52 protein-coding genes (1 of these 52 running past the window's edge) are annotated in these 55955 nt (G+C 69.7%); 21 read left to right on the forward strand and 31 right to left on the reverse strand.

Features of this window, described 5'->3' with window-relative positions; genetic code table 11:
* Nucleotides 1–371 precede the first annotated feature (371 nt).
* The 3 genes from D0D37_RS03070 to D0D37_RS03085 form a co-directional block, all read right to left on the reverse strand.
* Complete coding sequence (locus tag D0D37_RS03070; RefSeq protein ID WP_116199055.1) at nt 372–1544, reverse strand: acetoin utilization protein AcuC; 1173 nt, start codon at nt 1542–1544, stop codon at nt 372–374.
* Between the two features lie 58 nt (nt 1545–1602).
* Nucleotides 1603–2445 (reverse strand): DJ-1/PfpI family protein, encoded by an 843-nt coding sequence (locus tag D0D37_RS03075; RefSeq protein WP_244223357.1) that lies wholly within the window; start codon nt 2443–2445, stop codon nt 1603–1605.
* 72 nt (nt 2446–2517) lie between these two features.
* A complete protein-coding gene (locus D0D37_RS03085; protein ID WP_116198967.1) occupies nt 2518–3357 on the reverse strand; it encodes a sulfurtransferase in 840 nt (279 codons plus the stop codon).
* Between the two features lie 109 nt (nt 3358–3466).
* Here D0D37_RS03085 and D0D37_RS03090 point away from each other — a divergent pair, with 109 nt between their 5' ends.
* The 3 genes from D0D37_RS03090 (at nt 3467) to galE (ending at nt 6441) form a co-directional block, all read left to right on the forward strand.
* Complete coding sequence (locus D0D37_RS03090; RefSeq protein ID WP_116198968.1) at nt 3467–4189, forward strand: iron-dependent transcriptional repressor DtxR; 723 nt, start codon at nt 3467–3469, stop codon at nt 4187–4189.
* Entirely contained in the window at nt 4186–5370 is a 1185-nt protein-coding gene (galK, locus tag D0D37_RS03095; RefSeq protein WP_116198969.1) for a galactokinase, read from the forward strand. The genes D0D37_RS03090 and galK overlap by 4 nt, the downstream gene beginning before the upstream one ends.
* 90 nt (nt 5371–5460) lie before the next feature.
* The gene (galE, locus tag D0D37_RS03100; protein ID WP_116198970.1) at nt 5461–6441 is read left to right on the forward strand and encodes a UDP-glucose 4-epimerase GalE; all 981 of its coding nucleotides are present in this window, start codon (nt 5461–5463) and stop codon (nt 6439–6441) included.
* Nucleotides 6442–7262: 821 nt separating this feature from the next.
* On the opposite strand, the gene D0D37_RS03105 is transcribed toward galE, so the two are convergent.
* Nucleotides 7263–8375 (reverse strand): DUF4192 domain-containing protein, encoded by a 1113-nt coding sequence (locus tag D0D37_RS03105; RefSeq protein ID WP_116198971.1) that lies wholly within the window; start codon nt 8373–8375, stop codon nt 7263–7265.
* Nucleotides 8376–8576: 201 nt separating this feature from the next.
* Nucleotides 8577–9428, reverse strand: coding sequence for a M23 family metallopeptidase (locus D0D37_RS03110; RefSeq protein WP_116198972.1), 852 nt, complete (start codon nt 9426–9428; stop codon nt 8577–8579).
* Between the two features lie 90 nt (nt 9429–9518).
* Between D0D37_RS03110 and D0D37_RS03115 the strand changes: the two genes are divergently transcribed.
* Together D0D37_RS03115 and D0D37_RS03120 are read left to right on the forward strand one after the other, a co-directional pair.
* Nucleotides 9519–10655, forward strand: coding sequence for a sensor histidine kinase (locus D0D37_RS03115; RefSeq protein WP_116198973.1), 1137 nt, complete (start codon nt 9519–9521; stop codon nt 10653–10655).
* Nucleotides 10652–11293, forward strand: a complete 642-nt coding sequence (locus D0D37_RS03120) for a response regulator (protein ID WP_116198974.1) — start codon at nt 10652–10654, stop codon at nt 11291–11293. The genes D0D37_RS03115 and D0D37_RS03120 overlap by 4 nt, the downstream gene beginning before the upstream one ends.
* Here the strand turns inward: D0D37_RS03120 and D0D37_RS03125 are convergent.
* Nucleotides 11269–12999: a Xaa-Pro dipeptidyl-peptidase gene (locus D0D37_RS03125; protein WP_425266893.1), complete on the reverse strand. Its 1731-nt coding sequence runs from the start codon at nt 12997–12999 to the stop codon at nt 11269–11271. The genes D0D37_RS03120 and D0D37_RS03125 overlap by 25 nt on opposite strands.
* Nucleotides 13000–13123: 124 nt before the next feature.
* Between D0D37_RS03125 and D0D37_RS03130 the strand changes: the two genes are divergently transcribed.
* Nucleotides 13124–14641 carry a DUF4139 domain-containing protein gene (locus D0D37_RS03130; protein WP_116198975.1) on the forward strand — a complete coding sequence of 506 codons (1518 nt, stop codon included), beginning with the start codon at nt 13124–13126 and terminating at the stop codon, nt 14639–14641.
* 4 nt (nt 14642–14645) lie between these two features.
* On the opposite strand, the gene D0D37_RS03135 is transcribed toward D0D37_RS03130, so the two are convergent.
* Nucleotides 14646–15077, reverse strand: a complete 432-nt coding sequence (locus tag D0D37_RS03135) for a CBS domain-containing protein (protein WP_116198976.1) — start codon at nt 15075–15077, stop codon at nt 14646–14648.
* A gap of 98 nt (nt 15078–15175) precedes the next feature.
* The gene (gene pdxR / locus D0D37_RS03140; protein ID WP_116198977.1) at nt 15176–16585 is read right to left on the reverse strand and encodes a MocR-like pyridoxine biosynthesis transcription factor PdxR; all 1410 of its coding nucleotides are present in this window, start codon (nt 16583–16585) and stop codon (nt 15176–15178) included.
* A gap of 81 nt (nt 16586–16666) precedes the next feature.
* Here pdxR and D0D37_RS03145 point away from each other — a divergent pair, with 81 nt between their 5' ends.
* Nucleotides 16667–17245, forward strand: a complete 579-nt coding sequence (locus tag D0D37_RS03145) for a TIGR03086 family metal-binding protein (RefSeq protein WP_116198978.1) — start codon at nt 16667–16669, stop codon at nt 17243–17245.
* Here the strand turns inward: D0D37_RS03145 and D0D37_RS03150 are convergent.
* The gene (locus D0D37_RS03150) at nt 17238–18017 is read right to left on the reverse strand and encodes a neutral zinc metallopeptidase (RefSeq protein ID WP_425266890.1); all 780 of its coding nucleotides are present in this window, start codon (nt 18015–18017) and stop codon (nt 17238–17240) included. The two genes, D0D37_RS03145 and D0D37_RS03150, sit on opposite strands and share 8 nt — an antisense overlap.
* Before the next feature lie 230 nt (nt 18018–18247).
* Here D0D37_RS03150 and D0D37_RS03155 point away from each other — a divergent pair, with 230 nt between their 5' ends.
* Entirely contained in the window at nt 18248–20257 is a 2010-nt protein-coding gene (locus D0D37_RS03155) for a prolyl oligopeptidase family serine peptidase (RefSeq protein WP_116198980.1), read from the forward strand.
* On the opposite strand, the gene D0D37_RS03160 is transcribed toward D0D37_RS03155, so the two are convergent.
* Genes D0D37_RS03160 through D0D37_RS03170 form a run of 3 tightly spaced genes read right to left on the reverse strand, consistent with a single transcriptional unit; the run spans nt 20254 to nt 22225 of the window.
* Nucleotides 20254–20856, reverse strand: coding sequence for a hypothetical protein (locus tag D0D37_RS03160; protein ID WP_208719772.1), 603 nt, complete (start codon nt 20854–20856; stop codon nt 20254–20256). The two genes, D0D37_RS03155 and D0D37_RS03160, sit on opposite strands and share 4 nt — an antisense overlap.
* 20 nt (nt 20857–20876) lie before the next feature.
* On the reverse strand, nt 20877–21398 hold the full coding sequence (locus D0D37_RS03165) for a hypothetical protein (RefSeq protein WP_116198982.1): 522 nt from the start codon (nt 21396–21398) through the stop codon (nt 20877–20879).
* Between the two features lie 5 nt (nt 21399–21403).
* Nucleotides 21404–22225 (reverse strand): S1 family peptidase, encoded by an 822-nt coding sequence (locus D0D37_RS03170; protein ID WP_116198983.1) that lies wholly within the window; start codon nt 22223–22225, stop codon nt 21404–21406.
* Between the two features lie 135 nt (nt 22226–22360).
* Between D0D37_RS03170 and D0D37_RS03175 the strand changes: the two genes are divergently transcribed.
* From D0D37_RS03175 to D0D37_RS03185, 3 genes are read left to right on the forward strand one after another with little or no spacing between them, the layout of a single operon-like run.
* Nucleotides 22361–22918, forward strand: coding sequence for a TetR/AcrR family transcriptional regulator (locus tag D0D37_RS03175; RefSeq protein WP_162834057.1), 558 nt, complete (start codon nt 22361–22363; stop codon nt 22916–22918).
* Between the two features lie 5 nt (nt 22919–22923).
* On the forward strand, nt 22924–23451 hold the full coding sequence (locus tag D0D37_RS03180) for a DUF4865 family protein (protein ID WP_116199058.1): 528 nt from the start codon (nt 22924–22926) through the stop codon (nt 23449–23451).
* 10 nt (nt 23452–23461) lie between these two features.
* On the forward strand, nt 23462–23854 hold the full coding sequence (locus tag D0D37_RS03185; protein ID WP_116198985.1) for a tautomerase family protein: 393 nt from the start codon (nt 23462–23464) through the stop codon (nt 23852–23854).
* A gap of 17 nt (nt 23855–23871) precedes the next feature.
* Here D0D37_RS03185 and D0D37_RS03190 read toward each other — a convergent pair whose 3' ends face one another.
* The 5 genes from D0D37_RS03190 to D0D37_RS03210 all read right to left on the reverse strand — a co-directional run bounded on the left by D0D37_RS03190 (nt 23872) and on the right by D0D37_RS03210 (nt 30198).
* A complete protein-coding gene (locus tag D0D37_RS03190; RefSeq protein WP_116198986.1) occupies nt 23872–24300 on the reverse strand; it encodes a cytotoxic translational repressor of toxin-antitoxin stability system in 429 nt (142 codons plus the stop codon).
* Nucleotides 24297–24767 (reverse strand): prevent-host-death protein, encoded by a 471-nt coding sequence (locus tag D0D37_RS03195; RefSeq protein WP_244223358.1) that lies wholly within the window; start codon nt 24765–24767, stop codon nt 24297–24299. The genes D0D37_RS03190 and D0D37_RS03195 overlap by 4 nt, the downstream gene beginning before the upstream one ends.
* A gap of 118 nt (nt 24768–24885) precedes the next feature.
* A complete protein-coding gene (locus tag D0D37_RS03200; protein ID WP_116198987.1) occupies nt 24886–27702 on the reverse strand; it encodes a vitamin B12-dependent ribonucleotide reductase in 2817 nt (938 codons plus the stop codon).
* A 38-nt stretch (nt 27703–27740) separates the two neighbouring features.
* Nucleotides 27741–28232, reverse strand: coding sequence for a transcriptional regulator NrdR (nrdR, locus tag D0D37_RS03205; RefSeq protein ID WP_037809784.1), 492 nt, complete (start codon nt 28230–28232; stop codon nt 27741–27743).
* 307 nt (nt 28233–28539) lie between these two features.
* Entirely contained in the window at nt 28540–30198 is a 1659-nt protein-coding gene (locus D0D37_RS03210) for a LysM peptidoglycan-binding domain-containing protein (RefSeq protein WP_244223359.1), read from the reverse strand.
* A gap of 455 nt (nt 30199–30653) precedes the next feature.
* Between D0D37_RS03210 and lexA the strand changes: the two genes are divergently transcribed.
* Nucleotides 30654–31313 (forward strand): transcriptional repressor LexA, encoded by a 660-nt coding sequence (gene lexA / locus D0D37_RS03215; RefSeq protein WP_162834058.1) that lies wholly within the window; start codon nt 30654–30656, stop codon nt 31311–31313.
* A 145-nt stretch (nt 31314–31458) separates the two neighbouring features.
* Here the strand turns inward: lexA and D0D37_RS03220 are convergent, their stop codons facing one another.
* Genes D0D37_RS03220 through D0D37_RS03230 form a run of 3 tightly spaced genes read right to left on the reverse strand, consistent with a single transcriptional unit; the run spans nt 31459 to nt 34515 of the window.
* Nucleotides 31459–32466: an esterase-like activity of phytase family protein gene (locus D0D37_RS03220; RefSeq protein ID WP_244223360.1), complete on the reverse strand. Its 1008-nt coding sequence runs from the start codon at nt 32464–32466 to the stop codon at nt 31459–31461.
* Nucleotides 32467–32519: 53 nt separating this feature from the next.
* Nucleotides 32520–33965 (reverse strand): GTPase HflX, encoded by a 1446-nt coding sequence (hflX, locus tag D0D37_RS03225; RefSeq protein ID WP_116198989.1) that lies wholly within the window; start codon nt 33963–33965, stop codon nt 32520–32522.
* Nucleotides 33966–34008: 43 nt separating this feature from the next.
* On the reverse strand, nt 34009–34515 hold the full coding sequence (locus tag D0D37_RS03230; RefSeq protein WP_116198990.1) for an ArsR/SmtB family transcription factor: 507 nt from the start codon (nt 34513–34515) through the stop codon (nt 34009–34011).
* A 58-nt stretch (nt 34516–34573) separates the two neighbouring features.
* Between D0D37_RS03230 and D0D37_RS03235 the strand changes: the two genes are divergently transcribed.
* Together D0D37_RS03235 and valS are read left to right on the forward strand one after the other, a co-directional pair.
* Nucleotides 34574–35827, forward strand: coding sequence for an MFS transporter (locus tag D0D37_RS03235; RefSeq protein ID WP_116198991.1), 1254 nt, complete (start codon nt 34574–34576; stop codon nt 35825–35827).
* Between the two features lie 9 nt (nt 35828–35836).
* Entirely contained in the window at nt 35837–38338 is a 2502-nt protein-coding gene (gene valS / locus D0D37_RS03240; protein ID WP_116198992.1) for a valine--tRNA ligase, read from the forward strand.
* On the opposite strand, the gene dapF is transcribed toward valS, so the two are convergent.
* A complete protein-coding gene (gene dapF, locus D0D37_RS03245; protein WP_116198993.1) occupies nt 38339–39166 on the reverse strand; it encodes a diaminopimelate epimerase in 828 nt (275 codons plus the stop codon).
* A gap of 9 nt (nt 39167–39175) precedes the next feature.
* Nucleotides 39176–40096, reverse strand: a complete 921-nt coding sequence (gene miaA / locus D0D37_RS03250; protein ID WP_116198994.1) for a tRNA (adenosine(37)-N6)-dimethylallyltransferase MiaA — start codon at nt 40094–40096, stop codon at nt 39176–39178.
* A gap of 225 nt (nt 40097–40321) precedes the next feature.
* On the opposite strand from miaA, the gene D0D37_RS03255 reads away from it, so the two are divergent.
* Entirely contained in the window at nt 40322–41635 is a 1314-nt protein-coding gene (locus tag D0D37_RS03255) for a DUF349 domain-containing protein (protein ID WP_116198995.1), read from the forward strand.
* A gap of 125 nt (nt 41636–41760) precedes the next feature.
* Here D0D37_RS03255 and D0D37_RS03260 read toward each other — a convergent pair whose 3' ends face one another.
* A complete protein-coding gene (locus D0D37_RS03260; protein WP_116198996.1) occupies nt 41761–42237 on the reverse strand; it encodes an Rv2732c family membrane protein in 477 nt (158 codons plus the stop codon).
* A complete protein-coding gene (miaB, locus tag D0D37_RS03265) occupies nt 42234–43715 on the reverse strand; it encodes a tRNA (N6-isopentenyl adenosine(37)-C2)-methylthiotransferase MiaB (RefSeq protein ID WP_116198997.1) in 1482 nt (493 codons plus the stop codon). The genes D0D37_RS03260 and miaB overlap by 4 nt, the downstream gene beginning before the upstream one ends.
* A 257-nt stretch (nt 43716–43972) precedes the next feature.
* Here miaB and D0D37_RS03270 point away from each other — a divergent pair, with 257 nt between their 5' ends.
* Nucleotides 43973–44683, forward strand: a complete 711-nt coding sequence (locus D0D37_RS03270; protein WP_208719773.1) for a heparin lyase I family protein — start codon at nt 43973–43975, stop codon at nt 44681–44683.
* A gap of 19 nt (nt 44684–44702) precedes the next feature.
* Entirely contained in the window at nt 44703–45620 is a 918-nt protein-coding gene (locus D0D37_RS03275; RefSeq protein ID WP_116198999.1) for a TAXI family TRAP transporter solute-binding subunit, read from the forward strand.
* Here D0D37_RS03275 and D0D37_RS03280 read toward each other — a convergent pair.
* Nucleotides 45617–47014, reverse strand: coding sequence for a sensor histidine kinase (locus D0D37_RS03280; RefSeq protein ID WP_116199000.1), 1398 nt, complete (start codon nt 47012–47014; stop codon nt 45617–45619). The genes D0D37_RS03275 and D0D37_RS03280 overlap by 4 nt on opposite strands.
* Nucleotides 47015–47017: 3 nt before the next feature.
* Nucleotides 47018–47686, reverse strand: coding sequence for a response regulator transcription factor (locus D0D37_RS03285; protein WP_116199001.1), 669 nt, complete (start codon nt 47684–47686; stop codon nt 47018–47020).
* Nucleotides 47687–47966: 280 nt separating this feature from the next.
* Between D0D37_RS03285 and D0D37_RS03290 the strand changes: the two genes are divergently transcribed.
* From D0D37_RS03290 to D0D37_RS03305, 4 genes are all read left to right on the forward strand, one after another.
* Entirely contained in the window at nt 47967–48695 is a 729-nt protein-coding gene (locus D0D37_RS03290) for an amino acid ABC transporter ATP-binding protein (protein WP_208719780.1), read from the forward strand.
* 130 nt (nt 48696–48825) lie between these two features.
* Nucleotides 48826–49731 (forward strand): glutamate ABC transporter substrate-binding protein, encoded by a 906-nt coding sequence (locus tag D0D37_RS03295; protein ID WP_116199003.1) that lies wholly within the window; start codon nt 48826–48828, stop codon nt 49729–49731.
* An 84-nt stretch (nt 49732–49815) separates the two neighbouring features.
* Nucleotides 49816–50463, forward strand: coding sequence for an amino acid ABC transporter permease (locus tag D0D37_RS03300; protein ID WP_116199004.1), 648 nt, complete (start codon nt 49816–49818; stop codon nt 50461–50463).
* Nucleotides 50460–51344 carry an amino acid ABC transporter permease gene (locus D0D37_RS03305; protein ID WP_116199005.1) on the forward strand — a complete coding sequence of 295 codons (885 nt, stop codon included), beginning with the start codon at nt 50460–50462 and terminating at the stop codon, nt 51342–51344. Before D0D37_RS03300 ends, D0D37_RS03305 begins: the two co-directional genes overlap by 4 nt.
* 69 nt (nt 51345–51413) lie before the next feature.
* On the opposite strand, the gene D0D37_RS03310 is transcribed toward D0D37_RS03305, so the two are convergent.
* From D0D37_RS03310 to D0D37_RS03330, 5 genes are all read right to left on the reverse strand, one after another.
* Nucleotides 51414–51761 (reverse strand): VOC family protein, encoded by a 348-nt coding sequence (locus tag D0D37_RS03310; RefSeq protein WP_116199006.1) that lies wholly within the window; start codon nt 51759–51761, stop codon nt 51414–51416.
* Nucleotides 51697–52380 carry a hypothetical protein gene (locus tag D0D37_RS03315; RefSeq protein ID WP_208719774.1) on the reverse strand — a complete coding sequence of 228 codons (684 nt, stop codon included), beginning with the start codon at nt 52378–52380 and terminating at the stop codon, nt 51697–51699. Before D0D37_RS03315 ends, D0D37_RS03310 begins: the two co-directional genes overlap by 65 nt.
* A gap of 213 nt (nt 52381–52593) precedes the next feature.
* Nucleotides 52594–53346: a succinate dehydrogenase/fumarate reductase iron-sulfur subunit gene (locus tag D0D37_RS03320; protein ID WP_116199007.1), complete on the reverse strand. Its 753-nt coding sequence runs from the start codon at nt 53344–53346 to the stop codon at nt 52594–52596.
* Nucleotides 53343–55259, reverse strand: a complete 1917-nt coding sequence (locus tag D0D37_RS03325; RefSeq protein ID WP_116199008.1) for a fumarate reductase/succinate dehydrogenase flavoprotein subunit — start codon at nt 55257–55259, stop codon at nt 53343–53345. The genes D0D37_RS03320 and D0D37_RS03325 overlap by 4 nt, the downstream gene beginning before the upstream one ends.
* A 58-nt stretch (nt 55260–55317) precedes the next feature.
* Nucleotides 55318–55955 carry the 3' portion of a hypothetical protein gene (locus D0D37_RS03330; RefSeq protein WP_116199009.1) on the reverse strand. Its footprint extends 193 nt past the window's final position, so 638 of the gene's 831 nt are visible here — the last part of the coding sequence; its start codon lies off the right edge, out of view — the gene reads right to left on this strand; it ends in the stop codon at nt 55318–55320.

The following is a 55955-nucleotide window of genomic DNA, read 5'->3' on the forward strand; positions in this document are numbered from 1 at the left end:
CCCCAGCATCGCCCGTCGTCCGGTCGCCGCCCGTCGCCCCGCTGCCATTCATCGCCCACCCCCGCTCATCGCTCGGCCGCCACCCGTCGCCCAGCCGCCGCTCATCACCCCGAGTTCTCCAGCTGGCGCAGCCCATTCGGAAGCCGCGCGTCCGCCAGTCGCCGGGTTCGCGGCCGAAGCCCTGCCGGATGCGCCCGGCTCGCCGCTCCGCGCGGGTCCGCCCGGTGCGCCGCCCTCGCGGTGCTTGGCGTGGGCAGCCGATCCGAGCGTTCCGGTGCCTTCGGGATTCTGCGCTCCTGGCCCGCGCGTCGTGCGGCGGGCACCGGGGCCGGGGTCGCCCGGGCCGGGATGGCGAGGCTGGTCGGGCATGGTCAGTCCCTCGGATCGTCCGGGTCGAGGCCGTGCAGCGGGAAGATCGCGCGGCGGGTGTCGCGAATCGAGATGTCCACCGGGTCGTCCGCGTCGTCGCCCCACGGTTTGAAGGCGGTGTCCTTGCCGTCGGTCATCGCGGCGGGGAGGTCGGCCGCCGGGGCGGCGCGTTTGACCGTCGAGACCCAGCCGGACGGGAGCGGCGTTTCCGGCGGGACGTCGCGGTCCAGCACGGTCGCCATCAGGTGCGTCCACGAACGCGGCACCACGCGGATCAGCTGGTATCCCCCGCCGCCGACGGCCAGCCAGCGGCCGTCCGCGTAGCGCTCGGCCAGGTCGCGCAGCGTGGAGTAGATCGTGCGGTGGCCGTCGACCGACAGGGACATGTCCGCCATCGGGTCTTCCTCGTGCGAGTCGACCCCGCACTGCGTGACCAGCAGCTGCGGCTGGAACTCCTGCAGCACAGCGGGAACCACCGCGTCGAAGGCCCGCAGCCATCCGGGGTCGCACGTGTGCGGCGGCAACGGGATGTTGACCGCGGTACCAGCCGCCTTGCCCTTGCCGACCTCGGCGGAGTAGCCGGTGCCGGGCCAGAGCGTGAACGGGTGCTGGTGCATCGAAACGGTGAGGACGCGCGGGTCGTCGTAAAACGCGGCCTGGACGCCGTCGCCGTGGTGCACGTCGGTGTCGACGTACGCGATGCGGTCGAAGCCGTGGTCGAGCAGCCACGAGATGGCGACCGCGCAGTCGTTGTAGACGCAGAATCCGGACGCGTGATCGCGCATTGCGTGGTGCAGCCCGCCCGCGATGTTGACTGCCCGCCGCACCTCGCCGTCGGCGATCTTGCGGGCGGCGAGCAGCGTCGAGCCCACGACTAGCGCGGTCGCGTCGTGCATTCCTGGGAACACGGGGTTGTCGTCGGTCCCGAGCCCGTGCCCGACGTCCCACCCGACGTTCGGAGCCTCCCGCACGGCGGCCAAGTACTCGGGCGCGTGCACGCGCAGCAGTTCCTCGTCGCCCGCCGCAGTGGGCACCAGCAGTTCGACGCCGTCGAGCACGCCCAGCTCAGTAGCGAGCCGCACCGTGAGGTCGAGCCGGACGGGGTTGAACGGATGTTGCCCGCCCAGGTCGTACTTCAGCAGCGACGGATCCCAGACAACTGCAGGCGACGACATGCTCCGCACTGTACTTCCCTGCCGCGCCCCGAGCCGGGTTTCCGCGGCGGCGCCGAACTCAGCCGCGCGTCCAGACGACGCCACGCGCTTCGTACTCCAGCATCTCCTCCAGCCCGGCCGCCGCGTCGGCGCCGAGTTCCCGTTTCACCAGCCACAAGGCCAGGTCCAGCCCGCTCGTGATGCCGCCCGAGGTGACCACGTCGCCGTCGTCGACCACCCGGGCTTTCTTCACTACCCCGCCCTGCTGGACAAGCGTCTCGACCGCGCCGTGGTGTGTCGTGCACGGACGTCCGCGCACCAGTCCGGCCGCACCGAGCAGAAGCGTGCCCGTGCAGAGCGACGCCAGCGTCAACCCTTTGCGCGGCGCAGCGGCGAGCGCGTCCGGCAGCACCCGGCGGTCGATCTCCGCCCAGATGCCCGGCCCTTTCCGTTTCCCGTAGCCGCCGCCCGGCACGACGATGATGTCGGCGTCCTGCGGGGACCAGCCTCGCTCGACCTCCACCTTCGTCCCGTACGCCGCCCGCACGACGCCCGGTCCGTCCACACGCACGTACGAAACATCCGTGCCGCGCTTGGCATGCATGCCCGCCGCGGAGAACACCTCGTACGGACCGGCGAAGTCCTGCTCCTCGACGCCGTCGAACAACACGACCTGCACGCGCAACGGCCGCCGCCCCACCGCTGCCTCGGTCACCGCCGCCGCCTCGCTCGTCGCCGTTGCCGTTGCCCCGCTCGTCGCCGTTGCCCTGGTCGTCGCAGCAGCCCCGGTTGTCCCCGCTGCCCCGGTTGTCGCAGTAGCTCCGGTCGTCGCCGCGGCCTCAGCCGGTACCGCCGCCGCGGACGACGCCGCCACCGCCGCTCCGGCCGCCGCCGACCTGCGCAGGAATGTCCTTCGCTCCATGAACGCCGCCTCTCGCCGGGAAAGCCCTTCCGGACGAGAAGTCGGCCCGCAGCACCGAAAGTTCCGGTGAACTCAGCCGCGTTCGGGCCCGGTGGCCGCGGGACGCTCCGGATCGCGCGACCAGTGCGACCACGACCCCGCGTACAGCGCGGCCGGCTCCGTTCGCCCGGCCACCTCCAGCGCGAGCACCACCGACGACGCGGTGACGCCCGAACCGCAGTAGGCACCCACCGGAACCCCGTCGGCCAAGCCCAGCGACGCGAACCGCTCGGCAAGCTCGGACGGCGACCGCCAGCGTCCGTCCGCGCCCGCGTGCTCGGACGACGGCGCGCTGACCGCGCCCGGGATGTGCCCGGCCCGCGGATCGACCGGTTCGGTCTCGCCGGTGTAGCGGACGTGCGCCCGCGCGTCGAACAGCACGCCTTCGCGCGCGAGCGCCGCCGCGTCGTCCGCCGACAGGACCGGCATGCCGCCCGGCCGGACCTCGATGTCGCCCGGCTCCGGCGAGGGCGCCTCAGTCGTCACTTCCTGCCCTTCGGCAAGCCACGCTGTGTAACCGCCGTCGAGCACCGCTACCTCCGAATGGCCCGCCCAGCGCAGCAGCCACCAGGCGCGCGCGGCGACCGAACCGTCGGCGTCGTCGTACACGACCACCGGGCGCCCTGCCCGAACGCCCGATTTGCGCAGCTCACGCTGCAGCACCGCCGGGTCCGGCAGCGGGTGGCGGCCACCTTCTCCGGGCGGAGCGGCCAGCGCGGTGTCGAGGTCGACGAACACCGCTCCGGGAACGTGTCCGTCCTGGTAGGACTCCGCTCCCGGCGGTCCGCCGAGCCGCCAGCGGACGTCCAGCACGACGGGACGTTCGCGGTCGGGGAACGCGGCGAGCTCAGCGGGCGGGATCAACGGTCGCATGGCCCCATCCTGCAGGTCCGGACGCGGTTCGCGCATCAGGGCAGGACTTTTCGCCGGGGCCGGGCCGTTACGCCGAGGCGGGCCGTCGCTGTCGGGGCCAACGACTACGATGAGCTACGCGGACGAAGGGGACAGCGTGAACGATCTCATCGACACCACCGAGATGTACCTGCGTACCATCTACGAGCTCGAAGAGGAAGGTGTCGTCCCGCTGCGGGCCCGGATCGCGGAACGCCTGCAGCAGAGCGGGCCCACCGTGAGCCAGACCGTGGCCAGGATGGAGCGCGACGGACTGGTCGTCGTCGCCGACGACCGGCATCTGCAGCTCACCGACCACGGCCACGACCTCGCCGTCGCGGTCATGCGCAAGCACCGGCTCGCCGAGCGCCTCCTCGTCGACGTCATCGGCCTCGAGTGGGAGCACGTGCACAACGAGGCGTGCCGCTGGGAGCACGTGATGAGCGAGGCCGTCGAGCGCAAGCTGGTGAAGCTGCTCGACCACCCGACCACGTCGCCGTACGGCAACCCGATCCCCGGCCTCGACAAGCTCGGCGACGGCGATCCCGCGCCGCGCGCCGAGGACGCCCTGGTGCGTCTCGACGAGTTCGCCCGCACCGGCGGCGGCGAGGTGGAGATCCGCCGCATCGCCGAGCACGTGCAGCTCGACGAGTCGCTGCTCACCGAGCTGCGGACGGTCGGCATCGTGCCCGGCGGGCTCGTCACGGTCGGCAAGGCTTCCGGCGGCAGCGTGACTGTCGAGGTCAAGGGCACCGAGACCACGGCCCAGGTGTCCACCGCGGCGCTGCACGCCGTGCTGGCGCTCGCCAAGTGACCCCGGCGACCGACGCGGCGCGCGCGTTCCGGGAGGTCCACGGGCGGGCCCCGGCAGGCGTGTGGTCCGCGCCGGGCCGGGTGAACCTGATCGGCGAGCACACCGACTACAACGACGGTTTCGTGCTGCCCTTCGCGCTCCCGCACCGGCTCGCCGCGGCCGCGTCCCCGCGCCAGGACGGCAAGCTCCAGGTCGCCACCCTCGGCGACGACGGGCAGCTGCAGCATTCCGGGCCGCACGACATCGCCGCGCTCGAACCGGGTTCGGTGCCCGGATGGGCCGCGTATCCCGCCGGGGTGGCGTGGGTGCTGCGCGACCAGGGTTTCACCGGCGGTGCCGACCTGGTCGTCGCCGGCGACGTGCCGTCCGGGGCCGGGCTTTCCTCCTCTCACGCGCTGGAATGCGCGGTTTCGCTGGCTTTGCTGGGCGTGGCCGGGGTCGAACTCGAAGACGGCGGAGCGGGCACCCCCGCGCGTCCGGAGATCGCGCGCTGGGTGCAGCGGTCGGAAAACGACTTCGTCGGCGCGCCCACCGGGCTGCTCGACCAGACGGCGTCGCTGTGCTGCGAAGACTCGCGGGTGCTGTTCCTCGACGTCCGCTCGGGCGAGATGGAACAGGTGCCGTTCCCGCTCGGCGAGGCCGGGCTCCGGGTGCTGATCATGGACACCCGCACCAAGCATTCCCACACCGACGGCGGCTACGGCGCGCGGCGGCGCGGCACCGAGCGCGCGGCGGAACTGCTCGGCGTGAAGGCGCTGCGCGACGTCGCGCTCGACGGCCTCGACGAGGCTCTCGCGCAACTGCCCGCGGATCTGGTTCCGCTGGTGCGCCACGTGGTCACCGAGAATCAGCGGGTGCTCGACGTGGTCGCGTTGCTGCGCGAGAAGAAGCTCGCCGAGATCGGGCCGTACCTCGACGCTTCGCACGTGAGCATGCGCGACGACTACCGCATCTCGACGCCCGAACTGGACCTCGCGGTCGACTCGGCCCGGTCGGCCGGCGCACTGGGCGCGCGGATGACCGGCGGCGGGTTCGGCGGCTCGGCGATCGCGCTGGTCCGCGACGAGGATCTGGACGGAGTTCGCACCGCGGTCGAAACCGCCTGCGAGCAGGCCGGGTTCCGCCGTCCGCGGATGTTCACGGCAGTGCCGTCGCGCGGCGCGGGCCGCGACGAGGCCTGATTTCCGGAGCAACCCCCGGAGCGTCCGGCACGTCGCTCTGAGGGGAGACTGTGCCGCAGAGCCGGCGCCCCTCAGCAGAAAGGCCTTGACGTGACGGACCAGCAAAGCCCCCTGAAGCTCATCGTGACGGGCGGCGCGGGGTACGTGGGCAGCGTGTGCGCCGCCCGCCTCATCGAAGCCGGTCACCAGGTCACCGTGGTGGACGACCTGTCGACCGGGCACGCGGACGCGGTGCACCCGCAGGCGCGCTTCGTCGAGGGCGACGCCGCCGAGGTCGCCGCGGACCTTCTCGGCGAAGGTTTCGACGGCGTGCTGCACTTCGCCGCGAAGTCGCTGGTGGGCGAGTCGATGACCGACCCGGCGAAGTACTGGGAAGGCAACGTGGTGACCTCGCTGCGGCTGCTGGAGGCGATGAAGAAGCACGGCACGCCGCGCCTGGTGTTCTCCTCGACCGCGGCGGCCTACGGCGAGCCCGACGTGTCGCCAATCCCGGAAACGGCCCCGACGCAGCCGACCAACACCTACGGCGCGTCGAAGCTCGCCATCGACCACGCGATCACCAGCTTCGCCCGCGCCCACGGCATCGCCGCGGTCAGCCTGCGGTACTTCAACGTCGCCGGCGCGTACGGCGCGTTCGGCGAACGGCACACCACCGAAACTCATCTCATCCCTCTCGTCCTCCAGGTCGCGACCGGCGACCGCGACCACATCTCCATCTACGGCGACGACTACCCGACGCCCGACCACACGGCCGTCCGCGACTACATCCACGTGGTCGACCTCGCCGACGCCCACCTCCTCGCCCTGCGCCACGCCGCCGCCGGCGAGCACCGCATCTACAACCTCGGCAGCGGCACCGGGTTCTCGGTGCTGGAGGTCGTGGAAGCCTGCCGCCGGGTCACCGGGCACGCGATCCCCGCCGTGGTGGCCCCGCGCCGCGCCGGCGACCCGTCGGTGCTGGTGGCGTCGAGCGACAAGGCCAACGGCGAACTCGGGTGGACGCCCAAGCTCACCGACCTGGACGGGATCGTCTCGGACGCTTGGCAGTTCACCCAGTCGCGCCTTTCCTGACGGCGGTTCCGGGCCGGGTTCTCGACCGTGGCGGCAGGCCGCGGGCGGGGTTCTCGATCGTCGCGGCGGACGGCGGACGGGGTTCTCGATCGTCGCACCGCGCTCCGGGCCGGGTTCTGGACCGTCGCGGCGAGCGGCCCGGACCCTCGATCGTGGCACCGCGCTGCGGGCGGGGTTCTCGATCGTCGCGGCGGACGGCGGACGGGGTTCTCGATCGTCGCACCGCGCTCCGGGCCGGGTTCTCGACCGTCGCGGCGGACGGCGGGCGGGGTCTGGTCCGGCATGGTTTTCCGGTGTGGGGCGGGGATCCGGACGGGTCCCCGCCCCACACCGTTTCGGCGAACACCTCTCGGATGCGCCGGGCAAAGTGCCGAAAGTCCGATTAGGACTCGCCGGTCTCACGCCGATGCAAGGCAACTGGCGGTATCCGGCTCGGACACGTCCCGACGGGACGGCGAGGACCCGCCGGACGACCAACTGCCCGCGCTGCGGCACCGAGGCGAAGACTGGCCAGAGCACGCCCGGCACGAGGCCGAAACTCGGCTCGCGGGTGCACCGCCGCCGAGTCTCAGATCGAGTCACGCCCTCGCACGCCGTTCCGGCGAGTCGCAAGATCCCGCTCACGACCGGCCACGGCCCCAGCACGCCGTTGCCGCGATTCGCAAGATTCCGCTCACGACCGGCCTCGGTCCCGCAGCGTGTGTGACGGGCGGAGTTCGGCTCAAGCCAAGCCATACCGGCGAAATGCCGACGGCTTCGCTTCGCAACCTCGCCCCCACAACGGCACTGAGACGCGCTGAGCATAACCCCGGCGGCGGCGGTCATCTCATTCCCCGCGGCGGCTCCGATCTTCGCCCAGGGCCCGGCTCGGCAGCACTCCCGAGTTCCGGCGGCGGAGCGAGCCCGAGATCCACCGCCGTGCTGAAGTCGGCGAGACCGGTCAGTTTCGCCGGATCCGTGCCGATGTTCCAGGCGGTCTGCAGCAACTGCGCCACCAAATGGTCAGGATCGGCCTCGACAGCGTTCGCCAGCGCCATCCCGGCGAGCGCGCCTTCCCCGCGCATCAACGCGGTGTAGCCGAGATGGAGCGCAGCCTCGGCACGATGCGGCGGAGGCAGTTCCCGGACCAGCGTCAGCCATACCTCCTCCGCCTCGCGGGTCAGCGACGTGTGCGGCGGGACGGCAAGGGCCATGCAGGCATCGCGAACGGGGTTGAACATCAGTGCGTGGGCCAGCCGAACGGCTTGGTCGTCGTCGGGCGGACCGGCACCTCGGCGCTGGCGGAGGAACGCGTCGCGGAGTTCGGTTACCGCAGCGTCCAGGACATCGCTCTGCGACATGCCGGGGCTGTACAACGGTTCTGGGGAAGATGCCAGCAAGTCGGCGCGGCGGGAGATCGCTTCCGGGGAGCGGGGTTTCAGCACTGCGGCCAGTTCTTCGCGGCTGCGGAAGACCACGAAACCCGCTTCCGTGGTCGCGGCGGCGATGACGGTTTCCTGGGGATCAGGCAGAACGCCGCTGCAGTCGGGGTCCGAATAGCACGACCACGGTGCACCGGGTTCGACCTCGGGTGTCCACAATGCATGGAACAGGCGAAGGTCGTTTTGGGCCAACACCCGTTTCAGCTCGGCGACAAGTTCCGCATGCGGTGGACCGTTTTCGTCGGGTGAACCGCCGATGACGATGACGGTGACGCCGTTGTGCTCGGGGTCGGCGAAGCGCGGGATCAGCGCATCCGCTTGCTCTGCTTGGAGTTCTCGCGGCGGAAGGTCGGCGCGCAGCATGAGGCCGATCGTGGTGCCGGGGACGCGGTGGCCCAGCAGCACAAGCGAATCAGCCGGACGGAAACCGAGCAGGTACGGGAGGGAAGCGATGAGGTCGGCCGGGTTGCGGAGGGTGGCCCGGGAGATGCCGGGCGGCGTCGAGGTGGTCACGCCTCCACTGTGCGCCGGAAAAGCGCGAATCGGGACGAACACGGCAAATCTGTGGAGGCGGCAGGCAGTTGTGGACAACCGCGTCACCGGCGGAGACGACCGGCGGGAATTGTCGGTGGGGTGTGCATTGACCAGCACTGTCCACAATAGACAGATGCTGCCGGAGCCAGTCAAAAGGCTCCGGCAGCACCCGTAAAAACCTCAGCCGCAGTGTTCGAACGGGCTCGTGTATGACGACGAGCCGACCGAACCGCCCCATTTGACGCACGTCGAACCGGCGCTCTTCTTCACCGGCCCGGCATAGTAGGTGAAGTTCCCCGAGTCCGTCGCCCTGGTCGAGCCCTGCACCTCCAGGAACGCCGAGACCGCGCTGGCTGTCCCCAGCGAAACCGCCTTCAGGGTCGTCACGCAGTTCTCTTTGGAGGACGAGTTGTACAGCAGGTACGCGGTACCCGCCGTCCCCAGTGCCTGCTGGTCGATCACCGAGAAGCCCGACCCGCACACCTGCGTCGCCGAGTACGGGTTGCCGCCGCAGCCGTTCTTGCTCGTGAAGTCCTTCTTGCCGTAGTAAGGCACCGCGACGCCGTTCAGCACGGCCTTCTGCGTGACGCCGTTCAGATTCTCCTCGAAATGCAGATGCGGTCCGGTCACCCCGCCGGTCGCGCCCGCCTTGCCGATCTCCTTGCCCTGCCCGACGCTCTGGCCCACCGAGACTTCCTGCTCGGACAGGTGCGCGTACCGGGTCCGCCAGCCGCCGCCGTGGTCCAGTTCGATCCAGCGGCCGTAGCTGGTGCTGCCCTCGTTCGCGACGCGCGTGACCGTCCCGGGCGCGGCCGCGAGCACCGGCATGCCGGTGATGCCGGACTTCTGGAAGTCGACCGAGTTGGCCGGGTTGTGGCCGCTGAAGGTCGCCGCGGTCACCGTGACGCCGCATTTGAACGGCACCTGGAAGTTGGGGGCCGCGGACGCCGTCGACTGGGCGGCGAGCGTCAGGCCGCACGCGGGCAAGGCCACCGCGGCCGCGACCGCCGCGAACCGTCTCAATCTGGACATGGGGCGTACCTCCTGGTGGGGGAAATGTCCGAGCACCTCCAGCCAAGCCCGAGCCAGTACATTTTCCGTACAAGACGACGGGGAGGACCCATGGCCACACCGGCGGCCTCGCTCGCCCGGGCCCGGCGGCGGTTCGAGGGCGCCGACTGGGTGCGCTGGGGCGTGCTCGCCGTGCCGCCCCTGTTCGCGATCCCGAACGCGCGGCCGTGGGCGTGGCCGCTGATCGGGCTGGTCCTCGTGCTCTCCGTCCCGGCGCTCTGGCTCACCCGCGAGTCGAAGCCGCGCTGGCTGATGCCCGTGACCATGATCGCCGTGGTCGCGGCGGCGGGAGCGCTCTGGATCCTTCAGCCGAGCAGCTGGACCTCGACGACGATGTTCGGCGCGGCCTTCTACACCCTGCGCGTGAGCAGCCGGATCGCGGCGGCTGTCGCGCTCGCCGTGGCGTCGGCGGCGATCCTCATCTGGTCGATCGCCTACGACCTCGACTGGCTGAACGCGGTCGCCCTCTTCGCAATCCTCGTCGTGATGGTGCTGCTCGCGGCCAACCGCCGGGGCCGCGAGGAACGGCTGGAACAGACCGAACTCGCGCTCGCTCGCGCCCAGACCGCCAGCGAGGAGCACGCCCGCGCGGCCGCTCTCGCCGAACGCGCGCGCATCGCCCGCGAGCTGCACGACGTCCTCGCTCATTCCCTCGCTGGTCTCGCGCTCAACCTTCAGGGCGCGCGTCTGATGCTGGTCCGCGACGGTGCGAGCGAAGAGTCTCTCGCGCAGATAGAACGCGCGCAGAAGCTGGCGACAGACGGTCTCGCCGAAGCACGTAAGGCCGTCGCCGCGCTGCGCGAAGACGCCGTACCCGTCGAGCGTTCGGTTTCAGACCTTCTCGCCGCGTACAGGCTCGACACCGGCTCTCGCGCCGACTTGGTGATCGAAGGCGAACCGCGCGAGCTAGACGCAGCTGTCGGCACCACGCTCGTACGCGCCGTACAGGAAGCCCTCGCGAATTCGCGCAAACACGCGGGCGGTCCCGCCGTAGACGTGACGGTGGTCTTCAACAACGACGAAGTCGACTTAACGATCATCGACCACCAAGGCCGTCGTCCGCCGGAGCCGCCGTCGCCGGGATACGGTTTGCGGGGCATGGGCGAACGGGCCGCGCTGTTGAACGGGAAGCTCGAATGCGGCCCTGGGGAGGACGGATGGCGGATTCAGCTGACGGTGCCAGCGTGACGCTGCGCGTCGTGCTGGCCGACGACCAGGCAGTGGTGCGCGAAGGGCTCGTAACGCTGCTCGGGCTCCTGCCGGGCGTCGAGGTCGTAGGCGCAGCGGCAGACGGCGTACAGGCTCTCGAACTTGTCGCGGAGCACCAGCCGGACGTACTGCTCGTCGACCTGCGCATGCCGAACCGCGACGGCGTCGAGACGACCGAACTGGTCCGCGCACAGCATCCGAAGACCGAGGTCGTCGTCCTCACCACGTACGCCGACGACGATTCCCTGCTCGCCGCGCTCAAAGCAGGCGCACGCGGGTTCCTCACCAAGGATGCCGACGCAGACGCGATCGTCCGCGCGCTCCGCTCAGCGGCCGCGGGTCAGTCCACTGTGGACGGCGCGCTCCAGCAACGCCTGGTAGCAGCCGCGACGAGCCGCGCACCGGTACGCACGAAGGAGCTGGAAGGCCTTACCGCGCGCGAAGTCGAGGTGCTGCGGCTGATCGCGGCCGGCCTGTCGAACACGGAGATCGCGCGCGCCCTCGTAGTCAGCGAGGCGACGGTGAAGACGCACGTCAATCACCTGTTCTCCAAAGCTGGCTTGCGCGACCGCGCCCAGGCCGTCGCGTTCGCCTACCGCGCCGGGATCGCCGAGTAGAGCGCCTTCTTCCCGCCGACGATCGGCAAGGTCACCGTCGTCCCGGTCAGATCCAGCGACAGCCCGGTGCCCGGCTTCGGTCGCAGCGTGAAGTCGTGGTCGCTGGAAGCCAGCACGAACTCCAGGCTGTGTCCGGCCGCCACGATGTAGTCCTTCGGCATCAGCGAAACCTCGATGCGGTACCGCTGTCCGGGCGTGATCGGCGACGTGACCGCCGGGCTGACCCGGTTCTGCGGGTCCGTCCAGCCCCGGCTGATCACGTGGGAAGTGCCGTCCGGCGCGCGGTCGAGCAGCACCGCGGTCACGTTCGCGGCAGGACGGTCGAACGACAGCCGCAATTCGGCTTTCGCGGTGCCGGACAGCCGCACCGGCTCCTTCGTCACGGGAGTGCGGTAGCGCAAGCGGTTCCCGGACGACGCCGCGTCGGCGAGCTGTTCGATCTTCTGGCTCGCGTCGTCGGCCAGCGTCTCGACGGTCGGCCGGCCCGGCACCGGCTGCCGGTCGAGTGCCCCGGTCGAACGCCCGCCCGGCCACGGGTGCAGCTCGACGTCCGAGGTGCCTGGAGCGGGCCAATCGGCCTCGTCGACCCACGACTTGTCCTCGCGCTGAATGGTCGCCTTCGGCTCGCGCTCGATGCCGTTGTCGACGCCGTAGAGGTAGTGCGACATCCACTTGTTCAACGTCGTGAGCCAGACGTCGCGGCGCAGCGAAATCGGGTCCGCGTGGCCGGATTGGTGCAGCCAGATCTTGTGCTCGACGCCGTGCTTTTTCAGCGCTTCGTACCAGGTGGCGACCTGTTCGGTCTTCACGTTCCAGTCGTTCAGCCCGTGCACCGCGAGCACCGACGCGTGCACCTTCCCGACGTCGTCGCGGTAGTTCCGCACGTCCCAGAACTGGCTGTAGTCCCCGGTCAGCCGGTCCTGCGACGCGGTGAGGCCGTCGATCACCGGACGGCAGACCTGCTGGTCAGCGCGCGAGTAGACGTAGCCGGCGAGCACGTCCGTGTCCTCGCCCTGGTATCCGCCGGGAGCCACGACGGCGCCCGCGTTGCGGTAGTAGCCGTACCAGCTCGAAATGGCGGCGATCGGCACGATCGTCTCGAGCCCTTCGACGCCCGTGCTCGCCACGGCGTTAGGCAGCGTGCCGTTGTACGACACGCCCATCATGCCGGTCTTCCCCGTGCTCCAACTCGCCGCGACGGGCGCTCCGGCCTGGTCGTGCGCCTCCGCGCGACCGTTCAGCCAGTCGACCACCGAGCGCGCGCCGATCGTCTCGTTCACGTCGCCGGTCGTCGGACAGCCGGTGGACAGCCCGGTGCCGAGGGATTCCCCGTACACGACAGCGAATCCCCGCGCGGTGAAGTAGTTCTGGTAGCTCCAGCCGATCGGCGCCGCGACGTGCGGCCCTGGCACGTACAGCTCGGTGTCGACGTCGTGGTTCGGTACGTCGTTGCCGCCCGCGAAGTACGGGCTCGCTTCGTACACGACAGGCACCTTCATGCCCTGCTCCGTGGCGCGCGGACGCACCACCTGCGCGTGTACGAGGTCAGGCTTGCCGTCATGGTCGCTGTCGACCGGCGCGGTGACCCAGACGTCCTCGCGGATGACATCAGCCGGATCGAAGACCGCCTGTACTTGACCATCGGTGAAGACCGGCGCTGGTGGCGAAGCAGCTTCAGCGACCGCGGGCACGGACAACGTGGCCACTGCGACGAAAACGGCAGCGGCCCGAGCGGCAACTCCCACCAGAACCCCCAAGCTGGACGAAGCAGGCGAGCAAGTTGAGACTTCCGCCAACCGCAAGTCGCGTCAACCGACTAACGTCGGAGCCATGGACGCACCGATAGTCACGGTCACGGTCTATCCGCAGAACGCGCGCGTCACCCGTCGCTGTCAAGTCACTCCCGCCGACGGTTCCCGCGTAGAGATCATGGGTCTCCCCCTGTCGCTCGACGCCGCTTCGGTGCGCGTCAGCGGCGCGGGCGACGCGTTGGTCACGGGCGTCGACGTCGCGTACGCGCAACACGCCGCGCCTGCCGACCCAACCCTGCGCGCGCTCGTGGAGCAGCGTCGCACGGACCAAGCGACTGTCGACGAGGTCGCGGACGACGAGAGCGCTGCCGCGGCGCGCGTCGACCTGTTGACCGGCGTCTCGCGACGCAGCGGAGCAAGCTTCGCGAAGGCGTTGGCCGGTGGCGACGCGGAACCGGGACGCGTCCAGGAAGTGAGCGAAGCGCTCAGCACGCAGTTAGCCGTGGCACTCAAGGAACGTCGCGCGCTCGCCACGAGGCTGGAGCGGCTGCGCGAAGACCTCGCTGCGCTAGACCGCCAGATCGAAACTCGCAGCGCACAGTCCGAACAGGACAGTTCCACCATCGTGGTGGAGCTGGAATCCCCTGCCACCGCCGAAATCGAACTGTCCTATGTGGTCCCCGGCGCGCGCTGGGAACCTGGGTACGACGTCCGCGTACGCGGCACTGACGTCACGGTCACCTCGTACGGACTCGTCAGCCAGCACACCGGCGAGGACTGGCCGGAGTGCGAGCTGACGCTGTCCACCGCCCGCCCGGCGAACACTGTCGTGATCCCGGAACTCCAGCCCTGGTACCTGGACCGGCAGCAACCAGAACGACGCTCGATGGTGCCGCCCGCGCCCGCTGCGATGGCATACGGCGGCGCGCCCGCCGGTCGAGACGGCTTCGCCGCGCACCTCTCCCAGGTGGAGCAAGGCACCACCGCGGTCACCTTCCGCCCGGCCCGTCCGGTCGCGATCCCGTCCGGCGCGCAAGGCCACCGCACGACGCTCGCGCAGCTGGATTTCACCGCGGAGCTGGATTACGTGACCGCGCCGACGCAGGCCGCGGAGGCCTACTTGCGCGCGAAGGTGGTCAACACCGGCGAGCACACGCTTCGCGCCGGTCGCGCCGCGGTGTTCCACGAGGCCGAATTTGTCGGCAGCACACAGCTGGAGCTGTGGGCTCCCGGCGAGGAACGCGAACTAGCGCTGGGCGTGGACGACCGGATCCGTGTCGAACGCGAACTGGTCAAGCGCAGTGCCAGCAAGGCGACGTTCTCCACGCAACGCCGCCGCGAAGCGGACTACCTAACGACGGTGACCAACCACAGCCCGCGCGAAGCCGTCGTGGCCGTGCTCGACCAAGCCCCGGTTTCCCGGGACGATTCGATCACCGTGCGGGACCTGCGGCTCAGCCCGGAGCCGGTCGAGCGCACCGAACTGGGCCAGTTCACCTGGCGGCTCACGATCGCGCCCGGGGCGTCCGCGACGGTCTCGCTCGGCTACCGGGTGGACGTCGCGAAGGGCGTCGAACTCAGCGGCTGGCGCGAGTGACGCGTCAGCCCTGGGCGATGTAGGCCTCCAGCTGTTCCTGGCTCTGTTCCAGCTGCTCCATCCGGATCTTCACCACGTCGCCGATGCTCACGATGCCGGCGAGGCGCCCGCCGTCGAGCACCGGCACGTGCCGGATCCGCCGTTCGGTCATCACGACGCTGAGCTGGTCCACCGGATCGTCCGGGGAGCAGCTGGCGACCAGGGTGGTCATGATGTCCGCGACCGGTCCCTGCAGGACGGAGGGCCCGTGGTCGTTGAGCTTGCGCACGACGTCGCGTTCGGACACGATCCCGGCGATCCCGCCCTCGGCGTCGACCACGACCATCGCGCCGACGTTGTGCCGGGCGAGCCCCGCCAGCAGCTCGGCGACCGTCGTCCCTGGCGACACAGTGGCGACCGTCGCGCCCTTGCGCTCAAGCAAATCCGCAATCCGCATGGCGATGCCCTCTCCTCGGTGAGTCGGGTCACCACAGGTTAGGGCCCCGCCGCCGAGTGCGAAAGTCCAGCGGGACGCGTCCGTTCGTGGTAACGCGCTCAGCCGTCGAACACTCGGCGCAACCGGGCGAGCCCGGGTCCGATCCGCTCGGTCGCGATCGCGCCGTAGCCGAACAGCAGCCCGTGCCGCCGCGCCGCCACGGAGAAATCGCCGAGCGAAAACAGCCGGACGCCCGCCCCGGCCGCCTTCCGCGCGAAGCCGCGCAAGTCCCGGTCCGCCGACGCGCTCAGGTGCAGACCGGCCGACGCTGGCACCGGTTCCAGCACGTCGCCGAATTCGGCACGGAGGCCGTCCACGAGCAGGTCGTGGCGGGCGCGGTAGATGCCGCGCATCCGGCGGACGTGCCGGGCGAATCCGCCTTCGGCGATGAACGCCGCGACCACTGCTTGCTCGATGCCCGGGGAATGCCAGTCGGCGAGGTATTTCGCCTTCACGATCGCCTCCGCCAACGCGGGCGGCGCGGCGAGGAAACCCAGTCGCAGCGCGGGCGACAGGACTTTCGAAAACGAGCCGACGTAGACCACCCGGCCGTGAGAATCCAAGCTGTGCAACGGTTCCAGCGGACGCCCGGTGTAGCGGAACTCGGTGTCGTAGTCGTCCTCGACCACTACCGCCCCGTTGTCCTCAGCCCAATCCAGCAACGCCCGCCGACGCGACGGCGACATCGCGACACCGAGCGGGTACTGGTGCGACGGCGTCACATGCACCAGGCGCGTCCCCGGCGGGATCGCGTCGACCACGATGCCCTCGTCGTCCACCGGAACCGGCGCGACGCGCACGCCGAGCGTGCCCAGCAGCAGGCGCGGCGGCGGGTAACCGGGATCCTCGACCGCGGCCAGGTCGCCGGGCCGCAACAGAACCCGCACGACGAGGTCGATCGTCTGCTGCGCGCCCGAAGTGATCACGAGGTGTTCGGGGCGCACGCGAACGTTCCGGGACACCGCAAGGTGCCGTGCGAGTTCGGCGCGCAGGCGGGGATCGCCTTGCGGTTCGCCGTAAGTCATCAGTTCCGCGCGGGAACTGCGCAACGCCTGTGTCGTCAGCCGACGCCAGGTGTCGAACGGAAACAGCCGCACATCCGGGACTCCAGCACGGAAATCGAACTCCGGCGGGTTGGTGAACGCTCGCGGCGGCGCGGGCACGTCTGTCCACTCTGGACGCGGTTGGACGCCCTCCGCGAGCCCAGTTGGTTCAGCGGGCCTCGGCGCGGCGCCGGCCCGCACATAAGTACCGGCTCCGACTCGGCCGGTGAGGAAGCCTTCCGCGGTGAGGCGTTCGTACGCCGCGGTGACTGTGGTGCGCGAAACGGCCAGCTGGTGGGCCAGTTCCCGGGTCGGCGGCAGTACGTCGCCGTCGCGCAGCCGCCCGTCGAGCACCGCTTCGCGGATCTGGCGGTAGATCTCGTCGCGATGGCCGCGGGTGCCGGACAGGTCGAGGTGCAGGTCCACGCGTCCAGCCTAGATTGGTCCACCGCAGTTGGCTCCGGTTTGGCTCTCTTCCTGGACCGATCCGCGGGTTAGCGTGAGCCCATGACCACGTTCGACCTCGACCGGCAGTCCCTGCTCGTCCTCGACCCGATCGTCGCGAAGACCACCGCGGCGGACCTCGACCGGCCCACGCCGTGCGCCGGCTGGACGCTCGCCGACCTGCTCCGCCACCAAGTCAGCGAAAACCGCGCCTTCGCCGAAGCAGCGCGCAACGGCTCCGCGAAGGACTGGGACAGCGGCCAGCTCGGCGAAGACCCGTACGCCGCGTACGCAGCTTCGGTGACCGACTACCTCGCCGCGTACGGCGAAGCCGACGTCGCGGAACGCCAGATCGCCATCAACACCTTCGGCACCTTCCCGGGCACAGTCGCGATCGCGATGCACCTCGTCGACACCGTCGCGCACGGATGGGACCTGGCCAAGACCCTCGACGTCGCCTACGACCCGGTGCCGGAAGCGGTGCACGCCGCCCTGCAGTTCGCGCTGATGATCCCGACCGACCCGAAGGAACGCGTCGAGCGCGGGACCTTCGCGCCGGTGGTGCCCGTCAGCACCGACGAAAGCGAACTGGACCAGTTCCTCGGCCTGCTGGGCCGCGACCCGGAATGGCGCGTCAGCTGACCTTGTCCGCCGGAGCCGACCAGGTGTCGCAGGCGGCCGGGCCGGTGCCGGTGTACCCGGCTTTCGCCCAGGCCAGCTGGTTCGCGCGGGTGCCGTGGTCGCCGCTGTCGTCGGCGCGGCCGAAGTCGGCGACGGCGGCGTTCGCGGTGGCCCGGCTGATCGACCCGCGGTCCGCCGCGGCGTTGAGGAACAGCGCGCCGAAACAGTTCGCCTGCAGCTCGATCCGGCGCACGACGGCCTTGTCCGCGTCGCTGGTCGGCTCCGGCGAACCCATCTCCGCGCTCGCCGCGTCGAGGATGCCGCTCTCGCGCTGGACGTGGTGGCCGTATTCGTGCGCGAGCGTCGCCAGATGCCGGGCGCGGCTCAGCCCGGCGTCCGCCAGCATCCAGTCGGTGGGCGCGTAGATCGTGGCGTCGCCGCCGCAGTAGTACGCGACCGCTTCGTCCCGGGACGGCGCGCTGCCGCAGGCGCTGGTCTTCGGCAGCGTGACCGACACCTTGACCGGCAGGTTCGGCTCGTCCGCCTTGTCCAGCGCGGGCTGCCACGCCTGCTTCAGACAGCTGACCAGCGCGGTGTAGAAGGTCTTGAGCTGCTCCGCGTCCCGGCTGAGCTCCGGCAGGTCGCACGACGCGGGACCGAGCGCGACCCCCTCGGCCAGCAACGGATTGCCGCTGAGCTTGCGCACCGGTTTGGCGTCCTGGCGCTCCGGCGTCGCGTCGGCGTCCGGAGCCGCGATCGCGTGCCCGGACACCTCGTGCGGAACCACGGCCATAAGCGCGAGCGTGCCCGCGACGATCGCTATCGCGACGACGGCGCCCAGCGCTCTGCCCGGCTTTCGTCGCGGCGGAGCCTGGGGCGGTGGCGGAGGCCACGAGCCTCCGGCGTAATACGTCATTCCTCCCCCTCCCGACCAGCATACGGAGACCGCGAGCCGCCCTGGATCACGAAACGGGAACGCCGGGCTCCTGGCCTGATCCGCGACCGGCAGCGAGACTGGACGCTATGACTGTCGAAGATCCGTACCTGTGGCTGGAAGACGTGACGGGCGACGAGGCGCTCGAATGGGTCCGTTCGCGCAACGCGGAGACGCTGGACGTGCTCACCGCGAGCGAGAGGTTCGGGCAGCTGCGGGACTCGATCCGCGAGGTGCTCGACGCGGGCGGCCGGATCCCGTACGTCGCGCGCCGGGGGACGCACTACTACAACTTCTGGCAAGACGCCGAGCACCCGCGCGGGCTGTGGCGGCGCACCACGCTGGAGCAGTACCGCACCGCCGAACCGGAATGGGAGATCCTGCTCGACGTCGACGCGCTCGCCGCGGCCGAGGACGAGAACTGGGTCTGGAAGGGCGCCGCGGTGCTCCGTCCCGGGCACCGGCTCGGCCTGGTCCAGCTCTCGCGGGGCGGCGCGGACGCGACCGTCGTCCGCGAGTTCGACCTCGACGCGCACGAGTTCGTCGCGGACGGCTACACCCTGCCCGAGGCGAAGCACCGGATCGGGTGGATCGACGCCGACCGGGTGTACATCGGTACCGACTTCGGCCCGGGTTCGCTGACCACGTCCGGCTATCCGCGGCTGGTGAAGGAATGGCGGCGCGGCACCCCGCTCGAAGACGCGGTGCTCGTCGCCGAGGGCAAGCCCGACGACGTCGCGGTGATGGCTTACCACGACCCGACCGAGGGCTTCGAACGCGATTTCGTGCGCCGCGCGATCGATTTCTACCGCACCGAGCACTTCGAGCGGACCCCGTCCGGACTGGCCAAACTGGACCTGCCCGAGGACGTCGAGGTGTCCACGCACCGCGAATGGCTGCTCGTGCACCCGCGCAGCGCCTGGACTGTCGGCGGCGCCGAGCACCCGGCGGGCACGCTGCTCGCGATCGACTACGACGCGTTCAAGTCGGGCGACCGCGAGTTCACCGCGCTGTTCACCCCGGACGCGCACACGTCGCTGGACTACTACACGTGGACCCGCAACCACCTCCTGCTCGCGACGCTGCATGACGTCAAGTCGGAACTGCGGGTGCTGACGCCAGGCCCGGACGGCTGGGCGGAGGCGGAATTGGGCGGTGCGCCGGAATTCGGCAGCGCGCAGATCGTCGACACCGAACCGGACGTCGACGACGAGTACCTAGTGGATTCTTCCAGCTACGTCCAGCCGTCCACGCTCACCCGCGGCGTCGTCGGCGGTGATGTCGAGGTGCTGAAGCAGGCGCCGGCATTCTTCGACGCTGCCGGGATTGAAGTCAGCCAGTACTTCGCGACGTCGGACGACGGCACGAAGATCCCCTACTTCGTAGTCCGCCCGCCCGGCGCGGAAAACGGCCCCACGCTGCTGTACGGCTACGGCGGTTTCGAGGTTTCGCTGACCCCGTCGTACGGCGGAGTCGTCGGCCGGTCCTGGCTGTCGCGCGGCGGCACGTACGTGGTCGCGAACATCCGCGGCGGCGGCGAATACGGGCCGGAATGGCACATGCAGGCGGTGAAGGAGAACCGGTACAAGGCGTTCCAGGACTTCGCCGCGGTCGCGCGCGATCTCGTCTCGCGAGGCGTCACGACGAAGGAACGGCTCGGCATCCAGGGCGGCAGCAACGGCGGGTTGCTGATGGGCGTCATGCTCACCCGCTACCCGGAACTGTTCAGCGCGATCGTGTGCCAGGTGCCGCTGCTCGACCTGAAGCGCTACCACCTGCTGCTGGCCGGTGCTTCGTGGATGGCCGAATGGGGCGACCCGGACGTCCCGGAGGAGTGGGAGTACATCTCGAAGTACTCGCCGTACCACAACGTTTCCACCGGCGGCGAGTATCCGCCGATCCTCTTCGTCACCTCCACCCGCGACGACCGCGTGCACCCCGGACACGCGCGCAAAATGGCCGCGCGGATGCGCGAGCAAGGCCATGATGTGGAGTACTTCGAGAACATCGAAGGCGGGCACGGAGCGGCCGCGGACAACGAACAACTCGCGTTCCGTTCGGCGGTCGCGTACGAATTCCTCTGGTCGAAGCTTTCCTAGACCAGTCCCCGGGGCCGCGCCCGCACGCGCGGCCCCGGGCGCACTGACGGTCCTTTGTGGACGTCCGCGAGAGCCCGCTCGAACCGCGCCCAGGCGTCGGTGACGAACGCGAGCCACGGCACGCCGAGCCGTCGCAACGCGCGTCCGTGCCCGACCAGTACGCCGCCGGTTTCGAGTACCGCCCTAGCTCGCCATCTTGCGCTCGCGGTGATTCTTTGCCACCGCAACCGGTCCACGTGATAGCCGAGCCGCCGTTCCAACCCGGCGAACACTCGTGCGGCGACCTCCGTGGTGACCCGGTCGCGGGTGCCGTCCCGCAACGCACGGTAGTAGCCGAGCGCGAGGACGTCGGAGATCAGCTGGCTCATCACGTCGCTTCTCGCCGCTTCGGGAGCCGCGGTTTCGAGCAGCCGGGTGACCAGTTTCGCCTGGTACCGCTGGTCTTCTGCGATCGCCTGATCCGGCGCGCGCTGGAACCGGCGGACGCTGCGCGCCACCACCGGATCCAGCCGCGCCCCGCTCCCCCACCCCGGCTGCGGCCGGACCTTCCGCCGCCGCGCCTCCGCCTCGAACACCGCACTCCAGTCCACGGCGGTCATGCTGCCGTCCGGATGTGCCGTTACGACGGGGAGGTTGTGGAGATTCGGTGAAGCTGCGGGACGACCAGCGCGGCGGCGGCCCAGTGGAACACTTTCGGGTCGCCCAGACCGGATTCGGTGAGCCATCGGGCCGCCTGGTGAGCCGCGGCCGCGTCCTCGATCAGTCCGTAGCGTCCGGGCAAGATGCCAGTCGCTGCATGGACGTCTTCGACCAGACCGCCGAGGCAGTGCCAGGTGTGCCAAAGTCCGCCGTCGTAACCGACCAGCTCGAACCCGAGCAACTCGCCGGACGTGCTCGAACCTTCCTCGATCCGCCCGACGACAACGCTGGTCTCGGCATTCCAGCCGTCCGCGATGATCTCGCGGACGATCGGCTCGGCTTCATCCGGGGTGAAGCCCACTTCGAGCACGTGAAGCCCGGTCTGCCGAGCAAGGGCGAGATCGCGGAACCAGTCGTCGTGCACCTCAGCCACGCACTCGCTGATCGACACGAGCTCGCTGGTCCGCTGCACGGCACGATAGCCCGCTGAAACGAGAGTCACGACCGCTAGTTTCCTCCGCGGTTCGCCCAGATCGTCCGCCGGATCCAGTCTGCGTACGCGGGCACGCTGCTGTACAGCCCCGGACCGCCCGCGCAAGTCGAACGCGCGTTGCCCGGCCCCGAAGTCACCCCGATCAGCTCCCATCGCCCGCCAGCCCCGCGCCGGACCTGCGGGCCGCCAGAATCGCCGATGCACGCCATCGCTTCCGGCCTCGGACTGACCGTGCACAACCGCGTCCGGCCCGCGTAACCCGGGCTGCATTCCGACTCCGCGCCGCGTCGAACATCCAGTTCCTGCAGCCGTTCCGCGAACCGCGCCTTCTTGAAGTCGTACGTGTCGACGGTCGTGCCGAACCCGAGCAGCCGCGTCGGCGTACCGGGCGCGCCCGGCCGAGACGCCAGCCGAACCGGCTTCTCGACGACAGGACGATCCAGCTTGATCAACGCGATGTCGTTGCGGTTGAAGGGAATCTTCTCGCTCTGCAGCGCGTAGCCCGGATGCGTGACCACCTGCGCGATCCGGCGAACGGTGCCGCCGGAATGCTGCCGCTCGCTGCCGATCCGGACGGTCCCGTCCGGGGTCACAAGGGTCGAGTCCACGCAGTGCCCCGCGGTCACCACCCACTGCGGGTCGATCAGCGAAGCACCGCACACGCCGCGGTCGCCGGTTTGGCTGACCGTCTCCGAGATGGACGCCATGAACGGGTAGCGCTGCGTCGAATCGCCGCCCTTCACGATCGCCTCGGCAGTGCCGGTCGAGAACAAGGCGGTGCACACCGCGGCGGCCATCGTCACGGCGACCGCCCGGCGGCCAGCAGACTTGATCACGGAGAAGTCCTTTCTTTCGGCTCCTCGTCAGCCTGCCCGGCCAAGATCATCCGGACCATCCGGACAGCCGGACTCCCTGCGGTAGGGCCTGCCCCCATCCTTGTCTCTGTACCTACTAGTATGTACGCTGTCGTCATGTCCACCAGAGACCAGCTCGTCGCGAGCACGCAGGACCTGTTGTGGGAGCGGGGGTACGTCGGCACCAGCCCGAAGGCGATCCAGCAGCGCGCCGGGGCCGGACAGGGCAGCATGTACCACCACTTCGCGGGCAAGGCCGACCTGGCGCTCGCCGCGATCCGGCAGAACGCCGACGAGCTGCGCGCCTCCGCCGAGGCCGCGCTCGCCCAGGGCACGACCGCGGTCGAACGCGTTTCGGCCTACCTGTCGCGCGAACGGGACGTCCTGCGCGGCTGCCCGGTCGGCCGGCTGGCGCTGGACCCCGAGATCGTCGCGAACCCGGAATTGCGTGCGCCGCTGGAAGAAACGTTCGACTGGCTGCGCGGCCGTCTCGCCGAAGTGCTCGCCGAGGGCATCGCGAACGGCGAACTGCCAAGCGATCTCGACCCGGCCGCGACGGCGACCACGCTGGTCGCGGTGCTGCAGGGCGGATACGTCCTCGCCCGCTCGTCCGGGACGGTCGAGCCGTTCGACCAAGCGATCCGCGGAGCGCTGGCCCTCCTCGGTCGGCGGTGACGTCGATGTACGCGATGCAGTACGAGATCGACCTGCCCGACGGCTACGACATCGAGCACCGAGTCGACACCCGAGGCCACCGCACCGACGCGTTCCCCGGCCTGGGCCTCAAGGCGTATCTGGTGCGCGACAACCACTACGCGCCGTTCTACCTCTGGACCGACACCGCCGGAATGAGCCGATTCCTCTGGGGCGGCGGCGGATTCGACGGCATAGTCCAGGATTTCGGCCGACCGCCAGTGCGGCATTGGACCGGCGCGAGCTGCCTTGCCGGTCCAGCGCGGGCTACCTCCCCGAAGTTCGCGACCAAACGCGGCCGCTTGCTGCCGGACTCTGGCGAAATCGAACGCGAACTCGACGAACTCGCGCAGCTGTCCCGAAACCCGGCCGTGCACACCACCGCACTGGCCGTCGACCCACTTCGCTGGGAAGCCGTGCGCTTCACCCTCTGGACCACTGCCCCGACCGAGGACACCGACGTCCGGTACCGCGTGCTTCACCTGTCCCGCCCGAACATCGACCAGCTGAGCTGAGAGGTCCCCCATGCCGCTCGTCCGCATCGACGTGCTGTCCGAACCCAACGCCGACCGCCTCCCCGCTATCGGAGAAGCCGTGCACCAGGCGATGACCGAAACCATCGACGTCCCCGTCGACGACCGGTTCCAAATCATGACGAGCCACGCCGCCGACCGATTGCGCTACGACCCCGGTTACTTCGGCGTCCGCCGCGACGACGACATCGTGTATATCGCGATCACCTTGCGAGCCGGCCGCACGAACGACCAGAAAACCGCGCTGTACCGGCGCGCCACCGAACTCATCGCCGAGGCAACCGGGATCGAACCGCGGAATGTGTTCTTCAGCTTGACGGAAAACCACGAGGTGGACTGGTCGTTCGGCGAAGGGGTCGCGCAGATGCTGCCGCCGACGCCCTGAAAACGTCCCCCGCCTGATCAAGCATTTTCGGCCCAGTAACGCTGAACCCTGGCCACCGCCTCGTCTTTGCTCATCCCGGCTACCTCGGCCTCATCGAGGCCCACGCGCGAAAGCAGCAGATAGACGAGATCGGCGGGCAGGGCTCCGACCGGCGGCTCACGGGTCCCGCGCGCCGGTTTGACGCCGTCCTGCACACAGGCCCAGAAGTCCGGTTCACCGACGTCGAGCTGATCGCGGAGAATGTGCTTCCACAGGCCCGGTCCGTAACCGCTGCGGTCCACCGGATGCGAAATGCGGGTACGGAGTATCCGGCCGTCGACAAGATCGAGTTCGTAAGTGACGTGATGCGTTCCCGTTCGCCCGCGAGCGTCGCGCACTCTGCGCCATTCTTCGACCTTGCAGAACGTCTCGTGGTCGTCGCGAGTCGGCTGCGGCCAGGAAGTCATTGCGCCGCACCGACAAGCCAGTCGCGCAATTGCGCGTCGTCGCTGAAGCTGATCAGCTGCACCAGCCCCCAATTGTCCCGGTGGTTCGGAGCGTTCAGCAAGCGCTCCTGCCAATCCTGCGCGTACTCCCGCAGGGCGTCGACCATTTCTTCAACCGCCTCGTCGAACGACGCACCGTCCGCGGACACCGGCAGCCCCGGAATGAACACCGACCAACCGCCGGCCTCAGGGACGACCTGCGCGTGCGACGGAACAACGGAGGCAAGAACGTGGCGCAGGCGCACGACATCCACCACAGCGGTCGTCGCGGAATCGCGCCGGACTGTCGCGACGAGCCCCTTCTCAGCGGCATCCAGCAAATCCTTCAAATGTGCACGCGCATCCGTGTAGCTGTCGTAGTGCACAGCAGACATGTCAGCCTCCCAGTCGGTCCCCACCAGCATGCCCCACAGAAGCAAGTACGTCAAGTACTTAACGTACTTACCCCGAGAGTCGCGATCGTCAGCAGACAAAAAATCGGAGCTGGGGCAGCAGGTGCTGCCCCAGCTCCGATCGATCATTCAGCCGTCGAAGAAATCCTCGTGCTCAGCTGCAACCGGAAGTGGCCCCGCAGCCCTCGCAGGCGTAGCACGATCCGGCGGGGCGCATCTTCGTTCCGCAGGTCATGCAGAGCGGCGCGTCCGCTGCCTTGCCGAGGTGGAGTTCCATCAGCTCGGCCGTGCTGTGCGCGTCCCGTGCGGAAGGGTCCGATGTGGACTCCTCCGTACGGGCCGGCGACGAGTCCACGCTGCTGCGCAGCGCGTCGATGTCGAGGCTCTGCCCGCCGTAGTTCGCTTCGACCTCGGCCGAGCGTTCGTCCGCGGTGAAAATGCCCAGCTGGGCCCGCTTTTCGTACGGCAGGTAGTCGAGTGCCAGGCGGCGGAACAGGTAGTCCATGACGCTCGTCGCGATCCGGATGTCCGGGTCGTCGGTCATGCCCGCCGGTTCGAAGCGCAGGTTGGAAAACTTTGAGACGTAAAACTCGAGCGGGATGCCGTGCTGCAGGCCGACCGAGATGGACATCGAGAAGGCGTCCATCACGCCGGACAGCGTGGAGCCCTGCTTGCCGAGCTTCACGAAGATCTCGCCGAGACCGTCGTCCGGGTACGAGCCCGCGTGCAGGTAGCCCTCGGCACCGCCGACGGTGAACGACACCGTCTGGCTCGGGCGCTTCTTCGGCAGGCGGCGGCGCACCGGGCGGTATTCGACGACCTTCTCCGGCTCGGCCTCGACCGCGGCTTCCTTCTTCTTCCCCGTCGACAGCGGCTGGCCGACCTTGCAGTTGTCACGGTAGATCGCGAGCGCCTTGAGGCCGAGTTTCCAGCCCTGGAAGTAGATCTCCTCGACGTCCTCGACGGTCGCCGACTCCGGCATGTTGACCGTCTTCGAGATCGCGCCCGAGATGAACGGCTGCACCGCGGCCATCATCCGCACGTGGCCCATCGGCGCGATCGACCGGTCGCCGACCGCGCAGTCGAACACCTCGTAGTGCTCGGGGCGCAGGCCCGGCGCGTCGACCACGTGGCCGTGCTCCGCGACGTACTCGACGATCGCCTCGACCTGCTCGGCCTGGTAGCCCAGCACCTGCAGCGCGCGCGGCACGGTCTGGTTCACGATCTGCATGGACCCGCCGCCGACGAGCTTCTTGAACTTCACCAGCGAGAAGTCCGGCTCGATGCCCGTGGTGTCGCAGTCCATCATGAAGCCGATGGTGCCGGTGGGAGCGAGCACCGAAGCCTGCGCGTTGCGCCAGCCGTTGCGGACGCCCAGCTCGATGCCCTGCTGCCATTCCTGCGACGCGAGCGCGCGAACCGCCGCGTCGTTGCTGTGATAGGTGCGGACCAGCTCGTTCGCCGCGGCGTGCTTGCGCATGACGCGCTGGTGCGCCTCGGCGTTGCGGGCGTAGCCCTCGTACGGTCCGACGACGCCGGCCAGTTCGGCCGAACGACGGTAGGACACACCGGTCATCAGGGACGTGATCGCGGCGGCGAGCGCGCGGCCGCCCTCCGAGTCGTACGCGTGGCCCAGCGCCATCAGCAACGCGCCGAGGTTGGCGTAGCCGATGCCAAGCTGGCGGAATTTGCGCGTGGTGTCGGCGATCGGCTCGGTCGGGAAGTCGGCGAAGCAGATCGAGATGTCCATCGCGGTGATGACGAACTCGACGGCCTTCGCGAACAGCGGCGCGTCGAACGTGCCTTCTTCGGACACGAACTTCAGAAGGTTGAGCGACGCGAGGTTGCAGCTCGAGTTGTCGAGGTGCATGTACTCGCTGCACGGGTTGGACGCGGTGATCCGGCCCGATTCGGGGCAGGTGTGCCAGTCGTTGATCGTGCTGTCGTACTGAATGCCCGGGTCGGCGCATTCCCACGCCGCCTGCGCCATGCTGCGGAACAGCTTCTTCCCGTCGGTGCGGTCGATGACCTCGCCGGTGAGCCGGGCGCGCAGGCCGAAGTCCGTGCCGTTCTCGACGGCGTGCATGAACTCGTCGGACACGCGGACCGAGTTGTTCGCGTTCTGGTACTGCACCGAGGAGATGTCGGAGCCGGAGAGGTCCATGTCGAACCCGGCGTCGCGGAGTACCTTGATCTTTTCCTCTTCGCGCGCCTTGGTCTGGATGAACTCCTCGATGTCCGGGTGGTCGACGTCGAGCACGACCATCTTCGCCGCGCGGCGGGTGGCCCCGCCGGACTTGATGGTGCCCGCGGACGCGTCGGCGCCGCGCATGAACGAGACCGGGCCGGACGCGGTGCCGCCGGAGGTGAGCAGTTCCTTCGAGGACCGGATCCGAGAGAGGTTGAGGCCCGCGCCGGAACCGCCCTTGAAGATCAGGCCTTCCTCGCGGTACCAGTTGAGGATCGACTCCATCGTGTCGTCGACGGCGAGGATGAAGCAGGCGGACACCTGCTGCTTCGAGGACGTGCCGACGTTGAACCAGACCGGGGAGTTGAAGCTGAAGACCTGGTGCAGCAGCATCCAGGTGAGTTCGTGCTCGAAGATCTCGAGGTCGGACGGGCCTGCGAAGTAGTCGTGCTCGGCGGCGGCCTTCACGTAGGTGCGCACCACGCGGTCGATGAGCTGCTTGAGGCTGCTCTCGCGCTGCGGGCTGCCGACCGCGCCGCGGAAGTACTTGCTGGTGACGATGTTGGTCGCGTTGACCGACCAGAACTCGGGGAATTCGACCCCGCGCTGCTCGAAGTTGACGCTGCCGTCGCGCCAGTTCGTCATGACGACGTCGCGGGTCTCCCACGCGACCTCGTCGTAGGGGTGGGTCCCCTCGGTGGTGAAGACCCGCCGGACGGTGAGGCCCTTGTTCGGCTTCTTGTTCTGTCCGGCCGCCGCGCCGGTTCCCACGGTTTCGGTCATGCGGTCCTGTCCCTCGCTCCCCGCGACCCGGTGACGGCTCAGTCGTCGCCGGCGCGCTCGCCTTCCTGGTCCTCCGCAGTTCCCGCCATGGCTTTCCGCAGGTCCGAGATCTCCTTCTCGAAGTCCTCGACCGAGGAGAAGGAGCGGTAGACGCTGGCGAACCGGAGATACGCGACGCCGTCCAGCTCCCGCAGCGGGCCGAGGATGGCGAGGCCGACCTCGTGGCTGGGGATCTCGGCAAGGCCGGCGGAGCGGATCGACTCCTCCACGCGCTGCGCGAGCTTCTGCAGCGCGTCGTCGTCGACCGGACGGCCCTGGCAGGCCCGCCGCACGCCGTTGACCACCTTGTCCCGGCTGAACTGCTCGGTGGCGCCGGACCGTTTGACCACGGCCAGCACCATCGTCTCCGACGTGGTGAAACGCCGGCCGCATTCGGCGCACGAACGCCGCCGCCGGATCGCCTGTCCCTCGTCCACCTCTCGGGAGTCGACGACCCGAGAGTCCGCATGCCGGCAGAACGGGCACCTCATCCGCCGATCACCTTCCCCTCCGCGCCGGTCGATTCCTGTCCCGACCGGCCCCTGCCGCCACGCTACGGCCTGGACCGCGGTCACCGCGCGCGACCCCGCGCCTGGTGATCGACTTGTGGACACCCGGTGGGCAACTGCCGGTCGGCTGTGGACAACTGCCGCCAGTCTACCCCTACCTGTGGACCAACTACAGCGGTGTAACTACTAGATATAGGGGTAGACCTTAGATCGCCTCCGGGGCGGGCGCAAGAAACCCGAGAGGGTGAAAGACCGGTTGCGCAAGATGCGACCGGGTGGTTTCCGGCAGTCATGATCCGGCGGCACCCGATCCTTCGCCTGATTCCGCGCCCGAACCGGTGCCGGACCAGGCGACCGGCACGGTGAGCGGCATGCCGGGCAGCAGCGCGGTGTCGTCGAGGTTGTTGAGTTCCTTGATGCGTTCGACGACCGCGCCCTGGTCGGCGTTCGGCGCGAACCGGGCGGCGAGCGCGCCGAGCGAATCGCCGGGCTGCACGGAAACGGACGCCGTCCGCGACGGCACCGGACCGCCGGCCACTCCCGCGCCGAAGACGCCGAGCCCGGTGACGATGAGGCAGGCCGCGAAGGCGATCGCGAACAGCCACGGCCACCGCACCGACGGCCGCGCCCCGGTCTGGCAGGCGACGCCGCCGCGCCGTCCGGCGACGACCCGCTCCCGGGACGGCGGCCGCAACGGCTCGCCGCGCCGCTCGCGCGCGGTGCGGCCCGGGTTGGCCGGAAGCGCGGCGGGGATGTGCCGGACAGCGGTGCGACCGCGCGCCTCGCGGGGCTTGCGAGTGGGGGCTTCTTCGGTTTCGACGGCCGACCGGGTCGACGTCTGGAATCCAGCTCGCTCAGCGGACCGGACCGCGGCGCGACCGCGAACCTCACCGGGCTCGCGAGCAGGAGCTTCTTCGATTTCGACGACCGACTGCGTCGACGCCTGGAACCCGGCTCGCTCGGCGGACCGAATCGCGGCGCGACCGCGCGCCACGCGAGGCTCGCGGGCAGGGGCTTCTTCGATTTCGACAGCCGACCGGGTCGACGTCTGGAATCCAGCTCGCTCAGCGGTGCGGCCGCGAACCTCACTGGGCTCGCGAGCAGGGGCTTCTTCGATTTCGACGACCGACCGGGTCGACGTCTCGAATCCAGCTCGCTCCGCGGCGCGGCCGCGCGCCACCCGGGACTTGCGAGCGGGGGCTTCTTCGGTCTCGGCTACCGATTGCGTCGACGTCTGGAACCCGGCTCGCTCAGCGGACGGGACTGCACCGGCAGAGCACAGTTCGGAAACTTCGGCCGCGGTCGCCCGCGTGCCTCGCTCGGCCGAGGGCGAGAAACCGGCAGATTTCACGGCCGACCGCGCACCGGCGCGCCCGAGAACCTCGCTCGCCTCTCGTTCGAGTGGCATCGGCTCGGCCGAGGACCCGAACTCAGCGGGCGCGTCCGCCGACCGGGCACCAGCGCGCCGGGACGCACCGCCAGGCACCGGCCCGGAGTCGGCCAGTTCGCCACCGGCGAGCCCAGCCTCCGCAGCCGCCCGCCAGGCGCGCCGCCGTCCGGGTTCGCCGCGCGAACCTCCCCGAGACTCGCCGCCCCGGCCTCGCCGCGAGTCGCTGCGGCCTCCCTCGCCGCGCGGACCCTCGCCGGACCGATCCGCGCCAGGACCGCGCCGGGCACCGGTCCGTCCGCGAAGCTCGACCACCTCGCCGGAACCGTCCGTCCGGCCCGGATCAGCGCCCGATTCGGCTCCGGAACTCTCCGGAACACCATCCTTTCGGGTGGCGTCGACGCTCTCCGCACGCTGCCGTGACCGGCGCGCCGGGGTGCCGGACCCGGGTCCCCGGCGGGGCGGGACCGCCTCGTCCGGCGCACCGCCGCCCTCGGCGGGGCGGCCGGCGGGGACGGGCCGAAGCGGGCGGACGAGCCCGCGATCTGCCAGGATCGACATGACGGAACCTCCTCGTGACCTGCGGATCCGTCCGGTCCGAGCCCTATCACCTGCGGCGCAGCGGTCCGGATCGAACAGGCGTTCTATCGAACGTCCGTGCGAAGGTCTACCACCCCGCACCGACAAAATCGAGAGGACACGGCGTGTCGATCGAACAGATGTTTGAAATCGTCGCGCGCGGTGACTAACGTCGGTGACCAGGACATCTGCCGGACCGGCTCCGGCGGGTGCCGCCGGACGGGCGTTCGCGGAAAACGCGGATCCCGGACCGGCGCACGCGGACACGCGCGGGACGCCGACACGGCGGCCGCGGGACGGCTGGAGGCGACGCAGCGTTGGAGAAGGACACGGTGAAGGGCACCGCGGCGAAGGGGGCCAAGACGGCCTCGCGGGGCAAGGCGTCCGCACGATCCGCGCGCGAATCCGGCCACCAGAGCACGGGGAAGGTGAGCGCCATGCCGGAGGTGTACGACGTGGACGAGACGCTGACCGTCCGCCAGCAGCAAGTGCTCGACGTCATCCGCACGTGGGTGAGCCGCTTCGGCTACCCGCCGAGCGTGCGCGAGATCGGCGAGGCGGTGGGGCTCACGTCCACGTCCTCGGTGTCGCACCAGCTGCGCGCGCTGCAGCGCAAGGGCTACCTGCGCCGCGACGCCAACCGGCCGCGCGCGGTGGGCGTCCTCGCGGCCACTGACGACAACCCCATGGGCATCGAGATGGACCAGCAGCCGTCCGTCCCGAAGGCGGCGTACGTGCCGCTGGTCGGGCGGATCGCGGCCGGCGGTCCAGTGCTCGCCGAACAGGCCGTCGAGGACGTTTTCCCGCTGCCGCGCGAGATCGTCGGCGAGGGCGAGCTGTTCCTGCTGAGCGTCACCGGCGATTCGATGGTCGACGCGGCCATCACCGACGGCGACTGGGTCGTCGTCCGGCAGCAGCCCGCCGCCGAGAACGGCGACATCGTCGCCGCGATGATCGACGGCGAGGCCACGGTGAAGACGTTCAAGCGCAAGGACGGGCACGTGTGGCTGATGCCGCACAACGAAGCGTACGAGCCCATTCCCGGCGACGACGCGTCGATCCTGGGCAAGGTCGTGGCGGTACTGCGCCGCCTCTGACCGGCTCGCTCCCCCGCGTCTCGTGAGTGGCGATGCCGGTTAGAACCGGCATCGCCACTCACGAGCCCTAAGCCCGGGCCACGACGAACCTTCAGGCTTCGGTTGATGGCGCGTTCGCCAGTGGACGTTGCGGTTGCGAACCGGGTCAGGAGCGGCGACGTTTCCTGACCAGCAGAAACCAGGCGGCGAGAACGACGACCGCGGCGACAGCGGCAACGGGGACAAGCGGGAAACTGCCGCTGTTTTCCTCGGCTGGTTGAGGTGCCGCGGCACCGCCGGGCTTCGGCTCGGACGCTTTCGGCGTGACCAAGGCCGTCGCGTTTCTGATGGCACGCATGGGTTCGCCGATGCCTTCGCCCGCGGACAGCAGAGTGCCGTCCGGTTCGAAAGCAATGGCTTCGCCTTGTTTTTCGTTCGGCAGCGGAATCCGGACGGGTTCTCGTTGCAGCGCTGCCGCCACGTCGCCGTCCGGGGCCGCGTACAGATACGCGTCCGTGTAGGTCCGCAGGGCGATGACTTTGCCGTCCGCGCTGGTCGCGCCGCCGGTGATCAGTGCCGAACCGAATGAGCCGACCGGACCGCCGGGAGTGTCGGTGCTGCGGACGCGCAGGGTGCCGACCTGCTCCAGTTTCGTCGGGCCGGGCGTCGCCAACGGACCCGAAGGCTGGTAGACCTTGGAAGTGCCCAGCAAGTCCTTGGTCACCAGGAATGGCGTGCCGGACTGGTCCAGGACCAGGGCTTCGGTGTCGTGCGGACCGTCCGGATAAGTCAGGCGATGCACGACGGCCGCGCCGCCGGACGGTTTCAGCTCCAGCAGGGCGACGGTTTCGCGCTTGGCGCGGTTGTCGCCGGTGTCCGACAGCCACAGAGTGCCGTCTTTGCCTCGAGCGAGATCTTCGACGTCGTACGGATCCGTCGGATCGGTCAGGACGTCCTTGACCTGGCATTTCCGGTCCAGGACGAAGACCTGCACCTTGGTGCCGCCGTCGTTGATGGCGTACCAATGCTCGCCGTCGGAAACCAGGCCGGACAGCTCGTTGATGCGCTTGTCCGTGATCTGGCACAGCGTTTCCGGAGAAGGAGCAGGAGCCGCCGCGGCCGGGACAGCGCCCGCGAGCATCAGGACAGCCGTCAGTGCCAGGACGACCCGCACCAGTTCACCTCCGTAGTGCACGACCCGCTCGGGCCGTGCACTACGGAAGACGTTCAGAGCGCCGAGGCGTTGGTCTCGAACGCTCGCAGAGCCGCGGCGAGATCCGGCCGGACCCGCACCTGCAGGCGCGTTCCGTCGGCGACGTGCTCCTCTTCCAGCACCTCGCCCTCCGCGTGCGCCCGCGACACGAGTTCGCCTCGCGAGTACGGGACCAGCACGTCGATCACCGTTTCCGCGCGCGGCAGCCGCTCGGCCAGTACCTCGGCCAGGTCGGCCACGCCCGAACCGGTGCGTGCCGAGATCTGCACCGAACCGGCCAGCGCGTGCCGCAGCCGGGCCAGGGTGACCGCGTCGGCCGCGTCGGCCTTGTTGATCACCAGAAGCTCCGGCGGGAGCGGCTCCTTGCGGCTGCGGGTGATCTCGGCGAGCACCTCGCGCACCGCGTTGACCTGGTCCTCCGGGGCCGGGTCGGAACCGTCGACGACGTGCAGGAGCAGGTCGGCGTCGGCCGCCTCCTCCAGCGTCGAGCGGAACGCGTCCACCAGCTGGTGCGGCAGGTGCCGCACGAACCCGACGGTGTCGGTGAGGGTGAACGTGCGCCCGTCGGCCGTCTGCGCCCGGCGCGTGGTCGGGTCGAGGGTGGCGAACAGCGCGTCCTCCACCAGCACCCCGGCCCCGGTCAGGGCGTTGAGCAGGCTCGACTTGCCGGCGTTGGTGTAGCCGACGATCGCCACGCTCGGCACCTCGTTGGCCACGCGCCTGCCGCGCTTGGTCTCGCGGATGGTGTCCATCGCGGCGATCTCCCGGCGCAGCTTCGCCACGCGCTTGCTGATCCGCCGCCGGTCCGTCTCCAGCTTCGTTTCACCAGGCCCGCGCAGGCCCACGCCGCCGTTCGCGCCGCCCGCGCGGCCGCCGGCCTGCCGGGACAGCGCCGAACCCCACCCGCGAAGCCGCGGGACGAGGTACTGCAGCTGGGCCAGCTCGACCTGCGCCTTGCCCTCCTTGGAGCGGGCGTGCTGGGCGAAGATGTCGAGGATCAGGGCGGTCCGGTCGATCACCTTGACCTTGACCTTCTCCTCCAGCTGGCGCAGCTGGCCGGGCGAAAGCTCGCCGTCGCAGATCACCGTGTCGGCGCCGGTCGCCACGACGATGTCGCGCAGCTCGCGCACCTTGCCGGACCCGACGTAGGTCGCCGGATCGGGCTTCTGGCGCCGTTGGACGATGCCTTCGAGCACCTCGGAGCCCGCCGTCTCGGCCAGTCGCGCCAGTTCGGCCAGCGACGCCTCGGACTGCTGGGCGGTGCCTTCAGTCCACACGCCGACCAGCACAACGCGCTCCAGCCGAAGCTGCCGGTACTCGACCTCGGTGATGTCCTCGAGTTCGGTGGACAGGCCCGCGACCCGGCGCAATGACGCGCGGTCCTCGAGCTCCATCTCCCCGACCGAGGGGTCGTAGGGGTCGTTGTCGTCGTAAAAGTCTTCGTGTGTCTGTTCTGTCATCGTGCCTCCATAGTCCCACGTTTCGGCGTGGGAGCCGAGCGGATTACCTGCTGGGATAAACCGAGACGTACACCGCGGTGCGTTCCGCGCCCGGATCGCGGGGCCGGGCCTTGAATTCTTCGAGCAATCCGTCGAGCCGCCGCTTGAACTCCGCGACTTCCCCGGCGGGCACCTGGACCACGAGCCGGGCGGTGTCCGTCTCCGCCAGGTCTGCCTCCGCCAGTTCGGCCAGATAGGCCTCGAGCATCGCCTCGTTGATCACGACCGGGTCCGCGTCGGCGTTGTCCAGCTGCCAGGAAAGCCCGGTGGACAGGTACGGGATCTCCTTCGCCCCGCGCGCGCCTCGCCGAGGTTCCTGCGGAACGAGAAAACCGGTGTCGACCAGCCGTCGCACGTGGTGCAGGGTGGTCGCCGGGTCACGGCGCAACCGCGCCGCCAGTTCCTTGTTCGTCATCGCTTCAAAAGTGGTCAACCGGATGATGCGCAGCCGTATTCCGGACGCGAGCGCGGCCGCCTCGGCTTCGGTGGAGGGACGTCGGGCTAACGGCATCGCCCCAGCCTAAACAAAGTGATTGACTCTTTCCAATCACTCGACAACACTCGATCGGGTGCGTCGAGACTCGTTGTTCTTCCACGCCGACTTCCGCAGGCTGTGGGCCGGGGACACGGCGAGCCAGCTGGGGATGTTCGTCGGCATCACCGCCATTCCGCTGCTCGCCGCGGTCACGCTGGCCGCCACCCCGTTCGAGATGGGCCTGCTGACCATGGCCGAGACGCTCGGCTTCCTGGTCATCGGCCTGCCCGCGGGCGTCTGGGTGGACCGGATGCGCAAACGGCCGCTCATGCTCGCCGCCGACCTGGTCCGCGGGGTGCTGCTGCTCAGCATCCCGCTCGCCTGGTGGGCCGGCGTGCTCACGATGGCGCAGGTGCTGGCGGTCGTGCTGCTCGTCGGGTTGGCGACGGTCTTCTTCGACGTCTCCTACCAGGCGTATCTGCCCGCGCTGGTCGGCCGCGAAAGGCTGCTGGAGGGCAACGCGAAGCTGCAGGGCGTGCAGTCGTCCGCGCAGATCGCCGGACCGAGTGTCGCCGGGGTGCTCGTGCAGTTCGTCGGCGCGGCGAGCACGGTCTTGGTCACCGGCCTCGGCTACCTCACGTCCGCGCTGTGCCTGTGGCGCATCCGCACCGTCGAAACCCTCCCGGAACGCGCTGAGCACGACCGGCTGGTGCCGCAGATGCTCGAAGGCCTGCGGTTCGTCGCCGCCGACCGGCCGCTGCGCGCGATCGTCGCCTGCACCGCCACGTCGAACCTTTTCAGCGGCGTCGTGCAGGCGGTCGAGGTGCTGTTCCTGACCCGCACTGCCGGGCTGACGCCCGCCGCGGTCGGCGGACTGCTCGCGGCGAGCGGCGTCGGAGGCATCTCGGCCGCGCTGTGCGCCGGGCCGATCATCCGGAAGATCGGGCAGGCCCGCTCGATCTGGCTGGTCCCGATGCTGCTGTGGCCGGGAGGGCTGCTGGTCCTGTGCGCCGGGCCGGACTGGCGGATCGTGCTCTCCGGGCTGGGCATGGCCGCGTTCGGGTTCGGCGTGATCCTCTACAACATCGCGCAGGTCTCCTACCGCCAGGCCATCACGCCGGACCGGCTGCTGGGCCGGATGAACGCGAGCGTCCGGTTCGTCGTCTGGGGAGCGATGCCGCTCGGCGGGCTCCTGGGCGGCGGCCTCGGCGAGTGGCTCGGGCTCACCGGCGCGCTGTGGATCGGGGCGGCCGGACCGGTCGCGGGCGCGCTCTGGGTGGTCTGCTCGCCGCTGCGGCGCATGCGGGACCTTCCGACGGGCGCGGAAATCGCTGTACCCGCCCCGTAAAGTGCGGGCATGAACGAGAAGATCCCGCACAAAGTCGGCGTCGACGGCCTTGCCGCCAAATGGGTACCGGTGTGGGAACGCGAAGGCGTATACCGGTTCGACCGCGCGCGCCCGGACGTCTACTCGATCGACACGCCGCCGCTGACCGCGAGCGGTTCGCTGCACATCGGGCACGTCTTCTCCTACACGCACACCGACGTTCTCGCGCGCTACCAACGGATGCGCGGCCGTTCGGTCTTCTACCCGGTCGGGTGGGACGACAACGGCCTGCCCACCGAACGCCGCGTGCAGAACCATTTCGGCGTGCGCTGCGAGCCGTCGCTGCCCTACGACCCGTCCTTCACCCCGCCGGAAAAGTCCGGCAAGAACGCGATTCCGGTGTCGCGGCGCAATTTCGTGGAACTGTGCCTTGAGCTGACCGAAACCGACGAGAAGGTGTTCGAGGAGGTCTGGCGGAGCATCGGACTTTCGGTGGACTGGACGCTGGCGTACCAGACGATCGACCCGGCGACCACGGAGATCTCGCAGCGCGCGTTCCTGCGCAACCTCGCGCGCGGCGAGGCGTACCAATCCGAAGCCCCGACCCTGTGGGATGTCACCTTCCGCACCGCCGTCGCGCAGGCTGAGCTGGAAGATCGCGAACGACCCGGCGCGTATCACGATCTCGTGTTCACGGCCGACGACGGCGCGGAAGTGCTGATCTCCACTACCCGGCCGGAATTGCTGCCCGCGTGCGTCGCACTCGTCGCGCATCCGGATGACGAGCGGTACCACGGCCTTTTCGGGAAGACCGTGCGCACGCCGGTGTTCGGCGTCGAGGTGCCGGTGCACGCGCACCACCTCGCGGATCCGGAAAAGGGCACCGGCATCGCGATGGTGTGCACCTTCGGCGACACCACGGACGTCACCTGGTGGCGCGCGCTGCAGCTCGAAACACGTCCGGTGCTGGGCCGCGACGGCCGGTTCCGCGCCGAGCCGCCGCACGGCGTTCCGGCGGAGACCTACGAGCCGCTGGCGGGCAAGACTGTCCACACTGGACGCCAGATCGTCGTGGACCTCCTGCGCGAGGCGGGTGCGCTGCGCGGCGAGCCGAGGCCGATCACACATCCGGTGAAGTTCTACGAAAAGGGCGACAAGCCGCTGGAAATCGTCACCAGCCGCCAGTGGTACCTGCGCAACGGCGGCCGCGACGACGCCCTGCGCGCGAAACTGCTGGACCGCGGCGAGGAGCTGAACTGGGTCCCGCCGCACATGCAGGTCCGCTACCGCAGCTGGGTCGAGGGCCTGACCAGCGACTGGCTGGTCAGCCGCCAGCGGTTCTTCGGCGTGCCGATCCCGGTCTGGTACCCGCTGGACGCCGACGGCGAGCCGGACCACGACGCCGTGCTGGCGCCCGACGACGCGACCTTGCCGGTGGACCCGAGCACCGACGTTCCGCCGGGCTACGCCGAGGAGCAGCGCGGCGTGCCGGGCGGGTTCGTCGCGGAAGCCGACGTGATGGACACCTGGGCGACGTCGTCGCTGACGCCGCAGATCGCCGGGCGCTGGAGCCTCGACGACGACCTGTTCCGCCGCGTGTTCCCGTTCTCGCTGCGGCCGCAGGCGCACGAGATCATCCGCACCTGGCTGTTCTCCACCGCGGTGCGCGCCGAGTTGGAGGAAGGCGTGCTGCCGTGGCGGGACGCGGTGATCTCCGGCTGGGTGCTCGACCCGGACCGCAAGAAGATGTCGAAGTCGGTCGGCAACGTCGTCACTCCGGCGGATCTGCTGGAGCGGCACGGTTCCGACGCGGTGCGGTACTGGGCGGCGAGCGCGCGGCCAGGCGTGGACACGGCGGTCGACGAAGGCCAGATGAAGGTCGGGCGACGGCTCGCGACGAAGCTGTTGAACGTGAGCCGGTTCGTGCTCGGCCTCGGGACCCCTGCAGCCGAGTCGGTCGCGACGGAGCCGTTGGACCGGTCCGTGCTCGCCGCGCTGGCGAGGGTGATCGAGGAAGCGACGTCCGCGTTCGAGGCGCTCGACCAGGCGCGTGCGTTGCAGGTGACGGAGACATTCTTCTGGACGTTCTGCGACGACTACGTGGAGCTGGTGAAGGGCCGCGCGTACGGCGACCTCGGCTCGGAGGCAGCCGAATCGGCACAGGTGGCATTGCGGACGGTGCTGTCGGCGTTGGTGCGGATGTTCGCGCCGGTGCTGCCGTTCTCCGCCGAAGAGATCTGGTCGTGGTGGCAGGACGGTTCGGTGCACCAGGCGTCTTGGCCGACCGCGCCTGACGTCGACGGCGACGTCACGTTGCTGCCGCTGGCCGGTTCGGTGATCGCTGCCGTGCGCCGGGCCAAGTCCGACGCGAAGGTGTCGATGCGGACCGCCGTCGAGACGCTGTCGGTCACCGCTCCGGCCGACGTGCTCGAGGGCTTCGCCGGAATCGCCGAGGACGTGCGCGTCGCCGGCGTGGTGAACACCGTGGCCACGAGGGAAGGCGAACTCTCGGTGGCGGTGACGATCAGCTGATCAAGCGCCCGCGGCGAGCCACCAGGCTTCGTCCAGCTCGCCGCGGGCCACTATCTCGGCCGGTCCGGACAGCGTCGATTCGCCGCGTCCGACCGTGACCGACACCCGGCCGCCGGGGATGTCCACTGTGGACTCGCCGGTGTCCTTGCCCGCGAGGTGCAGCGCCGCGGCCACCGCGGCGACCGTCCCGGTGCCGCAGGCGCGCGTCTCCCCCACGCCGCGCTCGTGGACGCGCATCCGCAGCGCGCCCTCGCCGAGCACGTTGACGAACTCCAGGTTGACGCCCGACGGGAACACGTCGTGGTCGAAGTCAGGCTGGTCGCGCAGGTCAAGCGCGCCGATGTCGGTGTCGGTGACCGAAACCAGGTGCGGGTTGCCGACGTTCACCGCGACCCCGGAGAACGGCTGCCCTGCCACCACGGTGACCGACGTGCCGGTGATCGCCGCCGGGCCCATCTGCACGGTGACCGAACGGTCCGGGTGCACGACGACCGGCCGGTCTCCCGCGCGGGTGCCGATGACGAACTCGCCGTCCTCGGCCAGCCCGGCGTCGACCAGGTAGCGGGCGAAAACGCGGGTGCCGTTGCCGCACATCTCGGCGATCGAACCGTCGGCGTTGCGGTAGTCCATGAACCACTCGCCGGCTGACTCTTCGCCGATCGCCTTCGCGCGCACGACGCGCAGCACGCCGTCCGCGCCGATGCCCCGCTGCCGGTCGCACAGCGCCGCGACCCGCTCGGCGGTGAGGTCGAGGCGGCCGTCCGCGTCAGGCAGCAGCACGAAGTCGTTCTGCGTGCCGTGGCCCTTGAGGAATTCGATGCCGCCCATGCCTCCAGGCTACTGGTCGAGCGCGGCGAGGACTTGCGCGGCCAGATCCGCCGATCCGCCGTCGAACCACTGGATCCGCTTGTCGCGCCGGAACCACGAACGCTGCCGCCGCACGAACCGTCGAGTGGCCTGCGCGGTCGCCGCCGCGGCTGCCGCGAAGTCGCCTTCGCCGTCCAGTTCGGCCAGCACCTGCTGGTAGCCGAGCGCCCGCGAAGCGGTTTTCCCGTCCCGCAAACCGAGGCCGAGCAACGCGCGTACCTCGTCCACGAGACCGCCCTCGAACATCCGCTCCACCCGCAGGTCGACGCGCTCGTCCAGTTCGGCGGTCTCGCGGTCGACCCCGATCAGCACGGTGTCCCAGCGCGCCGGGCCCGGTTTCGGCAGATTCGCGGAGAACGGCTCGCCGGTGATCTCGATGACCTCCAGGGCGCGCACGATCCGCCGGGTGTTGGTGGGCAGGATCGCGGCGGCGGCGACCGGGTCGCGCTCCTCCAGCCGGGTGTAGAGCGCGGCGGTGCCGAGTTCGGCGGCCTCTTCGTCGAGCCGCGCGCGCACCTCGGGGTCGGTACCGGGGAAACGGAGGTCGTCCAGGACCGCTTGCACGTACAGTCCCGAGCCGCCGGTCAGCACCGGAACGCGGCCCGCGTCGAGAATCCGCTCGATCGTGCCGCGGGCATCACGCTGATAGGCGGCGACCGACGCGGTCTCGGTCACGTCGAGTACGTCCAGCAGATGGTGCGGGACCCCTCGCCGTTCCTCCGGAGTCGCCTTGGCGGTGCCGATGTCCATGCCCCGGTAGAGCTGGAGCGCGTCGGCGTTCACCACCTCGCCGTCCAGCGCCAGCGCCAGCTCGACGGCCAGCGCCGTCTTCCCGGTGGCGGTGGGGCCGACGACGGCCACCGGACGAGGCCGTTGAGCAGGGCTGAGCACGCTGCGAAACGCTACCCGGCCGGGGCGGGACGCGGGCACGGAGCGTCAAGGAGAAGTAGGATCAACGCTTTCAGGCGGCTCATCCAGTACCACGGCGCGCGCTGAGCTGCTTGAATGCCGCTGGGGCCCCATGCCCCCGGCAGAGCACGACAACAGCGTAACCCGGCCCCGCTCCCGCGGCGGGGCGCCCGCAGCCGCGGGCGTACAGGCGATAAGGAGCCTGCGATGGCCCAGGAGAACACGTCCCCCGGCACCCCGGCACCGCACCCGGTGCCGCACGCGCACGGCGCCGGCCATGCCGCGCCTCCGGTGCCGCCCGCCGAGCCCGCCCCCGCCACCTGGGGCCGGGTCGACGGGGAAGGCACCGTTTACGTCTTCACCGCCGACGGCGAACGCGAGGTCGGGGTCTGGCAGGCAGGCACGCCCGAGGAAGGCCTGCTGCACTACGCGCGCCGCTTCGACGACGTGCGCACCGAGGTCGAACTGCTCGAAACGCGGCTGAATTCCGGAGCGGGCGATCCGAAGCACGCGCTCTCGAGCGCCACGCAGATCCGCGACGGGCTGAGCGAGGCGGCCGTGGTCGGCGACCTCAAGGCGCTCGCCGCGCGGCTCGAGTTCGTGATCGGGCTGGCGGAGAAGGCGCTGGTCAACGTCAAGCACGAGCGCGAGGAAGCCCGGGCCGCGGCCGTCGCGCGCAAGCAGGCGCTGGCCGACGAGGCGGAGAAGATCGCCGCCGACTCCACGCAGTGGAAGGCCGCGGGCGACCGGCTGCGTGCGATCCTCGACGAGTGGAAGACGGTCAAGGGCGTCGACCGCAAGACCGACGACGAGCTGTGGAAGCGGTTCTCGAAGGCGCGCGAGGCGTTCAACCGCCGCCGCGGCTCGCACTTCGCCGAACTGGACAAGCAGCGGGCGAGCGCGAAGCAGCGCAAGGAAGAGCTGATCGCCGAGGCCGAGTCGATCGCCGATTCCGACGACTGGGGCGCCACCGCCGGCCGGTACAAGGACTTGATGGCCGAGTGGAAGGCCGCCGGGCGCGCCCCGAAGGACAGCGACGAGGCGCTCTGGCAGCGGTTCCGCGCGGCGCAGGACGCGTTCTTCGCCCGCCGCTCGGCCGTGTTCTCCGAGCGCGACGCGGAGTTCGCCGGCAACGCCCAGCGCAAGGAAGAACTGCTGGTGGAGGCCGAGAAGATCGACGTGGCCGCCAACTTCGAGGCGGCCAAGTCGGCGCTGCGCAAGATCCAGGAGCAGTGGGACGAGATCGGCAAGGTCCCGCGCGAACGCATCCGCGAACTGGACGGGCGGCTCAAGGCGGTGCAGGACGCGGTGAAGTCGGCCGAGGACAGCCGCTGGCGCCGCACCGACCCGGAGGCGCAGGCGCGCGCCGCGCAGTTCCGGGAGCGGGTCGAGCAGTTCGAATCGCAGGCCGCCAAGGCCAGGGCCGCCGGGGACGAGCGGCGGGCGAAGAAGGCCGAGGAGCAGGCCTCCCAGTGGCGGGAGTGGATGGAGGCCGCGGAGGCCGCGGTCGCCGATCGCTGATTTTCCGAAAGGGCCGGTACCGCTGGGTACCGGCCGTTTTGCTGCCCCGCCAAAAGTCCGTGAGGGGAACCCTGAGGGAATCAGAGTCCGTGAAGGTTCCCCTCACGGACGTTTGCCAAAAGCGGTCAGGTGCGCGAGAACGCGGTCCGCATCCACAGGGCCGCCAGGACGATCGTCGCGATCCACGCCACGATCATCCCGATTCCCGGACCGTCGCCGGCCGCTCCGCTGGCGTGCGCGGACTGCTGCGACCAGATCGCCAGCAGGCCGTCGACCGAGGCGAACCAGCCGCCCGCGGCGCAGCACCACGCGACCCACCAGCGGCGCGACACGAGCGCGACCGCGCCGATGAACACGCCGACGCCGGTGGACGTCACGGCGAACAGCTGCGGGACCCCGCCCGCCTCGCCGGCCAGCGTCTCCCAGCCCGCGCGGCCCTGGGCCCACGGCAGGATCTGGGCCACGAGCAGCACGAACATCAGCACCGAGATGGTGAAGCCGCGCCTGCCCAGCTCGACCGTCCGCGCGGCGCGGCGGCCCGCGTCGTCGATCTCGTCGCTGAGGCGCCGGTCGATCTCGGCCGGCGTTCCCGGTTCGCTCATCCTGCACACCCACTCACCGGGGCCGGCTGCGCCGCCGGGGCTCCGAAGCCCGGCAGTCCCAGGGTGACCCCGCTCGTCTTGGGCCGAAGACCGGCTTCGGCGTTGTCGCCCGCCCGCGTGCGGCGATGCGTCAGGAGGTCGCCGTCGGCGACGAGGTGGTGCGGCGCGCCGTAGCTGATCACCGTCTCCACGACGTCGCCCGGGCGGACCGAGCGGTCGACGGCCGAGCCGGACGGCGTGAAGTGCACCAGCCGTCCATCGCGGGCGCGCCCGCTCATCCGGTGCGTCTCCGCGTCCTTGCGGCCCTCGCCCGCGGCGACCAGCAGCTCTACCCGGCGGCCGACCAGCTTGCGGTTCTCCTCCCAGGAGATCTCGTTCTGCAGCTCGACCAGCCGGTCGTAGCGCTCCTGCACGACCTTCTTCGGCAGCTGCTCCGCCATTTCCGCGGCGGGCGTGCCGGGGCGCTTCGAATACTGGAAGGTGAACGCGCTGGAGAACCGGGCGGCGCGGACGACGTCGAGCGTCGCCTGGAAGTCTTCCTCGGTCTCGCCGGGGAAGCCGACGATGATGTCGGTGGTGATGGCGGCGTCCGGCATCTTGGCGCGCACCTCGTCGAGGATGTTCAGGAACCGCGTCGACCGGTACGACCGGCGCATCTCTCGCAGCACCCGGTCCGAACCGGACTGCAGCGGCATGTGCAGCTGGTGGCAGACGTTCGGCGTCTCGGCCATCGCGTCGATGACGTCCGAGGTGAACGCGGCCGGATGCGGCGAGGTGAACCGCACGCGCTCCAGCCCGTCGATCCCGCCGGTGGCGCGCAGCAGCTTGCCGAACGCGAGCCGGTCGCCGAACTCGACGCCGTAGGAGTTCACGTTCTGGCCCAGCAGGGTCACCTCGAGCACGCCCTCGGCGACCAGCGCCTCGACCTCGGCGAGGATCTCGCCGGGACGCCGGTCGCGCTCCTTGCCGCGCAGCGACGGCACGATGCAGAACGTGCAGGTGTTGTTGCAGCCGACCGAAACCGACACCCAGCTCGCGTAGGACGATTCGCGGCGCGCGGGCAGCGTGGACGGGAACGTCTCGAGCGATTCGAGGATTTCGACCTCGGCCTCGGCGTTGTGCCGCGCGCGCTCCAGCAGCGTCGGCAGCGAACCGATGTTGTGCGTCCCGAAGACGACGTCGACCCACGGCGCGCGCTTGACGATGTCGCCGCGGTCCTTCTGCGCGAGACAGCCGCCGACGGCGATCTGCATGTCCGGATTGGCGACCTTGTCCGGGCGGAGGTGCCCGAGGGTGCCGTAGAGCTTGTTGTCCGCGTTCTCCCGCACGGCGCAGGTGTTGAACACGACCAGATCCGGCTTCGACGGCCCCGCGGCGGGGACGTAGCCGGCTTCCTCGAGCTGCCCGGCGAGCCGTTCGGAGTCGTGCACGTTCATCTGGCAGCCGAACGTGCGGATCTGGTACGTTTTCGCGTTCATCGCCGTCCAGACTAAACCCCGGAGCCGACGCCGGACCCGGCACCCGCCTCCCGGGCGTTATGCGGCGGCCTCCGCGACCTGGCTCGCCTGGCATTCCGGTAATCGGGAAATGTGCCGTTGACCGGGAACGGAAATGCACCGAACCGGCCACGGAAGAACAATACCGCCGGAATTTTCTCTATTGTTTTCCGCGCGCCCCCGAAGATAAGATCGTCGCCATTGTTTCCGAATCGGACCGCCGCCGCTCTGGAGGAAAAGTGCGCAAGGTTTTCGCCTGCTCCGCGGCTGCTGTCGCGAGCACCCTGGCTGTCGCCGCGCTGGCGGCCGCCCCGGTCGCCGCGGCCCCGGCTCCCCGCTCGGTCACCTGGTCGGCCGACCCCGCCGACGGCGCCAAGGCGTTCAACTCGGTCCAGTGCGCCGACGGCCACTTCAAGACCGCGGACTCCGCGAAGGGCAAAGTCTTCGTCGCCGAGCAGCTCGCGAAGGAGGAACGCTGCGAGGCGGTCGGCCCGGATCTAGAAGCCGGCAAGACCTTCTACCTCGGCTGGTCGTCGAAGTACCGCGTCACCGACTCCACCAGCCGCTACGTGTTCCAGCTGAAATGCAGCCCGAGCACCGGCACCGCGAACCACCCGATCGTCCTCGAGATCATCGGCGGCAAGCTCCGGCTGGAGGAGTGGACGACCGACCACACGAGCGTCAAGCTCTGGGACACGCCGGTCTCGAACGACCAGTGGCACGACATCGCCTTCCGGATCTCGACCGACCGCACCAAGGGCACCATCCAGTTCTGGTTCGACGGCAAACGGCAGACGTTCTCCGACGGGTCCACCACCTACACCGGCACCACGATCGACGGGACCCGCAATTATCTGAAGTGGGGCGTCTACCACGAGGCCGACCAGACGGCGACGCAGTGGTTCAGCAAGATCCGGATGGGCACGAGCCTGACCGACGTCACCGGCTGACCTCTGGCACCATCGCCCCATGCGATGGAGGCTGGCCGCGGCGGTGGCGGCGCTGACGGTGCTGCTGAGCGGGTGCGGGCCGAGCTTCGCGAACCTGCACCTGCGCGTCGCGGCCGGGTCGGTGGGCGGCGTCTACCACGACCTCGCCGGGCCGCTGGCGTCGGCGTGGGCGGGCGAACTCGGCATCGAGACGCCCGAGGTGCTCGCCACCCAGGGGTCGCGCGACAACCTCAACCGAGTGCTCACCGGGGGCGCGGACGTCGCGTTCGTCGCCGCGGACCTGGCCGCCGACGCGGCGGCCGCGCACCCCGGCAAGCTCGCCGCGCTGGCCCGCATCCACGACGACTACCTGCACATCGTCGTCCGCAAGGACTCGCCCTACACCACGGTGGCGATGCTGCGCGGCCGCCACATCGCGGTCGGCTCGCCGGAGTCGGGCGTCGAGTACATCGCCGACCGGGTGCTGAAGGTCGCCGGGCTGAAAGGCGCGGTCGCGGTCGACCAGCTGAGCCTGGACGCTTCGCTCACCGCGCTGGCCGACCGCAAGATCGACGCGATGTTCTGGTCCGGCGGACTGCCGACGCCGCTCATCACCGAGTACAACCGCAAGGTCGGCCTGAAGCTGCTCGACATGTCCATGCTGATGCCGGGCATGCAGCGGTTCAGCCCGGTGTACGGCACCGCGACCATCCCCGGCAGCACCTACGACCAGCCCGGCCCGGTCACGACGCTGGTGGTGCCGAACTTCCTCGTCGTGCCCACCTCGATGTCCGCCGACGTCGCGGAAGCGCTCACGAAGGGCCTGTACGACGCCCGCCCGTCGCTCGCGGCGGTCAACCGGGCGGCGCTGTCGATCGACGTGCATCCGGGGATCGAGACCGGGCCGCTGCCGTTGCACCCTGGCGCGCTGGCGTATTACCGCGCGGAGAAGGTCTAGCCCGCGACCGGGAAGTCCATCGCGATCCGCAGCCCGCCGCCCTCGGGCAGGGACAACCGCGTCTCGCCGCCGGAATGCCGGACGATCTCCGTCACGATCGCCAGCCCCAGCCCCGACCCCGGCACGTTCTGATGCGCGGTGCTCCGCCAGAACCGGTCGACAGCCCGCTCCAGTTCGTCCTCCCGCAGGCCGGGACCGTGGTCGCGGACCGAAACCGTCACGCGGCCCTCGGCAACGCTCGCGGCCACCTCCACGGAGGTGCCGGGAGGGCTGAACTTGAGCGCGTTGTCCAGCAAAGCGTCGAGCACGACCTCCAGCCCGCGCGGCGGCACGAGCACCCGCGCGCCGTTGACGTCCACTGCGCTCTCCAGCGGGACCTCGCGAGCCGCGCCGACCACCGACCAGTCGGCGACCCGGTCCGCGATCACCTCGGCGAGGTCTTCGGACACCAGCTCGCCTCCCGCGGCTTCGGCGCGGGCCATCGACAGCAGCTCGTCGAGAATCTGGTTCAGCCGCTTGGCGTCCACCTGTGCCGCTTCGAGGTCGGCCGCCGCGGTTTCGTCGGTCACCTGGCCGTCGAGATTGCCCAGCCGGATCTTCAACGCCGTCAACGGATTGCGCAGCTGATGCGAGGCGTCGGCGACGAACGCGCGCTGCGCGGCCAGTGCTTCCGACACACTCGCCGCCATCCGGTCGAACGACCGCCCCAGCTGCCGCAGTTCCGGCGGACCGCCGCTCTCCCCCACCGGCTCCGCCTCGCGGCCGCTGACCACGGACGCGACCAGCGCGCCCGTCGCCTCGTCCAGCCGCCGGACCGGGCGCAGCGTCCAGCGCACCACCGGCAGCGCGACGAGCAGCGCGAGCCCGAACGCGACCAGCGCGCACGCGGCCAGCAGCAACCACTGCCACAGCAGCTGGGTGCGGACGTGATCGGTCGCGGATTCCGTCACGACCGCGCCGCGCACCTCGCCGTCGATGAGGATCGGCTCGGCCAGCACCAGCGGTTTGCCGGCCCAGGGCATCAGCAGCGGCCCGGCTTCGGGCGGACGGGCGGCGAGCGCCTCGTTCACCGGCACCTGGATCGCGGCCCGGTCGACGTGTCCGGCGCCGGTGTCGCCGAGGGAACTCAGCACCGGGTCGCCGTCCTGGTTCACCACGACCACTTTCACGCCGTACACGTCGGTGTACCGGCGCAGCTTGGGTTCCAGCAGGCCGAGCTGGTTGTCGAGCAGCGGACGCTGGGCGAGCGAGGCGAACCGCGAGGTGTCGGTGAGCCGGTCGAGGAAGAGCTTCTGCTGGATGCTGCTCGCGATGCTCAGCGCGAGCGGGATGCCGAGCCCGAACACGAGCAGCGCGACGAGCGTGACGACGATGCCCTGCAACCGGACGCGCATCGGTCAGTCCCGCCGGATGCCCAGCCGGTAGCCGACACCGCGCACCGTTTCGATCAGCGCCGGGCGGCCGAGTTTGGTGCGCAGAGTGGCGACGTGTACGTCCAGCGAACGGCTCTCGGCCGCGCCGCGGTGCCCCCACACCTCGTTCAGCACCTGCTCGCGCGAACACACCGCGCCACCCGCCGCCGCGACCAGCGCGAGCACCTGGAACTCCTTGCGGGACAACGCGATCGGCTCTCCCGCGACCAGTACCTCGTGCCGCGAGAGGTCGATCCGGACGTCGCCGACCTCGACGACCGGCACCGTCGGTGCGGTCTTTTCGGTGCGCCGCCTGCGCACCGCTTCGACGCGCGCGAGCAGTTCCTCGACGTCGTACGGCTTGACCAGGTAGTCGTCGGCGCCGGCGCGCAGGCCGTGCACGCGGTCGTTCACCTCGCCGCGCGCGGACACCACGATCACCGCGACGTCGCTGACCGCCCGGATCTGGCGGCAGAGCACCACGCCGTCGACATCGGGAAGGCCGAGGTCGAGAAGGATCACGTCGACGTCGTGAACGCGGTCGAGCACCCCGGCCCCGGACGGCAGCCGCTGCATGGTGAGGCCGCGGCGGACCAGCGCGGGGACGAGCGCGCCCGCGACCCGGTCGTCGTCCTCCACCAGCAGCACGCGCACGCTTGCTCCTCCCCGGTGATCCCGACCACGGTAGCCGGACTCTAGGGCGCCGCGCCCCGCGGACACGGTGCGTGGCGGCCGCCACAGTCCCGACTAGGCTGAAAGCCGACACGACGGCCGCATCCGATACGTAGTTGAAACCCTAAGTATTGCTCAAGCCGTCTTTACAACAGATGTCCCGGTAGTAGGTTTCCGCCAGCGTTGCGGAACCCCGGTTCCGCGGACGCCGACGACCAACGGAGCTCTGGAGGCCACGATGACCACCGAGGTGGCGACGCCGATGATCAAGGCGGCCGCCGTGAACAAGCACTTCGGCGAGCTGCACGTGCTGCGCGAGATCACCCTCGAGGTGCCGCGCGGCCAGGTCGTCGTCGTGCTCGGGCCGTCCGGGTCGGGCAAGTCGACGCTGTGCCGCGCGATCAACCGGCTCGAGCCGATCGACTCCGGCGAGATCGCCGTCGACGGCGTGCCGCTGCCCGCCGAGGGCAAGGCGCTCGCCGCGCTGCGCGCCGACGTCGGCATGGTCTTCCAGCAGTTCAACCTGTTCGCGCACAAGACGATCCTCGAGAACGTCATGCTCGCGCCGGTGAAGGTGCGCAAGACCGCGCAGGCCGAGGCCCGCAAGACCGCGATGGAACTGCTCGAGCGCGTCGGCATCGCGAACCAGGCCGACAAGTACCCGGCCCAGCTGTCCGGCGGCCAGCAGCAGCGCGTGGCGATCGCCCGCGCGCTCGCGATGAGGCCCAAGGTGATGCTGTTCGACGAGCCGACCTCGGCGCTGGACCCGGAAATGGTCCAGGAGGTGCTCGACGTGATGACCGGGCTGGCGAAGGACGGCATGACCATGCTCGTGGTCACGCACGAGATGGGCTTCGCCCGTCGCGCCGCCGACCGCGTCCTCTTCATGGCCGACGGCGAGATCGTCGAGGACGCGACGCCGGAAGAGTTCTTCACCAAGCCGAAGTCGGACCGCGCCAAGGACTTCCTCGGCAAGATCCTGACCCACTGACCCGTTCGGGGGAATCCCCCGGCGCCCCGCGGCCGAGGTGGCTGTAATCGGCCGTGTCCATCGGTGCCGCCCCGACCGGCACCGACGTTCCCGGACAGATTTTTCCCGGACAGATATTGGAGAGACTGACATGAGGATCCGCACCCTCGCGGCCGCTCTGCTCGCCGGCGGGCTGCTGCTCACCGCCTGCGGCAAGGAAGGCGCCCCGGCCGGTTCCGGCGGGGACGCCAACACCAACGCCGCGGCGTTGCCGACCTACGAAGTGGCGAAGGACGTCAAGCTCGACGGCTCGCCGGTCTTCACGAAGATCAAGTCCGCGGGCACGATCACCATCGGCGTCAAGGACGACCAGCCCGAGCTGGGCCAGAAGGACCCGAAGACCGGCAAGTTCCAGGGCTTCGACATCGAGATCGCCCGGATGGTCGCGGCGGGCCTCGGCTTCAGCGAGGACAAGATCAAGTACACGACGGTCGACTCGGCCGCCCGCGAGCAGGCCATCTCCAACGGCCAGGTCGACCTCTACGTCGGCACCTACACCATCAGCGACAAGCGCAAGAAGCTCGTGTCGTTCGCCGGCCCGTACTTCCAGGCCGGGCAGGACCTGCTGGTGCGCAAGGACGACAACTCGATCACCGGGCCGGAGACGCTGAAGGGCAAGAAGGTCTGCTCGGTCACCGGGTCGACCCCGATCCAGCGCGTGCGCGAGCAGAAGCTGACCGACCAGATCGTCGAGTTCCAGAAGTACTCGCAGTGCGTGGAGAAGCTGAGCACGAAGGACGTCGACGCGGTCACCACCGACGACGCGATCCTCAAGGGCTACGCGGCGCAGGACCCGGACAGCTTCAAGGTCGTCGGCAAGCCGTTCTCGAAGGAGCCCTACGGCATCGGCCTGAACAAGGACGACAAGGTGCTGCGCGACAAGATCGACGACCTGCTGCAGGCCGCCGAGACCAACGGCACCTGGAAGAAGATCTACGACGCCACCCTCGGCAAATCCGGCGCGCCCGCGACGCCGCCGGCCATCGAGCGGTACTGACCTGATCCGGCGGCCGGTGGGCGAAGCTTTCGCCCACCGGCCGCCGCACACCCACTATCGGCACACGGACGCGGGGAAGGCTCCATGGACGTCCTGCTCGACAATCTGGACCTCTTCGGTCCGTTCTTTCTCACCACGATCGAACTGTTCCTGATCGCGGGGGCGTGCAGCCTGGTGCTGGGCACGATCCTCGCGATGCTGCGGGTGAGCCCGGTCCCGATGCTGCGCGCGATCGGCACGACCTACGTCACCGTCCTGCGCAACACGCCGCTGACGCTGGTGTTCGCGTTCCTCGTGTTCGCCTACCCGCTGCTCGACATCGTCAAGATCGACTACTTCCCGACCGCCGCGGTGGCGCTGACGATCTACACGTCGGCGTTCATCTGCGAGGTCGTGCGCTCGGGCATCAACACGGTGCCGGTCGGCCAGGCCGAGGCGGGCCGCGCGCTGGGCCTGTCGTCCGGGCAGATCCTCGGCGGCATCGTCCTCCCGCAGGCGCTGCGGTCGGTGGTGCCGCCGCTCGTCAGCATGCTCATCGCGCTGCTGAAGAACACGACGATCGCCAGCGGGTTCTCGGTCGCCGAAGCCGGCGCGATCCGGCAGTACGTGTCCGAGCGCGGCGACAACCAGATGGTCGCGCTCCTGTGGGTGGCGCTCGGCTTCATCATCCTCGTGTCGGTGCTGTCGCTCGTGCAGCGCAGCCTGGAGAAGCGCTGGAGCGTGGCCCGATGAGCACGGTTCTTTTCGACACCCCGGGCCCGAAAGCGCGCGTGCGGCACCGGCTTTACGCGGTGCTCGGCATCGTCGTGGTCGCGGCGCTGATCGCGTTCGTGATCTACCGCTTCATCGACAGCGGCCAGTTCTCCGGCCGCAAGTGGGAGTGGCTGCAGTACTCCCAGGTGCAGAGCGACCTCGCGAACGCCGTGCTGGCGACAGTGAAGGCCTTCGCGCTGGGAGCGGTGCTCGCCATCGTGTTCGGCGCGGTGTTCGCGGCCGGACGGCTGTCCGATCACGCGTGGGTGCGCGGGATCTGCACGTTCGTCGTGGAGTTCTTCCGCGCGATCCCGCTGCTGATCCTGATGTTCCTGTTCTACTACGGCCTCCCGACCCTCGGCGTGGACACGTCTCCGCTGTTCGCGGTGGTGCTCGGCCTGACGCTGTACAACGGCTCGGTGCTGGCGGAGGTGTTCCGCGCGGGCATCCAGTCCCTGCCGAAGGGCCAGAGCGAAGCCGCGTACGCGCTCGGCATGCGCAAGACCCAGGTGATGTTCACGGTCCTGCTGCCGCAGGCTCTGCGCGCGATGTTGCCGACGATCATCAGCCAGCTGGTGGTGCTGCTCAAGGACACCGCGCTCGGCTTCCTGGTGACGTACCCGGAGCTGCTGTACTACGCCCGCTACATCGGCAGCCAGGGCGACTTCGGCCGTCCGATCGTGCCGTCGACCCTCGTGGCGGCCGCGATCTACATCGCGATGTGTCTGCTGCTGACCGCGCTCGCGACGTACCTCGAACGCCGCAACCGCCGCAGCAAGAAGCACATCGACACGGGGGCCAAGGACGCAGCGGAACTCACCGCCGCGGCGACCGGCGGCCTGCGCGGAGGCCCTTTCTGACGGTCCGTTCGTCTTTCGCTTGACGCCCCCGGCGCTGCTTTCGTTGCGGCGCTGGGGGTTTCTTGCTTTTCAGCCGTGCGCGGTCGGATGGCGCGGTTGATACAGCGGCAGGACGCTGCCGCTGGGCAAGCGGATCGACACTCGCGTGCCCCACGAGGCTGTTGTCGCCTCACCGTCCGCTTTGGCGCCCTTGTCGGCCAGCTGGCGGACTGTTTCGTCGAGGTTGTCGCACATCAGGTAGAACTCTTGCTGCGGTTCGCCTTCGGTCGGGTGCACTGCGAGTTCTGTTGGGGGCAAACGGAAAATGAGCCAGCCGTCGCCTGCGTCCACGTGGCCGAGTTCCAGCACGTCCTTAAGGAACTCTCGGTCGGCCGTGGCGTCTTTGCTGTACAGGATCACGTGGGCACCGGTGATCATGGCTGCGTCCTTCCGGAAGTTGTTCTCTGGCAAGGGAAATCGTCTCTTCGGCCAGTGCGGACAGTTCCGCGTCCCGGCTCGCCGCGGCACGAGCCAATCGAGTGATGCCGTCGACCCACGAACCCGTGCTAACGTCGATTTCATCAATGCGAGAACATCCCCGTGACAAGAGCCCCCGAGCATCCTCGTAGCGGCCGCGAGCAACTGCCTTGATCGCTCCCAGTGCGTTGGCCAGCGCACTGGCCGGCTTGGACCACTCTCCGTCCCGCGCGTGGTCGGCCGGATCGCCCGGACCGGCGCCGGCCTCGCGCACGGCGAGGTCAAGCCGCCAGAACAAGGAAACCTCGGCGAACCGCACGAACAGCAACCGCTGTCGCGTCGAGTGGAAGCAGTCAGGCGCCGTCCGGACGGCCGCCACCGGCTGCACCCGCTCCAGCGTCGCCCGTACAGAGGCCAGGCAGCCGGCCAGGCCGCCGTCGGGCACGAGCCACTCGACGTCGATGTCGCTGTACTCGTCCGCGGTTCCCGTGCGCAGCGAACCGCGCAGCTGCGCACGGGAACCGGGGCACGAGACAGCCAGCGCCCCGATGATGCGGTCCGCCAGCACGTCCCGCTTCATCGTCGGCACCGGTGCCGGTGCCGGTTTCGGCTTCGGCACTGGCGCTCGCCCAGCCGTCCGGCCGGACGGGGTCTGATCCATGCCATTACGCCCGCTATCGCCGTTTGAGGAGGAACTGCCTATCGCCCAACCACAACTGAATACGCCCGCAGACCGGGTGAAGGGGCCCGCGAACCCAGCCACCACGGCGTCGTGCCGACGGAGCGCGCTGGGTCACCGGTTACGGCGGAACAGCTTGTCTCCCAGCCAGACAATCGGGTCGTACTTGCGATCGGCGACGCGTTCCTTCATCGGGATCAGCGCGTTGTCGGTGATGTGGATGCCTTCCGGGCACACCTCGGTGCAGCACTTGGTGATGTTGCAGAGCCCGAGCCCGTGCTCGTCCTGGGCGGCGTCGCGGCGGTCGGCGACGTCCATCGGATGCATCTCCAGCTCGGCGATCCGCATGAGGTAACGAGGTCCGGCGAAGCTTTCCTTGTTCTCCTCGTGGTCGCGGACGACGTGACAGGTGTTCTGGCACAGGTAGCACTCGATGCACTTGCGGAATTCCTGCGAGCGCTCGACGTCCACCTGCTGCATCCGGTACTCGCCGGGTTTCAGCCCCTCCGGCGGGGTGAAGGACGGGATCTCGCGAGCCTTCGTGTAGTTGAACGACACGTCGGTGACGAGGTCGCGGATCACCGGGAAGGTGCGCATCGGCGTGACCGTCACGACCTCGGCCTCGGTGAACGTCGACATGCGCGTCATGCACAGCAGCCGCGGCCTGCCGTTGATCTCCGCCGAGCAGGAACCGCACTTGCCTGCCTTGCAGTTCCAGCGCACGGCGAGGTCGGAGGCCTGGGTGGCCTGCAGCCGGTGGATGATGTCGAGCACGACCTCGCCCTCGTTCACCTCCACGGTGAAGTCCTGCAGGTCGCCGCCGGTCGCGTCGCCTCGCCACACGCGGAACTTCGCCTGGTAGCTCACGCGGTCCTCCCGGGGTGGGTCTCCAGCTCGCCGTCGGTGAAGTACTTGCCCAGCTCGTCGAGTTCGAACAGCTCGAGCAAGTCCGGCCGCATCGGCACCTGTTCCTTCACGGCCACGTCGACGTCCGGCACGAGCGGGTTGTCGCCCGGCCGCGCGGAGCAGACCAGCAGCCGGTGTCGCCAGTCCGCGTCCATCGACGGATAGTCGTCGCGGGTGTGGCCGCCGCGGCTTTCGGTGCGGGTCAATGCCGCGCGGGCGACGCATTCGCTCACCAGCAGCATGTTCCGCAGGTCCACCGCGAGGTGCCAGCCGGGGTTGAACTGCCGGTGCCCCTCCACCGTCACCTGCCGCACGCGCTGGCGGATATTCGCGAGCTTTTCCAGCGCCTTCCGGATTTCCCCTGCCTTGCGGATGATGCCGACCAGGTCGTTCATCGACTGCTGCAGCTCAGTGTGCAGCGTGTACGGATTCTCCGGCGCACCTTCGGTCGGCGGGTTGAACGGTTCGAGCGCCATCGCGGCCGCGGCGTCCACATCCGACTGCGACACCGCGGGCCGGTCCCTGAGTCCGTCCACATAGGACGCCGCACCCAGCCCGGCTCGCCTGCCGAACACGAGCAGGTCCGACAGCGAGTTGCCGCCGAGCCGGTTCGACCCGTGCATGCCGCCGGAGCACTCGCCCGCGGCGAACAGCCCGGGCACGCTCGCCGCGCCGGTGTCCGGGTCGACCTCCACGCCGCCCATCACGTAGTGGCAGGTGGGGCCGACCTCCATGGCCTCCTTGGTGATGTCGACGTCGGCGAGTTCCTTGAACTGGTGGTACATCGACGGCAGCCGCCGCTGGATCTCCTCGGCGGGCAGCCTGCTCGCGATGTCGAGGAACACGCCGCCGTGCGGGGATCCGCGCCCCTCCTTGACCTCGGAGTTGATCGCCCGCGCCACCTCGTCGCGCGGCAGCAGGTCCGGCGTCCGCCGGTTGCTTTCCTGGTCGGTGTACCAGCGGTCGGCTTCGTCCTCGCTGTCCGCGTACTGGCCCTTGAACACCTCGGGCACGTACTCGAACATGAACCGCTTGTCCTCGGAGTTCTTGAGCACTCCGCCGTCGCCGCGCACGCCCTCGGTGACGAGGATGCCCTTCACGCTCGGCGGCCAGACCATCCCGGTCGGATGGAACTGCACGAACTCCATGTTGATCAGCTTCGCGCCAGCGCGGAGGGCCAGGGCGTGCCCGTCACCGGTGTACTCCCACGAATTCGACGTCACCTTGAACGACTTGCCGATGCCGCCCGTCGCGAGCACCACCGCGGGCGCCTCGAACAGCACGAACCGCCCGCTCTCGCGCCAGTAGCCGAACGCCCCGGCAATCGCGCCGTTGTCCAGCAACAGTTCGGTGACCGTGCATTCGGCGTAGACCTTGATCCGCGCCTCGTAGTCGCCGTACTTCTTGAAATCCTCCTGCTGCAGCGAAACGATCTTCTGCTGCATAGTGCGGATCAACTCGAGCCCGGTGCGGTCGCCGACGTGCGCGAGCCGCGGGTAGGTGTGCCCGCCGAAGTTGCGCTGACTGATCCGGCCGTCCGCGGTCCGGTCAAAGAGCGCACCGTACGTCTCCAGTTCCCAGACGCGGTCTGGCGCTTCCCGGGCGTGCAGCTCGGCCATCCGCCAGTTGTTGAGGAATTTCCCGCCGCGCATGGTGTCGCGGAAGTGCACCTGCCAGTTGTCGTTCGAGTTCGCGTTGCCCATCGACGCCGCGCAGCCGCCCTCGGCCATCACCGTGTGCGCTTTGCCGAACAGGGATTTGCACACCACCGCGACGCTGAAACCGCGTTCGCGCGCTTCGATCACCGCGCGCAGACCGGCGCCGCCGGCACCGATCACCACCACGTCGTAGCTGTGCCGTTCGACCTCGGTCATGGAATAAGCCACCTCACGAGCTGGGGAGAACTGCCTTGCGCTGCTGGATTTCCGGGGTTCAGCCCACGAATCGCAGGTCCGAGATCGCGCCGCTGGACACGAGCATCACGTAGAAGTCGGTCAGCACGAGCGTGCCGAGCGTCGTCCACGCGAGGGCCATGTGCCGGGTGTTGAGCTTCGTGACCTGCGTCCAGATCCAGTACCGGACGGGATGTTTCGAGAAATGCTTGAGCCGCCCGCCGGTGACGTGCCGGCACGAGTGGCAGGAGAGCGTGTACGCCCACAGCAGCACGACGTTCAGCACGATAATCACGTTGCCGAGCCCAAAGCCGAACCCGGTCGGACTCTGGAAGGCGACGATGGCGTCGTAGGTGTTGACGAGCGAGACGACGCACGCGACGTAGAAGAAGTACCGGTGCACGTTCTGCACGATCAACGGCAGCCGCGTCTCGCCGGTGTAGCGCGCGTGCGGTTCGGCGACCGCGCAGGCGGGCGGGGAGAACCACACCGAGCGGTAGTACGCCTTGCGGTAGTAGTAGCAGGTCAACCGGAACCCGAGCAGGAACGGCAGCACGAGCACGCCGAGCGGCAGCCAGGACGGCATTTCGCCGAACCAGTGCCCGAAGTGGCTGGATCCGTCGACGCAGGAGGTGGACACGCACGGGGAGTAAAACGGCGTCAGATAGTGGTATTCGG

Source organism: Amycolatopsis circi (genome assembly GCF_003385235.1).
Classification (GTDB): domain Bacteria; phylum Actinomycetota; class Actinomycetes; order Mycobacteriales; family Pseudonocardiaceae; genus Amycolatopsis; species Amycolatopsis circi.

Excerpts from the sequence above, each read along its gene's own strand:
- D0D37_RS03070 (WP_116199055.1), bottom strand. The coding sequence starts at position 1,544 with ATGTCGTCGCCTGCAGTTGTCTGGGATCCGTCGCTGCTGAAGTACGAC.
- D0D37_RS03075 (WP_244223357.1), bottom strand. The coding sequence starts at position 2,445 with ATGGAGCGAAGGACATTCCTGCGCAGGTCGGCGGCGGCCGGAGCGGCG.
- D0D37_RS03085 (WP_116198967.1), bottom strand. The coding sequence starts at position 3,357 with ATGCGACCGTTGATCCCGCCCGCTGAGCTCGCCGCGTTCCCCGACCGC.
- D0D37_RS03090 (WP_116198968.1), top strand. The coding sequence starts at position 3,467 with ATGAGCTACGCGGACGAAGGGGACAGCGTGAACGATCTCATCGACACC.
- D0D37_RS03110 (WP_116198972.1), bottom strand. The coding sequence starts at position 9,428 with ATGTCCAGATTGAGACGGTTCGCGGCGGTCGCGGCCGCGGTGGCCTTG.
- D0D37_RS03115 (WP_116198973.1), top strand. The coding sequence starts at position 9,519 with ATGGCCACACCGGCGGCCTCGCTCGCCCGGGCCCGGCGGCGGTTCGAG.
- D0D37_RS03130 (WP_116198975.1), top strand. The coding sequence starts at position 13,124 with ATGGACGCACCGATAGTCACGGTCACGGTCTATCCGCAGAACGCGCGC.
- D0D37_RS03135 (WP_116198976.1), bottom strand. The coding sequence starts at position 15,077 with ATGCGGATTGCGGATTTGCTTGAGCGCAAGGGCGCGACGGTCGCCACT.
- D0D37_RS03145 (WP_116198978.1), top strand. The coding sequence starts at position 16,667 with ATGACCACGTTCGACCTCGACCGGCAGTCCCTGCTCGTCCTCGACCCG.
- D0D37_RS03150 (WP_425266890.1), bottom strand. The coding sequence starts at position 18,017 with ATGGCCGTGGTTCCGCACGAGGTGTCCGGGCACGCGATCGCGGCTCCG.
- D0D37_RS03155 (WP_116198980.1), top strand. The coding sequence starts at position 18,248 with ATGACTGTCGAAGATCCGTACCTGTGGCTGGAAGACGTGACGGGCGAC.
- D0D37_RS03160 (WP_208719772.1), bottom strand. The coding sequence starts at position 20,856 with ATGACCGCCGTGGACTGGAGTGCGGTGTTCGAGGCGGAGGCGCGGCGG.
- D0D37_RS03175 (WP_162834057.1), top strand. The coding sequence starts at position 22,361 with ATGTCCACCAGAGACCAGCTCGTCGCGAGCACGCAGGACCTGTTGTGG.
- D0D37_RS03180 (WP_116199058.1), top strand. The coding sequence starts at position 22,924 with ATGTACGCGATGCAGTACGAGATCGACCTGCCCGACGGCTACGACATC.
- D0D37_RS03185 (WP_116198985.1), top strand. The coding sequence starts at position 23,462 with ATGCCGCTCGTCCGCATCGACGTGCTGTCCGAACCCAACGCCGACCGC.
- D0D37_RS03190 (WP_116198986.1), bottom strand. The coding sequence starts at position 24,300 with ATGACTTCCTGGCCGCAGCCGACTCGCGACGACCACGAGACGTTCTGC.
- D0D37_RS03200 (WP_116198987.1), bottom strand. The coding sequence starts at position 27,702 with ATGACCGAAACCGTGGGAACCGGCGCGGCGGCCGGACAGAACAAGAAG.
- nrdR (WP_037809784.1), bottom strand. The coding sequence starts at position 28,232 with ATGAGGTGCCCGTTCTGCCGGCATGCGGACTCTCGGGTCGTCGACTCC.
- D0D37_RS03210 (WP_244223359.1), bottom strand. The coding sequence starts at position 30,198 with ATGTCGATCCTGGCAGATCGCGGGCTCGTCCGCCCGCTTCGGCCCGTC.
- lexA (WP_162834058.1), top strand. The coding sequence starts at position 30,654 with ATGCCGGAGGTGTACGACGTGGACGAGACGCTGACCGTCCGCCAGCAG.
- hflX (WP_116198989.1), bottom strand. The coding sequence starts at position 33,965 with ATGACAGAACAGACACACGAAGACTTTTACGACGACAACGACCCCTAC.
- D0D37_RS03230 (WP_116198990.1), bottom strand. The coding sequence starts at position 34,515 with ATGCCGTTAGCCCGACGTCCCTCCACCGAAGCCGAGGCGGCCGCGCTC.
- valS (WP_116198992.1), top strand. The coding sequence starts at position 35,837 with ATGAACGAGAAGATCCCGCACAAAGTCGGCGTCGACGGCCTTGCCGCC.
- dapF (WP_116198993.1), bottom strand. The coding sequence starts at position 39,166 with ATGGGCGGCATCGAATTCCTCAAGGGCCACGGCACGCAGAACGACTTC.
- D0D37_RS03255 (WP_116198995.1), top strand. The coding sequence starts at position 40,322 with ATGGCCCAGGAGAACACGTCCCCCGGCACCCCGGCACCGCACCCGGTG.
- D0D37_RS03260 (WP_116198996.1), bottom strand. The coding sequence starts at position 42,237 with ATGAGCGAACCGGGAACGCCGGCCGAGATCGACCGGCGCCTCAGCGAC.
- miaB (WP_116198997.1), bottom strand. The coding sequence starts at position 43,715 with ATGAACGCGAAAACGTACCAGATCCGCACGTTCGGCTGCCAGATGAAC.
- D0D37_RS03275 (WP_116198999.1), top strand. The coding sequence starts at position 44,703 with ATGCGATGGAGGCTGGCCGCGGCGGTGGCGGCGCTGACGGTGCTGCTG.
- D0D37_RS03280 (WP_116199000.1), bottom strand. The coding sequence starts at position 47,014 with ATGCGCGTCCGGTTGCAGGGCATCGTCGTCACGCTCGTCGCGCTGCTC.
- D0D37_RS03290 (WP_208719780.1), top strand. The coding sequence starts at position 47,967 with ATGATCAAGGCGGCCGCCGTGAACAAGCACTTCGGCGAGCTGCACGTG.
- D0D37_RS03295 (WP_116199003.1), top strand. The coding sequence starts at position 48,826 with ATGAGGATCCGCACCCTCGCGGCCGCTCTGCTCGCCGGCGGGCTGCTG.
- D0D37_RS03300 (WP_116199004.1), top strand. The coding sequence starts at position 49,816 with ATGGACGTCCTGCTCGACAATCTGGACCTCTTCGGTCCGTTCTTTCTC.
- D0D37_RS03305 (WP_116199005.1), top strand. The coding sequence starts at position 50,460 with ATGAGCACGGTTCTTTTCGACACCCCGGGCCCGAAAGCGCGCGTGCGG.
- D0D37_RS03310 (WP_116199006.1), bottom strand. The coding sequence starts at position 51,761 with ATGATCACCGGTGCCCACGTGATCCTGTACAGCAAAGACGCCACGGCC.
- D0D37_RS03315 (WP_208719774.1), bottom strand. The coding sequence starts at position 52,380 with ATGAAGCGGGACGTGCTGGCGGACCGCATCATCGGGGCGCTGGCTGTC.
- D0D37_RS03325 (WP_116199008.1), bottom strand. The coding sequence starts at position 55,259 with ATGACCGAGGTCGAACGGCACAGCTACGACGTGGTGGTGATCGGTGCC.